The sequence below is a fragment of the Mesorhizobium sp. GW821-FHT04C10 genome, assembly GCF_059420305.1.
On the sequence record NZ_JBWKTL010000001.1, the window covers coordinates 737,333 to 792,960 of the forward strand.

Annotated in this window: 55 protein-coding genes, 1 tRNA gene and 1 pseudogene (2 of these 57 running past the window's edge); 31 read left to right on the forward strand and 26 right to left on the reverse strand. The window is 62.9% G+C overall.

Annotated features, from left to right (window positions below):
* The 4 genes from AC07UC_RS03475 to msrB form a co-directional block, all read left to right on the forward strand.
* A protein-coding gene (locus AC07UC_RS03475) for a sigma-70 family RNA polymerase sigma factor (protein WP_140770757.1) crosses the window boundary here: on the forward strand, positions 1 to 43 show its 3' end. The gene continues 497 nt to the left of window position 1, outside the view; only the last 43 of its 540 coding nucleotides appear in the window; its start codon lies off the left edge, out of view; its stop codon occupies positions 41 to 43.
* The gene (locus AC07UC_RS03480; protein WP_140771377.1) at positions 40 to 762 is read left to right on the forward strand and encodes an anti-sigma factor; all 723 of its coding nucleotides are present in this window, start codon (positions 40 to 42) and stop codon (positions 760 to 762) included. The genes AC07UC_RS03475 and AC07UC_RS03480 overlap by 4 nt, the downstream gene beginning before the upstream one ends.
* A gap of 225 nt (positions 763 to 987) precedes the next feature.
* Positions 988 to 1,545 carry a fasciclin domain-containing protein gene (locus AC07UC_RS03485; protein ID WP_056573615.1) on the forward strand — a complete coding sequence of 186 codons (558 nt, stop codon included), beginning with the start codon at positions 988 to 990 and terminating at the stop codon, positions 1,543 to 1,545.
* Between the two features lie 211 nt (positions 1,546 to 1,756).
* Entirely contained in the window at positions 1,757 to 2,251 is a 495-nt protein-coding gene (gene msrB, locus AC07UC_RS03490; RefSeq protein WP_494904047.1) for a peptide-methionine (R)-S-oxide reductase MsrB, read from the forward strand.
* Positions 2,252 to 2,422: 171 nt separating this feature from the next.
* On the opposite strand, the gene AC07UC_RS03495 is transcribed toward msrB, so the two are convergent.
* Positions 2,423 to 4,018, reverse strand: a complete 1,596-nt coding sequence (locus tag AC07UC_RS03495) for a DHA2 family efflux MFS transporter permease subunit (RefSeq protein ID WP_202325087.1) — start codon at positions 4,016 to 4,018, stop codon at positions 2,423 to 2,425.
* 72 nt (positions 4,019 to 4,090) lie between these two features.
* Entirely contained in the window at positions 4,091 to 5,278 is a 1,188-nt protein-coding gene (locus AC07UC_RS03500; RefSeq protein ID WP_494904048.1) for an HlyD family secretion protein, read from the reverse strand.
* Positions 5,279 to 5,404: 126 nt separating this feature from the next.
* Between AC07UC_RS03500 and AC07UC_RS03505 the strand changes: the two genes are divergently transcribed.
* Positions 5,405 to 6,148 carry a TetR/AcrR family transcriptional regulator gene (locus AC07UC_RS03505; RefSeq protein ID WP_140770765.1) on the forward strand — a complete coding sequence of 248 codons (744 nt, stop codon included), beginning with the start codon at positions 5,405 to 5,407 and terminating at the stop codon, positions 6,146 to 6,148.
* A 38-nt stretch (positions 6,149 to 6,186) separates the two neighbouring features.
* On the opposite strand, the gene yihA is transcribed toward AC07UC_RS03505, so the two are convergent.
* The 3 genes from yihA to AC07UC_RS03520 all read right to left on the reverse strand — a co-directional run bounded on the left by yihA (position 6,187) and on the right by AC07UC_RS03520 (position 7,917).
* On the reverse strand, positions 6,187 to 6,846 hold the full coding sequence (gene yihA / locus AC07UC_RS03510; protein WP_056573631.1) for a ribosome biogenesis GTP-binding protein YihA/YsxC: 660 nt from the start codon (positions 6,844 to 6,846) through the stop codon (positions 6,187 to 6,189).
* Entirely contained in the window at positions 6,843 to 7,481 is a 639-nt protein-coding gene (locus AC07UC_RS03515; RefSeq protein WP_494904049.1) for a CatB-related O-acetyltransferase, read from the reverse strand. The genes yihA and AC07UC_RS03515 overlap by 4 nt, the downstream gene beginning before the upstream one ends.
* A gap of 121 nt (positions 7,482 to 7,602) precedes the next feature.
* Positions 7,603 to 7,917 (reverse strand): hypothetical protein, encoded by a 315-nt coding sequence (locus AC07UC_RS03520; protein WP_494904051.1) that lies wholly within the window; start codon positions 7,915 to 7,917, stop codon positions 7,603 to 7,605.
* Between the two features lie 176 nt (positions 7,918 to 8,093).
* Between AC07UC_RS03520 and AC07UC_RS03525 the strand changes: the two genes are divergently transcribed.
* From AC07UC_RS03525 to AC07UC_RS03535, 3 genes are read left to right on the forward strand one after another with little or no spacing between them, the layout of a single operon-like run.
* Positions 8,094 to 8,558 carry a MarR family winged helix-turn-helix transcriptional regulator gene (locus AC07UC_RS03525; protein ID WP_140770769.1) on the forward strand — a complete coding sequence of 155 codons (465 nt, stop codon included), beginning with the start codon at positions 8,094 to 8,096 and terminating at the stop codon, positions 8,556 to 8,558.
* The gene (locus AC07UC_RS03530; RefSeq protein WP_494904052.1) at positions 8,551 to 9,852 is read left to right on the forward strand and encodes an HlyD family secretion protein; all 1,302 of its coding nucleotides are present in this window, start codon (positions 8,551 to 8,553) and stop codon (positions 9,850 to 9,852) included. Before AC07UC_RS03525 ends, AC07UC_RS03530 begins: the two co-directional genes overlap by 8 nt.
* Positions 9,849 to 11,396, forward strand: coding sequence for a DHA2 family efflux MFS transporter permease subunit (locus tag AC07UC_RS03535; protein WP_494904053.1), 1,548 nt, complete (start codon positions 9,849 to 9,851; stop codon positions 11,394 to 11,396). The genes AC07UC_RS03530 and AC07UC_RS03535 overlap by 4 nt, the downstream gene beginning before the upstream one ends.
* Before the next feature lie 194 nt (positions 11,397 to 11,590).
* Here AC07UC_RS03535 and AC07UC_RS03540 read toward each other — a convergent pair whose 3' ends face one another.
* The 6 genes from AC07UC_RS03540 to AC07UC_RS03565 form a co-directional block, all read right to left on the reverse strand.
* Entirely contained in the window at positions 11,591 to 12,151 is a 561-nt protein-coding gene (locus AC07UC_RS03540; protein WP_140770775.1) for a fasciclin domain-containing protein, read from the reverse strand.
* A gap of 203 nt (positions 12,152 to 12,354) precedes the next feature.
* The gene (locus AC07UC_RS03545; RefSeq protein ID WP_140771379.1) at positions 12,355 to 12,825 is read right to left on the reverse strand and encodes a nuclear transport factor 2 family protein; all 471 of its coding nucleotides are present in this window, start codon (positions 12,823 to 12,825) and stop codon (positions 12,355 to 12,357) included.
* 97 nt (positions 12,826 to 12,922) lie between these two features.
* Positions 12,923 to 13,249 (reverse strand): Cif family virulence factor, encoded by a 327-nt coding sequence (locus tag AC07UC_RS03550; RefSeq protein ID WP_140770777.1) that lies wholly within the window; start codon positions 13,247 to 13,249, stop codon positions 12,923 to 12,925.
* A 9-nt stretch (positions 13,250 to 13,258) separates the two neighbouring features.
* Positions 13,259 to 14,242, reverse strand: coding sequence for a saccharopine dehydrogenase family protein (locus AC07UC_RS03555; protein WP_494904056.1), 984 nt, complete (start codon positions 14,240 to 14,242; stop codon positions 13,259 to 13,261).
* Between the two features lies 1 nt (position 14,243).
* Complete coding sequence (locus AC07UC_RS03560) at positions 14,244 to 14,639, reverse strand: VOC family protein (protein ID WP_140770780.1); 396 nt, start codon at positions 14,637 to 14,639, stop codon at positions 14,244 to 14,246.
* Positions 14,640 to 14,655: 16 nt separating this feature from the next.
* Positions 14,656 to 15,399 carry an SDR family NAD(P)-dependent oxidoreductase gene (locus AC07UC_RS03565; protein ID WP_140770782.1) on the reverse strand — a complete coding sequence of 248 codons (744 nt, stop codon included), beginning with the start codon at positions 15,397 to 15,399 and terminating at the stop codon, positions 14,656 to 14,658.
* 134 nt (positions 15,400 to 15,533) lie between these two features.
* Here AC07UC_RS03565 and AC07UC_RS03570 point away from each other — a divergent pair, with 134 nt between their 5' ends.
* A complete protein-coding gene (locus AC07UC_RS03570) occupies positions 15,534 to 16,421 on the forward strand; it encodes an AraC family transcriptional regulator (RefSeq protein ID WP_494904058.1) in 888 nt (295 codons plus the stop codon).
* A 118-nt stretch (positions 16,422 to 16,539) separates the two neighbouring features.
* Here AC07UC_RS03570 and yidC read toward each other — a convergent pair whose 3' ends face one another.
* Genes yidC through rpmH form a run of 3 tightly spaced genes read right to left on the reverse strand, consistent with a single transcriptional unit; the run spans position 16,540 to position 18,868 of the window.
* Positions 16,540 to 18,351: a membrane protein insertase YidC gene (gene yidC / locus AC07UC_RS03575; protein ID WP_494904060.1), complete on the reverse strand. Its 1,812-nt coding sequence runs from the start codon at positions 18,349 to 18,351 to the stop codon at positions 16,540 to 16,542.
* A 14-nt stretch (positions 18,352 to 18,365) separates the two neighbouring features.
* Positions 18,366 to 18,719 carry a ribonuclease P protein component gene (rnpA, locus tag AC07UC_RS03580; RefSeq protein ID WP_140770787.1) on the reverse strand — a complete coding sequence of 118 codons (354 nt, stop codon included), beginning with the start codon at positions 18,717 to 18,719 and terminating at the stop codon, positions 18,366 to 18,368.
* 14 nt (positions 18,720 to 18,733) lie between these two features.
* Positions 18,734 to 18,868 (reverse strand): 50S ribosomal protein L34, encoded by a 135-nt coding sequence (gene rpmH / locus AC07UC_RS03585; protein ID WP_008833937.1) that lies wholly within the window; start codon positions 18,866 to 18,868, stop codon positions 18,734 to 18,736.
* A 280-nt stretch (positions 18,869 to 19,148) separates the two neighbouring features.
* On the opposite strand from rpmH, the gene AC07UC_RS03590 reads away from it, so the two are divergent.
* The 4 genes from AC07UC_RS03590 to AC07UC_RS03605 all read left to right on the forward strand — a co-directional run bounded on the left by AC07UC_RS03590 (position 19,149) and on the right by AC07UC_RS03605 (position 23,287).
* Positions 19,149 to 20,636: an ATP-binding protein gene (locus AC07UC_RS03590; protein WP_202325093.1), complete on the forward strand. Its 1,488-nt coding sequence runs from the start codon at positions 19,149 to 19,151 to the stop codon at positions 20,634 to 20,636.
* 276 nt (positions 20,637 to 20,912) lie between these two features.
* Positions 20,913 to 20,989 (forward strand) — tRNA-Arg (locus AC07UC_RS03595).
* A gap of 309 nt (positions 20,990 to 21,298) precedes the next feature.
* The gene (locus AC07UC_RS03600) at positions 21,299 to 21,916 is read left to right on the forward strand and encodes a TetR/AcrR family transcriptional regulator (protein ID WP_202325094.1); all 618 of its coding nucleotides are present in this window, start codon (positions 21,299 to 21,301) and stop codon (positions 21,914 to 21,916) included.
* Between the two features lie 348 nt (positions 21,917 to 22,264).
* Positions 22,265 to 23,287 carry an alpha/beta fold hydrolase gene (locus AC07UC_RS03605; RefSeq protein ID WP_494904064.1) on the forward strand — a complete coding sequence of 341 codons (1,023 nt, stop codon included), beginning with the start codon at positions 22,265 to 22,267 and terminating at the stop codon, positions 23,285 to 23,287.
* A gap of 192 nt (positions 23,288 to 23,479) precedes the next feature.
* On the opposite strand, the gene AC07UC_RS03610 is transcribed toward AC07UC_RS03605, so the two are convergent.
* A complete protein-coding gene (locus tag AC07UC_RS03610; RefSeq protein WP_494904066.1) occupies positions 23,480 to 24,385 on the reverse strand; it encodes a LysR family transcriptional regulator in 906 nt (301 codons plus the stop codon).
* Between the two features lie 89 nt (positions 24,386 to 24,474).
* On the opposite strand from AC07UC_RS03610, the gene AC07UC_RS03615 reads away from it, so the two are divergent.
* The 3 genes from AC07UC_RS03615 to AC07UC_RS03625 all read left to right on the forward strand — a co-directional run bounded on the left by AC07UC_RS03615 (position 24,475) and on the right by AC07UC_RS03625 (position 27,051).
* Positions 24,475 to 25,410, forward strand: coding sequence for an NAD-dependent epimerase/dehydratase family protein (locus AC07UC_RS03615; RefSeq protein WP_494904068.1), 936 nt, complete (start codon positions 24,475 to 24,477; stop codon positions 25,408 to 25,410).
* Positions 25,411 to 25,415: 5 nt separating this feature from the next.
* Positions 25,416 to 26,156 carry an SDR family NAD(P)-dependent oxidoreductase gene (locus AC07UC_RS03620; RefSeq protein WP_494904070.1) on the forward strand — a complete coding sequence of 247 codons (741 nt, stop codon included), beginning with the start codon at positions 25,416 to 25,418 and terminating at the stop codon, positions 26,154 to 26,156.
* Between the two features lie 364 nt (positions 26,157 to 26,520).
* Positions 26,521 to 27,051 carry a dihydrofolate reductase family protein gene (locus AC07UC_RS03625; RefSeq protein ID WP_494904072.1) on the forward strand — a complete coding sequence of 177 codons (531 nt, stop codon included), beginning with the start codon at positions 26,521 to 26,523 and terminating at the stop codon, positions 27,049 to 27,051.
* Positions 27,052 to 27,134: 83 nt separating this feature from the next.
* Here the strand turns inward: AC07UC_RS03625 and AC07UC_RS03630 are convergent, their stop codons facing one another.
* Positions 27,135 to 27,353 carry a hypothetical protein gene (locus AC07UC_RS03630; RefSeq protein WP_494904074.1) on the reverse strand — a complete coding sequence of 73 codons (219 nt, stop codon included), beginning with the start codon at positions 27,351 to 27,353 and terminating at the stop codon, positions 27,135 to 27,137.
* 32 nt (positions 27,354 to 27,385) lie between these two features.
* Between AC07UC_RS03630 and AC07UC_RS03635 the strand changes: the two genes are divergently transcribed.
* The 4 genes from AC07UC_RS03635 (at position 27,386) to AC07UC_RS03650 (ending at position 30,377) form a co-directional block, all read left to right on the forward strand.
* Positions 27,386 to 29,005, forward strand: coding sequence for a winged helix-turn-helix domain-containing tetratricopeptide repeat protein (locus tag AC07UC_RS03635; RefSeq protein WP_494904076.1), 1,620 nt, complete (start codon positions 27,386 to 27,388; stop codon positions 29,003 to 29,005).
* 121 nt (positions 29,006 to 29,126) lie between these two features.
* The gene (locus tag AC07UC_RS03640; RefSeq protein ID WP_494904078.1) at positions 29,127 to 29,885 is read left to right on the forward strand and encodes an SDR family oxidoreductase; all 759 of its coding nucleotides are present in this window, start codon (positions 29,127 to 29,129) and stop codon (positions 29,883 to 29,885) included.
* A 101-nt stretch (positions 29,886 to 29,986) separates the two neighbouring features.
* The gene (locus tag AC07UC_RS03645; RefSeq protein ID WP_140770801.1) at positions 29,987 to 30,193 is read left to right on the forward strand and encodes a hypothetical protein; all 207 of its coding nucleotides are present in this window, start codon (positions 29,987 to 29,989) and stop codon (positions 30,191 to 30,193) included.
* Between the two features lie 7 nt (positions 30,194 to 30,200).
* A complete protein-coding gene (locus tag AC07UC_RS03650) occupies positions 30,201 to 30,377 on the forward strand; it encodes a hypothetical protein (RefSeq protein ID WP_494904081.1) in 177 nt (58 codons plus the stop codon).
* A gap of 116 nt (positions 30,378 to 30,493) precedes the next feature.
* On the opposite strand, the gene AC07UC_RS03655 is transcribed toward AC07UC_RS03650, so the two are convergent.
* On the reverse strand, positions 30,494 to 31,276 hold the full coding sequence (locus AC07UC_RS03655; RefSeq protein ID WP_494904083.1) for a GntR family transcriptional regulator: 783 nt from the start codon (positions 31,274 to 31,276) through the stop codon (positions 30,494 to 30,496).
* A gap of 155 nt (positions 31,277 to 31,431) precedes the next feature.
* Here AC07UC_RS03655 and AC07UC_RS03660 point away from each other — a divergent pair, with 155 nt between their 5' ends.
* The 8 genes from AC07UC_RS03660 to AC07UC_RS03695 all read left to right on the forward strand — a co-directional run bounded on the left by AC07UC_RS03660 (position 31,432) and on the right by AC07UC_RS03695 (position 40,793).
* Positions 31,432 to 32,472, forward strand: a complete 1,041-nt coding sequence (locus AC07UC_RS03660; RefSeq protein WP_140770803.1) for an ABC transporter substrate-binding protein — start codon at positions 31,432 to 31,434, stop codon at positions 32,470 to 32,472.
* 91 nt (positions 32,473 to 32,563) lie between these two features.
* A complete protein-coding gene (locus AC07UC_RS03665) occupies positions 32,564 to 33,649 on the forward strand; it encodes an ABC transporter ATP-binding protein (protein ID WP_202327160.1) in 1,086 nt (361 codons plus the stop codon).
* On the forward strand, positions 33,646 to 34,569 hold the full coding sequence (locus tag AC07UC_RS03670; protein ID WP_494904085.1) for an ABC transporter permease: 924 nt from the start codon (positions 33,646 to 33,648) through the stop codon (positions 34,567 to 34,569). Before AC07UC_RS03665 ends, AC07UC_RS03670 begins: the two co-directional genes overlap by 4 nt.
* On the forward strand, positions 34,566 to 35,366 hold the full coding sequence (locus AC07UC_RS03675) for an ABC transporter permease (RefSeq protein ID WP_494904087.1): 801 nt from the start codon (positions 34,566 to 34,568) through the stop codon (positions 35,364 to 35,366). Before AC07UC_RS03670 ends, AC07UC_RS03675 begins: the two co-directional genes overlap by 4 nt.
* A gap of 48 nt (positions 35,367 to 35,414) precedes the next feature.
* On the forward strand, positions 35,415 to 37,001 hold the full coding sequence (gene ggt / locus AC07UC_RS03680; RefSeq protein WP_494904089.1) for a gamma-glutamyltransferase: 1,587 nt from the start codon (positions 35,415 to 35,417) through the stop codon (positions 36,999 to 37,001).
* A 146-nt stretch (positions 37,002 to 37,147) separates the two neighbouring features.
* Positions 37,148 to 38,668: an acyl--CoA ligase gene (locus AC07UC_RS03685; RefSeq protein WP_494904090.1), complete on the forward strand. Its 1,521-nt coding sequence runs from the start codon at positions 37,148 to 37,150 to the stop codon at positions 38,666 to 38,668.
* 67 nt (positions 38,669 to 38,735) lie between these two features.
* Positions 38,736 to 39,716, forward strand: coding sequence for a 2-dehydropantoate 2-reductase (locus tag AC07UC_RS03690; protein ID WP_494904091.1), 981 nt, complete (start codon positions 38,736 to 38,738; stop codon positions 39,714 to 39,716).
* Between the two features lie 243 nt (positions 39,717 to 39,959).
* Entirely contained in the window at positions 39,960 to 40,793 is an 834-nt protein-coding gene (locus AC07UC_RS03695) for a class I SAM-dependent methyltransferase (protein WP_494904092.1), read from the forward strand.
* 31 nt (positions 40,794 to 40,824) lie between these two features.
* On the opposite strand, the pseudogene AC07UC_RS03700 reads toward AC07UC_RS03695, so the two are convergent.
* Positions 40,825 to 41,025, reverse strand: a pseudogene (locus AC07UC_RS03700) (branched-chain amino acid ABC transporter permease); the annotation flags it as partial.
* Between the two features lie 350 nt (positions 41,026 to 41,375).
* Here AC07UC_RS03700 and AC07UC_RS03705 point away from each other — a divergent pair.
* The 3 genes from AC07UC_RS03705 to AC07UC_RS03715 are packed head-to-tail and all read left to right on the forward strand — an operon-like array spanning position 41,376 to position 47,131.
* A complete protein-coding gene (locus tag AC07UC_RS03705) occupies positions 41,376 to 42,263 on the forward strand; it encodes a glycosyltransferase family 2 protein (RefSeq protein ID WP_494904094.1) in 888 nt (295 codons plus the stop codon).
* The gene (locus tag AC07UC_RS03710; protein ID WP_494904095.1) at positions 42,220 to 43,581 is read left to right on the forward strand and encodes a rhamnan synthesis F family protein; all 1,362 of its coding nucleotides are present in this window, start codon (positions 42,220 to 42,222) and stop codon (positions 43,579 to 43,581) included. Before AC07UC_RS03705 ends, AC07UC_RS03710 begins: the two co-directional genes overlap by 44 nt.
* On the forward strand, positions 43,574 to 47,131 hold the full coding sequence (locus AC07UC_RS03715) for a glycoside hydrolase family 99-like domain-containing protein (RefSeq protein ID WP_494904096.1): 3,558 nt from the start codon (positions 43,574 to 43,576) through the stop codon (positions 47,129 to 47,131). The genes AC07UC_RS03710 and AC07UC_RS03715 overlap by 8 nt, the downstream gene beginning before the upstream one ends.
* Before the next feature lie 112 nt (positions 47,132 to 47,243).
* Here AC07UC_RS03715 and AC07UC_RS03720 read toward each other — a convergent pair whose 3' ends face one another.
* The 8 genes from AC07UC_RS03720 to hpaR form a co-directional block, all read right to left on the reverse strand.
* Positions 47,244 to 49,049 carry an ABC transporter ATP-binding protein gene (locus AC07UC_RS03720; protein WP_494904098.1) on the reverse strand — a complete coding sequence of 602 codons (1,806 nt, stop codon included), beginning with the start codon at positions 49,047 to 49,049 and terminating at the stop codon, positions 47,244 to 47,246.
* Positions 49,046 to 49,990 (reverse strand): acetamidase/formamidase family protein, encoded by a 945-nt coding sequence (locus AC07UC_RS03725; protein ID WP_494904100.1) that lies wholly within the window; start codon positions 49,988 to 49,990, stop codon positions 49,046 to 49,048. Before AC07UC_RS03725 ends, AC07UC_RS03720 begins: the two co-directional genes overlap by 4 nt.
* On the reverse strand, positions 49,980 to 51,623 hold the full coding sequence (locus AC07UC_RS03730) for an ABC transporter substrate-binding protein (RefSeq protein WP_202325113.1): 1,644 nt from the start codon (positions 51,621 to 51,623) through the stop codon (positions 49,980 to 49,982). The genes AC07UC_RS03725 and AC07UC_RS03730 overlap by 11 nt, the downstream gene beginning before the upstream one ends.
* Positions 51,624 to 51,668: 45 nt before the next feature.
* Entirely contained in the window at positions 51,669 to 52,589 is a 921-nt protein-coding gene (locus tag AC07UC_RS03735; protein WP_056573744.1) for an ABC transporter permease, read from the reverse strand.
* 13 nt (positions 52,590 to 52,602) lie between these two features.
* A complete protein-coding gene (locus AC07UC_RS03740) occupies positions 52,603 to 53,511 on the reverse strand; it encodes an ABC transporter permease (RefSeq protein ID WP_446720294.1) in 909 nt (302 codons plus the stop codon).
* The gene (locus AC07UC_RS03745; protein ID WP_494904103.1) at positions 53,489 to 54,103 is read right to left on the reverse strand and encodes an ANTAR domain-containing response regulator; all 615 of its coding nucleotides are present in this window, start codon (positions 54,101 to 54,103) and stop codon (positions 53,489 to 53,491) included. Before AC07UC_RS03745 ends, AC07UC_RS03740 begins: the two co-directional genes overlap by 23 nt.
* Complete coding sequence (locus tag AC07UC_RS03750; protein WP_494904105.1) at positions 54,100 to 55,194, reverse strand: transporter substrate-binding protein; 1,095 nt, start codon at positions 55,192 to 55,194, stop codon at positions 54,100 to 54,102. Before AC07UC_RS03750 ends, AC07UC_RS03745 begins: the two co-directional genes overlap by 4 nt.
* Positions 55,195 to 55,378: 184 nt before the next feature.
* Positions 55,379 to 55,628, reverse strand: the 3' portion of a protein-coding gene (gene hpaR / locus AC07UC_RS03755) for a homoprotocatechuate degradation operon regulator HpaR (RefSeq protein ID WP_494908887.1). The gene runs 146 nt beyond the window's last position; only the last 250 of its 396 coding nucleotides appear in the window; the start codon falls outside the window, past its right edge; the stop codon is at positions 55,379 to 55,381.

Consider the following 55,628-nt stretch of genomic DNA (forward strand, 5'->3'; position numbering starts at 1 on the left):
GCGCCGCAGCCTGTTGAAACTCAGAGAATGTCTGGAAAGATGACGCTGGCAGAGGACAATGGACCGGAACGTGGAGGCGACGACCTGTTCGCCGCCGAATACGTTCTTGGCGTTCTGCCGGCGGAAGAGCGGCAGATCGCGATCAGCCGCATCGATACCGAAGCCGAATTCGCACGGCTCGTCGACGGCTGGGAGGTTCATCTCTCGCCACTGGGCGCGGCGTATCCGGAGGTCGAGCCACCGGCTTCGGTGAAGCCGGCGATCGACCGCCGGCTTTTCGCTTCGACGGCTGCGATACAATCCGAGGCACGCGCCGGCCTGTGGTCCAGCCTTGCCTTCTGGCGCGGTCTTGCCGTCGCGGCTGTTGCCGCCCTGGCTCTCTATGTCGCCGTGCCCTACGTCAATCGGCCTGCTGAACAGCCGCAGGCGCGGCTTGTCGCCTCGCTGGCCGCCGACGGCAGCGACGTAAAATATCTCGCCGTCTATGATTCCGAGCGGCATGAGGTCAGCCTTTCGCATGTTTCCGGCACGCTCGCTTCCGGCAAGGACTTCGAGCTTTGGATGATCGAGGGCAAGAACGCCCCGGTCTCGATGGGCGTCATCCCCGCCGGTGCGACCGCGCATATCGGGGTCTCGCCCGCCACGCAGCAGAAACTGGCGCAAGGCGCGGTGCTGGCTGTCAGCCTCGAGCCGGCCGGCGGCTCGCCGACCGGGCAGCCCACCGGCCCGGTGGTTGCCGCGGGCGACTTGAAGAGCATCTGACCGGTATCTCCTCGTAGCGAAGCCGTCTCCAGAATATTTCAGATTTATCTCATGTCACACATGTTTAAACAGGCATGTGTGCCGGCAAACTGTTGCGCGGAACAAATCTCTTTGCCCGGACGAATAAATTAGAAATTCAAAAATATTCTGAAACTCCCGCGATTGTGTTCCGTATCTCCTCGCGTCCCCAAAAATGGGAAGAGAAACCCGAGGAGTTTGAACATCATGCGTAGATTCGCCACCCTTTTGCTCGCCGGTACGATCGCTGTCTCCGCGCTTGCCACCGCTGCCTATGCCGAAAACCCGATGGTCGGCGGCGCCGCCATGTATGCCAACAAGACCATCGTCGAGAATGCCGTCAATTCGAAGGATCACACGACGCTGGTCGCCGCCGTCAAGGCTGCCGGCCTGGTCGAGACCCTGCAGGGCGCCGGTCCGTTCACCGTGTTCGCGCCGACCAATGAGGCCTTCGCCGCGCTGCCGGCAGGCACGGTCGACACGCTGCTCAAGCCCGAGAACAAGGACAAGCTCGTCAAGATCCTGACCTGCCATGTCATCGGCGCCAAGGCGATGGCTGCGGACGTGGCCTCGATGGCCAAGGCTGACGGCGGCACGCACAAGGTCAAGACGGTCGGCGGTTGCGAGCTGTCGCTCAAGGCCGATGGCGGCAAGGTCACCGTCACCGACGAGAATGGCAATGTCGCCAATGTGACGATCGCCGATGTCGAGCAGTCCAACGGCGTCATTCACGTCATCGACAAGGTTCTTCTGCCGAAGATGTAACAAAGGGCTTGCCGCGCACGAAGTTGCAGCAAGAGCTCTCCGTCGATCGCGTCGTCTCGCTCCCGTGATGCGCAATCGACACGCATGCTCCGCGCCGCCCACGGTAACCCGTGGAACGGCGCGGAGTGTCGTTCGAGGGCAAACCGTCACCGGCTTTTGATTTCTGCGTGGCGGTATAGTTTGGCAAAAGACAAGACAGGAGGAACTGGCCATGAACCGTCGCGACTTTCTTTTGAGCGCCATCGGCGTCGTCGGGGCCGCGTCAACCCTGCTGCGCATGAGCAGCCCGCAAGCCGCGCAGGCGGCCGAGAAATTCGAGATCACCAAGACTGATGACGAGTGGAAAGCGATCCTGTCGCCGGCCGCCTTCGACGTGCTGCGCAAGGAGGGCACGGAGTATCCCGGCACCAGCCCGCTGCTCAACGAGCACCGCAAGGGCATTTTCGCTTGCGCCGGCTGCGACCTGCCGGTCTATCCCTCGGAGACGAAGTTCGATTCCGGCACCGGCTGGCCGAGTTTCTGGCAGGAGATCGCCAACGGCATCGGCAAGACCGAGGACCGGTCGCTTGGCATGACCCGCACCGAGGTGCATTGCCGCCGCTGCGGCGGCCATCTGGGCCATGTCTTCGACGATGGCCCGGCGCCGACCGGCCTGCGCCATTGCATCAACGGCGTGGCGCTGACCTTCAAGCCCGCCACGGCCTGAACAGACTATACATGCAAAAAACTCCGGGTCTTGCGGCCCGGAGTTTTTTTGCGCTGTCAGGGTTTCGGGCGTGGACTGGAGGAGCTTCCCGAAACCGCTGCCGGCGGATGGTATTTTTGCTTTGACGCAATTCCGGACGGAAAACCGCTTCACACTTTTCCTGGAATTGCTTTAATGCCCGCCGCCACCACCGCCTCCGGGCGCAGCCGGCTTCTTGATCAGCATGGTGAACAGGCCGAGCGTCGCGAACAGCACGGTCAGCATGTAGAACACGTCGATGAAGGACAGCAGCGCCGCCTGCTGCTGGACCATGCCCGACAGCTTGGAGATCGCCGCACTGGTCGCATCGAGGCCCGTGGTCTGCTCGAAATTGAGCGTCATGTTCTGCAGCTTGGTCTGCGCGGCCGCACTGCCCCACTGCACATGCTCGGAGAGCCTTGCATAGTGGAAGGCGTTGCGATCGATCAGCACGGTGTTGATGAGGGCGAGGCCGACGGCACCGCCCAGATTGCGGGTGAGGTTGAACAGGCCGGACGCATTCTTCAGCCGGTCTGGCGGCAAGGTGCCGAGCGCGATGTTGTTGATCGGCACCATGCACAGCATCATCGAACAACCGCGCAGGATCTGCGGGATGAGCAGCTCGTAGAAATCCCAGTCGGCGGTCAGATGCATCATCCACCAGGTTCCGGTGGCGAAGCCGAAGAAGCCGATCATCATCATCAGCCGCAAATCCATCTTGCTCGACAAGATGCCGGAGATCGGCGCGGTGACGAACATCGCCAGGCCGCTGACGAACAGCGCCTCGCCGATCATCATCGAATCGTACCCCCGGATACGGCCGAGGAAGACCGGATAGAGATAGGTCAGGCCGTAGAGGCCGATGCCGATGACGAAGGAGAACAGCGAGCCGAAGGCGAAGTTGATGTTGCTGAACGCCCTGAGGTCGACGATGGGTTCCTCGGCGGTGAAAACCCGCCAGAAGAAGATCACCGCGCCGACCGTCATGACGATGGCGCAGATGAACACCCCCTGGTCCTGCAGCCAATCATTGTTCGGGCCTTCCTCAAGCACATATTCCATGCAGCCCAGGAAGGCCGCCATGCCGGCGAGGCCCCACCAGTCGAACTTGTTGAACAGCTTGAGATTGGGCTTGTCGAAATCGATCAGCGACCAGGCGGCGGTCGCCACCAGGATGCCGGGCACGACATTGACCAGGAACAGCCAGTGCCATGAAAAAGCGTGACTGATATAGCCGCCGACGGTCGGACCGATGGTCGGCGCCAGCGTCGCCACCAGGCCGATCATCGGCGAGACGATGGCGCGGCGCGAAGGCGGGAAGATGGTGAAGGCAGCGGCAAAGACGCTCGGGATCATGCCGCCGCCGATGAAGCCTTGCACGGCGCGGTAGACGATCATCTGGTCGATGTTGGTGGCGGTCGCGGCAAGGGCGCTGGCCGCGGTGAAGCCGGCGGCGGCGATGGTGAACAGGACGCGCGTCGACAGCATGCGGCTGAGGAAGCCCGACAGCGGGATCATGACCACCTCGGCGATCAGATAGGCCGTCTGCACCCACGGGATTTCGTCGGAGCTGGCGCTGAGGCCCGCCTGGATCTCGGACAGCGAGGCCGAGACGATCTGGATGTCCAGGATCGCCATGAACATGCCGAACACCATCGCCAGGAAGGCGATGATACGGCGTGTGGAAATGGTGTCGGGGACCGCCGGCCGTGCCGGCGGCGCTCCTGCGGTGATTGTTGCGGTTGCCATTGCGTGAGCCTCCTTGAGGCAGGCCGGGCGGCTCAGTGCTCAATCAGCCACCGAGCCGCCCTCCGAAAGCGCTTAGTTGGTCGTGGCGACAGGTGCGGTGCGGCTGTCAACGTTGACGACAACGCTCAAGCCAGCGCGCAGCTTGCCGGTCTTCAGGGCCTCGGCCGGGACGTCGATGCGCACCGGGACGCGCTGCACGACCTTGGTGAAGTTGCCGGTGGCGTTTTCCGGCGGCAGCAGCGAGAAGACCGCTCCCGAAGCCGGAGCCAGTGACGAAACGGTTCCCTGGATGGGCTGGCCGTCGATGGCATCGACCGCGATGTTGACCTTTTCGCCGGGAACCAGCCGGGCAAGCTGCGTCTCCTTGAAGTTGGCGACGATGTAGAGCTTGTCCATCGGCACGACGACGGCGAGCTTCTGGCCGGGGCTGACGAGATCGCCCTGCTCGACCGAGCGGTTGCCGACGACGCCGTCATAAGGCGCCTTGAGCACGGTGAACGACAGGTCGCGCGCGGCCTTGTCGCGGTTGAGCTGCAAGGAGGCAAGCGTGCTCGCCGACTCGGCGCGCTGCGCCTCGAGCACACCGATATTGGCCTGTGCGGCGGCGATCTGGGCGTCGGCACCGACGAGAGCGGCATTGGCCTGATCGAGCGCGGTCTGGGCGTCGTCCAGCTGTGCCTGCGTGCCGACATGGGTCTTGACCAGCTGCGCGGCGCGCTGCTGGGCACGGGCGGCATTGTCGGCCGCGGCCTGATCGGCGACCTTCTGCGCCTGCGCCTGCTGCAGGGAAGCCTGCGCGGCCTTGGTCTGGGCGTCGATCCGGTCGAGCGTCTTCGACAGCGTGGCTATCTGCGCCTCGGCCTGGGCGACAGCGATCTTGTAGTCGCCATCGTCGATGGTCAGCAGCGGATCTCCAGCCTTGACCAGCTGGTTCTCGCTCACCTTGACCTGGTCGACATAGCCGGAAATCTTGGGCGAGACGAACGCCATGTCGGCCTGGACATAAGCGTCGTCGGTCGAGATCATGAAACGGCCCGTGGTCCAGTAGTCGTAGCCGTACCAGGCGCCGCCGCTCAGCAGGGCAAGGCCGATGATCGGCAGCAGGAAGGATCGCACCGAGCGCTTCTTCTTGGCCGGAGCTTCAGCCGCCGGCGGCGGTGCGACCGGCTGGATCGGAATCTCCGGTGCTTCCGTCGCCGGAGCGACCTTGGCGTTGGGGAAAGGGCGGACTTCGGCTGACGTGGGCGCGTTCGAGGACATGACATCTCTCTAAAGTGATAATACTGAACCGTTCGGTTCGATCTGGCCGTTGACATAGCGTGAAAAGAGGACCATATCAAGAGGCAATCGAACCGGTTGGTTCGAATTATTTCGAGGTGTCACCCCATGGCCGAAACCAAAGCCGAAACCTCAGCCAGTATTGAAAAGGAACAGTGCGACCTGCTGGACAGCCTGCGCCGCGGACGCCCGGCGGCCGGACAGGATCCGGTCAAGCGCAGCCAGATCATCGATGGCGCCCGCCGTGTCTTCATAGACAAGGGCTTCGAGGCCGCCTCGATGAACGACATCACGCGCGAAGCCGGCGTGTCGAAAGGCACCATCTATGTCTATTTCGCCAACAAGGAAGAGCTGTTCGAGGCGCTGATCGAGGAAGAGCGCGGCACCATCTTCAAGAACATGTACGACATGCTCGACCGTGCAGACGACCTGCGCCAGACGCTGGTCAAGTTCGGCAAGGTGCTGTCCATGAAGATCACCTCGGCCAAGGTCATCCAGGCGCAACGCACGGTCATCGGCGCCTCCGACAGGATCCCCGACATGGGCGCGCGTTTTTACGAACGCGGGCCCAAACGCGGCCATGACAAGGTGGTGGAATTCCTCAATGCCGCCATCGAACGCGGCCTGCTCGAGATCGACGATGTCGATCTTGCCGCCTACCAATTCACCGAACTTTGCCTGGCCGGCCTTTTCCGGCAGTGCATCTTCGCCTACCGGACCAAGGCGCCGAACCAGGATGAGATCGACCACATCGTCCGGTCGGGCGTCGGCATGTTCCTGAAGGCCTACGGCACCGAAAGGCTCGCCGAGGAGGAAAGCCACCAGATGATTGCCCTAGAGGCCAAGGCATAGGGCCAGCAGGGTTCATCGGGACCGGCCCGCTCCCTGCCCTAACCGCCATTGGCGGCAAGCACGATCGCGGCCTGCAATTCCTCCAGGCCCTCGCCCTTTTCCGATGACGTGGCTAGGACGAACGGAAACGCCGCCGGGCGCTTCTTGATCTTCTGCAGCGTCTCCTCGATCAGCCGCGGCACGCCGGCGACCTTGATCTTGTCGGTCTTGGTCAGCACGATCTGGTAGGACACCGCCGCCTTGTCGAGCAGCGACAGCACTTCGTCGTCCTTGGCCTTGATGCCGTGGCGGGCATCGATCAGCACATAGACCCGCTTGAGCGTGACGCGGCCCTTGAGATAGTCGAAGACCAGCTTGGTCCATTCGTCGACCTTCTCCTTGGGCGCGGTGGCGTAGCCGTAGCCCGGCATGTCGACCAGCGCCATCGGCGGCAGGTCGGCGCCCTCGCCCGAAAATCCGTCCGGCACGAAATAGTTGAGTTCCTGCGTGCGCCCCGGTGTGTTGGAGGTGCGCGCCAACCCCTTCTGGTTGACCAGAGCGTTGATCAGCGAGGACTTGCCGACATTCGAGCGGCCGGCGAAGGCGATTTCCGGCGGCCCTTCCGGCGGCAGGAATTTCATGGCCGGCACGCCGCGGATGAAAATCCACCCGCGCGTGAACAGGTCGGTGCCGATCACGGTGCTGTTTTGAGCGTTCAAGCTGCTGCCTCCAGAAGAGAGATATCGGCGCCCCTGATGGCATCGAGGTTGCGGCCGATCTTGTCCACCGGCCAATCCCACCATGCCAATGCCAGAAGCCGCCTGATCGTCCTGTCGTCGAAACGCATCTTCACCATCTTGGCCGCGTTGCCAGCAACAATCGCATAGGGCGCCACATCGTGCGTCACCACGGATTTGGCGGCGATGATGGCGCCATGGCCGATTTCCACGCCGGGCAGGATCACCGCCTCCATGCCGATCCAGACATCGCTGCCGACCACCGTGTCGCCGCGCACCTCACTCGACCATGTCGCCGGGTCAAAGCCCTTTTCCCAGCCATGGCCGAAAATGTTGAACGGATAGGTCGAAAAGCCGGACATTGCGTGGTTGGCGCCGTTCATGATGAAGCGCGTGCCTTCGGCGATGGCGCAGAACTTGCCGATGATGAGCTTGTCGCCGATGAAGTGATAGTGGTGCAGCACGCATTTGCGCGCGAATTGGTCCGGCCCGTCCGGGTCGTCATAATAGGTGAAGTCGCCGATCTCGATGTTCGGCTCCGTCACCAGCGGCTTCAAGAAGCCGACACGCGTGTGCATCGGGATCGGATGCTTGATGTCGGGGTTGGGTCCGTCCATATCGGTTCGTCCGGGAATTGGCAGACAGGCGCATCCGCAGCCGGAGGCGCCTGGTCAAAATAACGTGATCCGCCCTATAGCACCAATCGGCCTGAGAGCCAGTCTCCCGTGGCGAGCAAGCTCATTTGTTGCCGCGGCAGATCACGATCGGATTGGACAGCGCGCTGTCGAAACCACTGCCCTGGTAGACTGTGACATTCGAGGCTCCGGGCGGCAGCAGGAAGGTGCCTTCGACGACTTTCTGGTCGCCTGATGCCATGTGGAGAGCCCAGCTAAACGTGCAGAATTGCGGCGGTGCCTTGGGTTCCACATGGCTGCAGTTCAGTTGCGCGCCGCCCAGCATCGCGGCGCCACCGCAACTGACCGCATCCTTCGCAACCGCCACGCCCGGGCATCCGACAAGCGCCGTCACGGCTGCGATCCTGATCCAATTCATCGTCGAAATCCTTGCCGGAAAATTCGCGCCGCGAGGCGCCTTCTTCGCACCGTGGCCCATGAAATTTTTCTTCCGCGCGGCTTAGTGCGTCTTGCGCGCGCCGTCCAGCAGGATTATGTGCATGATGATAATAAGCATGCTCACGAAAAGTTGTCCATAGATCCTGACCTCCTCCCATGTCTCCCTCGCCAAATATCAGCTTCGTGCTGCACGACGTTGCGCGCTTGCTTCGGAAGCGGTTCGAGCAGCGTTCACGGACATCGGGGCTGACCCGCGCCCAATGGCAGGTGCTGGCCTATCTTTCGCTGCATGAAGGCATTCACCAGAACAAGCTCGCCGACCTCATCGAGATCATGCCGATCACGCTTGCGCGGCTGCTCGACAAGATGGAGGCGCGCGGCTTCATCGAGCGCCGGCCCGACCCCACCGATCGCAGGGCCTGGCTGCTTTACCTGACCCCGCGGGCCCATCCGCTGCTCGAGACCATGCGCGGCAACGGCCAGAAAACACGAGACGAGGCCTTCGCCGGCCTTTCGTCTGAAACACAGCAGCATCTGCTGCAAACCCTAAGCTTGATCAAATCCAATCTGCTCGCGGCTTGCACCCAGCCAGCCGTCGACCGGGAGAACGTACATGGCTGAATCAACATCCCCAAAGAAGCCTGCCGAGGATGACTCTTCAAAGGGTCGCGCCGGCGACCAGATCATCCTGCTGGACAGTGAGCGCGAACAGAGGCGCGCCAATGTCGTCATCGACAATGACGAGCTGGAAGCTCCCGTTGCACTGGAGCCCGCGGCACTCGAGGCTCCGGCCAAGGAGCCGCAGCCACAGCAGGCCCCTGCCGCCCTTGCCCCTCCTGATCCTGCCCCGGCCAAGCCGAAGCGCGGCCTGACGCGGCCGGTGCTTTTTGCCCTGCTTCCCGTCGCGCTGGCCGTCGGCGGCTATTATTACGTTACCGGGGGCCAGGTGATGACGACCGACAATGCCTATATCCAGGCGCAGTCGCTCGGCGTGTCCACCGACGTCTCCGGCACCGTGCAGGAGATCGACGTGCACGAGAACCAGGCTGTAAAGAAGGGCGACGTGCTCTTCCGCCTGCGGCCGGCCTCGTTCGAAACCGCTCTTGCAGCCGCCCAGGCCCAGCTCGGGACCGTGCGCAACCAGGTGCTGACCCTGCAGGCAAGCTACCAGCAATCGCTGTCGCAGATCGAGCAGGCCGAGGCCGACATTCCCTATTACGAGGCCGCCTTCCAGCGGCAGCAGGATCTGCTCAAGACCTCGACCGCCTCCAAGGCGACTTTCGACAGCGCCCAGCACGACCTCGTCGCCGCGCGCCAGAAAGTGTCCGTCGCCAAGGCGCAGGCGCAGGCCATGCTTGCCCAGCTGGGCGGCGATGCCAGCCAGCCGGTGGAAAAGAACCCCTTCTACCTGCAGGCCCAGTCGGGCGTCGATGACGCGCAGCGCAACCTCGGCGATTCGGTGGTCAAGGCGCCGTTCGACGGCATCGTCACCAATGTCGACGCGCTTCAGGTCGGCAAGTATCTGCCCGCTTCACAGCCGGCCTTCAGCCTGGTTTCGTCGACCGATCTGTGGATCGAGGCGGAGCCGAAGGAAACCGAGTTGACCTATGTGCGGCCGGGACAGACGGCGACGATCAGCGTCGACACCTATCCGGGCGCCGTCTGGCACGGCACCGTCGCCTCGATCAGCCCCGCCTCGTCGTCGAGCTTCTCGCTGCTGCCGGCCCAGAACACCACCGGCAACTGGGTCAAGGTCGTGCAGCGCATCCCGATGCGCGTGACGGTTGACGATCCCCAGGGCAAGCCCCCGCTGCGCGGCGGCATGAGCGCCGTGGTCGACGTCGAGACCGGCCATGCGCGCGGCCTGCCGGACTTCGTCACCAACCTCCTGAACCGGTTCGGACAGAAATCATGAGCAACGCGTCCGCGGCAGGTGCCACAGCGGTGGTCGCCAATCGCGGCGCCATCACAGCTTGCGTGATCCTGGCCGTCATCATGCAGGCGCTGGACACGACCATCGCCAATGTGGCGCTGCCCTACATCCAGGGCAGCGTGTCGGCCAGTGCCGACCAGATCAACTGGGTGCTGACCTCCTACATCGTCGCGGCGGCGGTGATGACACCGCCTTCGGGCTACCTCGCCAACCGTTTCGGGCGCAAGCGCATCCTTTTGACCTCGATCACCGGCTTCGTGGTCGCCTCGGTCCTGTGCGGCTTCGCGCAGTCGCTGCCGCAGATCGTCGGCTTCCGCCTGCTGCAGGGGCTGTTCGGCGCGGCCCTGGTGCCGCTGTCGCAGAGCATCCTGCTGGACATCTACAGCGTCGAGGAGCGCGGCTCGGCGATGGCGCTGTTCGGCGTTTCGGTGATGGTCGGGCCGGTGCTGGGGCCTGTCATCGGCGGCTGGCTGACCGAGAATGTCTCCTGGCGCTGGGTGTTCTACATCAACGTGCCGATCGGCGCGCTGGCCTTCGCGGGCGTGTCCCTGTTCGTGCTGGAAACCAAGCTGGACATCAAGGCAAGGCTGGACTGGCTGGGTTTCGGCATGCTCAGCATCACCATCGCGGCTTTGCAGATGTTTCTCGATCGCGGCGAGCAGCTCAACTGGTTCTCCTCATCCGAGATCATCGTCGAGGCGCTGATCTGCGCGTCGGCCTTGTACATCTTCCTCGTCCACACCTTCACAGCCAAGAACACCTTCGTGAATCCGCGGCTCTTCCTGGACAGGAATTTCGCCGTCGGCATGGTCTTCATCTTCATCATCGGCATCACCTATCTCGCCTCGCTGGCGCTGATGACGCCCTACCTGCAGACGCTGATGGGCTATCCGGTGGTGACGGCCGGCATCGTCATGGGGCCGCGCGGCCTTGGCACGATGGCGTGCATGTTCCTGGTCGGCAAGCTGATCGGCAAGGTGGATACGCGATGGCTGCTGCTGATCGGCCTGCTGATCACCGCCTGGGCGATGTACGACATGACCGGCTGGACCCCCGATGTCTCGCAATGGACGATCATCAGCACCGGCTTCGTCCAGGGCGCAGGCCTGGGCTTCCTGTTCGTGCCGCTGACCACCATCACCTTCGCCACGCTGGCACCGGAACGGCGCGCGGAAGGCACCGGGCTCTACAACCTGTCGCGAAACATCGGCTCGAGCGTCGGCATATCGGTGGTCACCGCGCTGTTGACGCAGAACGTGCAGATCAACCATGCCAACATCGCCACCTATGTGACGCCCTTCAACCAGGCGTTCAGCAACCCGGCGATCGCGCAGGCGATGAACCCCTACACCGCCGCCGGCCGGGCCGCGCTGGACGGCGTGGTGACACTGCAGGCGACGATCATCAGCTATATGAACGACTTCAAGCTGATGATGATCCTGTCGCTGGCGGCCATTCCCCTGGTGCTCCTGCTGCGCAAGCCCGGCACGCCGGCCAAGGTCGACCACAGCGCCGTCATGGAGTGAGGCCGGGGTCCGGCTGACCGCGCCGGGACCAGCCGGCACATATCCCGCAAAAAGAAACCGGGGCCCTGTGAGGGACGACAGGACCCCGGCCTCGCCGATACGGCTTCCCAAGAAACCTGGCACCTCGACATGAGGCGGGGACGGCAGGCCGATAAAGCCCCAAGACCTGCCGCTGCCCCTTTCGCCGGAAGCCGCTACTTCGGCAAGAGCACCTTGTTGACGACATGGATGACGCCGTTCGACTGGTTGACGTCGGCGATGGTCACCTTCGCCTCGCCGCCGGATTCATCCATGATGTAGAGCTTGCCCTTCTTGACCTCGGCGGTGAGCGTGTCGCCGGAGACGGTCTTCATCTCGTATTTGCCGCCCATCGCCTTGGCCTTCTTCATCATTTCGGCGCCCGAAATCTTGCCGGCCACTACATGCGCGGTCAGCACCTTGGTGAGCTGGTCCTTGTTTTCAGGCTTCAGCAGCGTGTCGACGGTGCCCTTCGGCAATGCCGCGAAGGCTTCGTTGGTGGGTGCAAAGACCGTGAACGGTCCGGCGCCCTGCAAGGTATCGACCAGGCCGGCGGCCTTTACGGCGGCGACCAGCGTCGTGTGGTCCTTGGAATTGACAGCGTTCTCGACGATGTTCTTGGTGGTGTACATCGGCGCGCCGCCGACATTCGGGTTCTTGGCGTAGGCAGGAGCGGCAATCGCCACGCTGGCGACAAGGGCCGAAATGGCGATGGTCCTGAATGATGGCAAGCGCATGTGGTCTTCCTCCGGGTGAGGGCTGATCGGAATTGATAGCCTTTGGAAACGCACACGCAGTCACGTCCCGCGACCGCTTGCAGTTTCGCCGATCACGGGAACGTGAACTAACCCAAATAAGAATCGGGCTTGCCCACGACCAGTTATTGGCGGCGCTTCCGAAGGCAATTCCGTGGCGCGGCCTATCGGCAATCCGGCGAATGCTAGATTGCCGACAGCACGGCGAGGTCGCCCGAGCGCCAGACGTTGTCGACGATCGTCCGCTGGATGAGCCAGCCCTCCCCGCTCCTCACCAGCTCTACATCGTACCTGTTCTTCATCAGATAGTGTTTTGTGGCATCGTGCCGAGGCACATGCTGCGCTTCAACGAGCGCATCGAGGCGAGCTGTGTCACCGTCGATCGTGACACGGGCGTTGGTCACCGAATGCGTTGTGTCCAGCGATGCAAGGGAGGTTGTGAGCGCCGCGACGATACCATCTCTACCCTCAATAACCGGATATTCGAATCCGGCCTTGGCGGCTGCCGGACGAAAATCCGACACCGCGTCCCGTGCGAGCGAGGACGCGAGAAGCTCCTTGTCGCGAAGATCGATGCCGGCGGCAAAACGATAGAGGGCTTCGACAACCGCGAGCTTGTCCGCGGCCTGGTGGGCGAATGATGGGGAGGTTGTCATAATCGTTTTCCTTGTCATGCCGGAGGTTCACGAAATGAGAACCTTCCCTCGCGTCAGCACTTCTGGAAGTGCCAACCGTTGCGTCTGATGGTGCTGTCTATTCGAGATCCGCATCGATGCGCGCGATCAAGCCTTCCGAGTTGATCGCGATCTTCAGGACTCCGATCTCGTGGCCAAAATCGCCGGTGAAATCGAGGCGGGCCACAGCATTGAAGCCGTCCAGTTCCTCGATCGACAGAAACTTGCCGCAGGTGTGGTACCCGACGAAGAAACGCTCGAGGTAGACACGGACGCCATCACTGCCCACGAACGCATCGCCAACCGAAACGTCATCGATGACCGCGTCGAACGCAAACAGCTCCAACGCGCCCTCGATATCGAAGGCGTTGGTGATTTGGATAAAGTTCTCGACGAGCTTCCGCATGATCGCTCCTCAGATGTCGACAATGTTGGTGTCGGCGATCGTTTCGGCGAAACCATTGCCGAACAATCCAGCGGGGGTCTGGAAACCGGCGCGAACCTCGCCTGCCAGAACCCGGCGTCCGGCCTCGGCTGCCGCAACCGCGGTGAAGGTATAGCCGTTGACCGTGTCGAGGCGCGCACGGGTCACCTCTCCGTCCGCATCTGTGACCTCGACGACCGCCTGATAGCGGTTTGCCAATCGTTCCGCTTCGCTCGGTCCGTCGGGAAGCAGTGAGAGATCGCCTTGCGGAAAACCGTCTCCGGTCACATGCACGAAAGTCTCGATGTCGGGAACAGCGGTTGCCTGCCAGATCGTGATGAGATCGGGAAGCGTCACCTGGAAGCAGTCGACGGGGCCCTTGCCGAAATCGAAGCTCTTGATGTTGCCGGCAGCACGGCCGACAAGCTTGCCTTCCACACGCCCGAGGGTCTGAGCCGTCAGGTTTTCCGTGGCGCTGATCGCGGAACCACGCGAGAGGCCGCCCGCGACATGCAGCGCGATCCTGATCTTGCGGGGCTGTTTCACCCTGGCTACCGCGCGTCCGGCCAGACTGCCGAGCATAGCGACGCTGCCACCACCGCCCGGCATCAGCATGACGCCCGCCGCCTTCGCCTCATCGTCGAGCCTTTCGGCCAGACGATAACTGTCGAGTTCCGCCGCGGTGTCGAGATAGTGGATGCCGTTGCGGATGGAAGCCCGCATCAGGGGATCGGCCGTCCGCATGAAGGGACCGGCACAATTCAGGATAACGGAGATGTCACTCAGAGCCCGGTTGATCGCCGCGGCACCGTCGAGGGCGAAGACCCGGTACTCGACGCCAAGTTCCGCGGCGAGCTTGACCAGCGGCACTTCACTGCGTCCTGCGAGGACGACGGGGGTTCCAGCGATCCTCGCGCGTTCGGCCGCCATGCGACCGGTGTATCCGGTCGCACCGTAGATCATCAGTTTTTTCATTTCAGTGCTGCCATTCCTTGTAGACGAATTCGAGGCTGTAGCCGTCGGGGTCGCGGACCTGAGCGGCGTAATAGCGAGGGTCGTAGTGAAGCTGCGGTCCGGGCGGATGGATCTCCAAGGCGCCCGCGGATATCGCTGCGGCAAAGGCGGCGTCGACCTGGCCCGCGCCATTGGCAACGAAGCCGACATGGGCGGCACGGCCTTCGACGACGCCCTTGCGGAGCCAGAAAAACACCCGGCCGTTTGCGCCAAAACCCTTGAGATCGGGATGGCCCGGAGGGCCATCCTTTCCGTCGTAGTCGCCGGCGTGGACAATCCCGAGGGGCGCGAGTGCCTTCTCGTAAAAGGCAATCGAGCGATCGATGTCGCTCACCGATATGAAGACATGGTCGAGCATGGCGCTCTCCTTTGCACTAGATGACATAGCCGCCAGCGACCTCGATGTTCTGGGCGTTGATCCAGCGGTTTTCCTCGGACAGCAGGCTGGCGATGACGCCGCCGATCTCTTCGGGTTCGCCGACGCGGCCGAGCGCGGTCTGGCCTGCAAGCAGGGCCTCGAATTCATCATTCAGGCCGCCGCCCAGTTCGGTGCGGATGGCCCCTGGAGCAATGGAGTTCGCCCTGATCCGGCGATCGCCGAACTCCTTGGCCATGTAGCGCGTCAGAACTTCCAGGCCTCCCTTGAACGAGGCGTAGGGAGAGACGCCCGATGTCGCGACACGGCTGGTGGCGCTGGTCAGGTTGACGATATGGCCACCGTCTTCCATCAACGGCAGCAGGGCCTGGGTCAGGAAAAATGGACCCTTGAGATGCACGTTGAACAGACCGTCGAACTGTTCCTCGGTCACGGTCGGGATCGGAGCATAGAGACCGTATCCGGCGTTGTTCACGAGGTAGTCGAACGTTTGACGCCCCCAGACCGATTGAAGCTGCACGCTCACCGCATCCCGGAATTCAACAAATGAGCGGCTGTTGCCGACGTCGAGTTTCAAGACGACGGCTTTGCCACCTTTACCGGTGATCTTGCCAGCAACGTGCTCAGCCTGCCCTGGACTATTGTTGTAGGTGACGATGACGCCCATGCCGCGCTCGGCGCATCTGATGGCGGTGCTCGCGCCGAGGCCGCGGCTGCTCCCGGTAACGATGACGATCTTCATATGCCTCTCCTTCGTGTCTGGTGTGACCCGAAGCTATGCCCGCGCCACATCAGGCGCTCACCCATTCCTCTCTGAAACTTGCCTATTTCTGCTTCACCCTTGCGTAGCCGCGTGCGCGCTGTCAGGGTCGGATGATGGAAAGGCAACTGCAAGAACTACGGGCGCTGGCCTCGAAGGCCGAGAACAAGCGTACAGAGACGGGCATTCCCGGCGTGGCGATGGTCCAGGGCGAAATCCCCGAACACAAGCTAGCCGCCGTCTATGATCCGATGGTCAACCTGATCCTGACGGGGTCGAAGACGATGACGGTCGGCGATCGGACGTTCCACTACGACCCGGCGACCTATTTCGTCATGTCCGTGGATCTGCCGGCTGTTGGCTCAGTCCATCCGGCCGCGACGGGCGAACCCTATCTGGCGGTCAGCCTGACGCTCGATCCGACGACCCTCGCGGGGTTGATCCGCGATCTCCCGGTAAAAGTGTGCAGCGAATTGTTCGGGTCGGGGTTCTCGATCGCCCCGGTCAATGCCGATTTTCTTGATGCCTGGATCCGCATGCTACGGCTGATGGACCGCCCGAACGAGATCGCGGTGCTTGCTCCTGTCTATGAACGGGAAATCCTGTTCCGGGTGCTTCAGGGCCCGCTTGGATGGATGCTGCGCGACATCGCCTCGCCCGATACGGCGCTCTCCCGAATCAGCTTGGCAATCAATTGGATCCGGCAAAACTTTGCCCAGCAAATCAGGGTCGAGGCGCTGGCCGAGATGGCGGCCCTGAGCGTGTCCGCCTTCCATCGTCACTTCAAGGCGGTGACGGCACTCAGCCCTCTGCAGTATCAAAAGCGCGTCCGCCTTCTCCATGCCCGATCGCTTCTGATCGCCGGACAGGGAAACGCAACATCGATCTCTTTCGGTGTCGGATACGAGAGCCCGAACCAGTTCAGCCGGGAATACGCGCGCCTTTTCGGTCAGCCTCCGTCAAGAGACCTGGCGAAGGCCACGCGCGATCTGCGTGTCGCGTAGCCGACCAGGAGGCCTCCAGAGAGAACCTCATTGGTTCGACCTCTCGCCTAGCCGCCAATCTGTCTTCCACCTGGCACGATCCGGGGGGCAGCCCGAAGGCTGCTGGCTGCAAGGAGCCTTATTCCGCCGGCGACGGTTTCTTTCGAAAGAGTGCGACCAGATTGTCCCACAGCTCGATCTTGGCGCCCTGGCGCTTCATGATCACGCCCTGCTGGAGGATCGAGAGCGTGTTGTTCCAGGCCCAGTAGATGACGAGGCCGGCCGGGAAACCCGCCATCATGAAGGTGAAGATGATCGGCATCCAGGTGAAGATCGCGGCCTGCGTCGGGTCCGGCGGCGTCGGGTTCATGCGCATCTGCAGGAACATGGTGACGCCCATGATCAGCGGCCAGACACCAATCATCAGCATATGCGGCAGCGTGACCGGGATAAGGCCGAACAGGTTGAACAGCGACGTCGGATCGGGCGCCGCCAGATCCTGGATCCAGCCGAAGAACGGCGCGTGGCGCATCTCGATGGTGATGTAGAGCACCTTGTAGAGCGAGAAGAAGACCGGAATCTGCAGCGCCACCGGCCAGCAGCCGGCAAGCGGATTGATTTTCTCGGTCTTGTACAGCTCCATCATCGCCTGCTGCTGCTTCATCTTGTCGTCCGCGTATTTCTCGCGGATCTCCAGCATCTTGGGCTGCACCTTCTTCATGTTCGCCATCGACGCGTAGGACTTGTTGGCGAGCGGGAAGAAGATGGCCTTGACGATGACGGTGGTGGCGAGGATCGCCAGGCCGAAATTGCCGAGGAACTTGTAGAGCGTGTCGATCAGCCAGAACATCGGCTTGGTGATGAAGTGGAACCAGCCCCAGTCGATCAGAAGGTCGAACCGCTTGATGTGGCGGTCTTCGGCATAGGCGTTGATCTTGGCGACTTCCTTGGCGCCGGCGAAGACCTCGGTCTCAACGGTCGCCGACTGGCCGGCCTCGACATTGATCGGATCGGTCAGGAAGTCGGACTGATAGCGGTGGCGGCCGTCCACGAAATAGCCGAAGCGCGGCTGGAACGGCTGCTTCTCGCTCGGAACCACCGTCACCGCCCAGTATTTGTCGGTGATGCCAAGCCAGCCATCGGTCGACTTGCCCGGCTTGACTTCCTTGTCCTTCTCGATGGACGCGTATTTGTGTTCCTGCAGGCCTTCCGCTCCGGTGAAGCCGATCAGGCCCTCATGCAGCACGTAGGTGCTGGCGACAGCCGGCTTGTCATAGCGGGTGACACGGCCGTAATTCGACAGTGAAACCGCGCTGGAACCGGAATTCTGCACCGTGTCCGAGACCGTGAACATGTAGTCGCCGTCGACGGAGTAGGTGCGCTTGAAGGTCAGCCCCTTGTCGTTGGTGTAGGTCAGCGTCACCGGCGTCGACGGGGTCAGCGTCGGGTTGCCTTCGATGCTCCACACCGTGTCCGCACCCGGTACCGTGCCGGTCTTGTCATTGCCGACGAAGCCGATCTCGGCGAAATAGCCGGTGGGAAGTGTCGACGGGTTGAGCAGTTCGATCTCGGGCGAATTCTTGTCGACGGTCTCGGTGTAGTGCTTGAGCTTGAGGTCGTCGAGGCGCGCGCCGGTCAGGTTGATCGAGCCCTCGAGGCTCGGCGTGTCGATCTTGACGCGCGTCGAAGCGGCAAGTGCCTGATCACGGCCGGCCGCGGTGACGGTGTCGCCGCCAGGCGCGTTGGGAATGGCGCCAGGCGCAGGCGCAGGCGTTCCAGCACCCGGGTTGGCGGCCTCGGCCGCCTTCTTCTGCTCCTCGACACGCTGCTGCTCGATCTTGGCGGCCTCGCGCTGCGCCTCGACGCGCGGGTTCATGTAGAAAACCTGCCACAAAGTCAGGATCAGCACCGACAGCGCGATGGTGATGAAGAAGTTCCGGTTATTTTCCATCGAGAGCCCTTGGCCTATCGTGTTCCGCGAAGTCGGCGGGAGAGTTCGGCCTTCAACTGGCCGAAGGGGGCGCGCAGCGCATCATCGCGCCCGACGATGACATAATCATTGCCGGGCGTCATGTCATCTGCGGCATGGGTGCGGACGGCTTCTCTCAGCCGCCGCCTGACGCGGTTGCGCACAACAGCGTTGCCGACCTTCTTGGTAACGGTGTAGCCGACACGCGGCACGCCGCCATCGCCGCGGTCAAGGACCTCGACGAGGAAAAACCGTCCGCGTCGCTTCTCACCACGACGGACGGCCAGGAATTCCGCGCGTTTCAGAAGCCGCTTGGGATTTTGCCCCACTGGCTTGCCGGTTGCGGGCAACGATCTTGTCTCGCTTAGGCGCTGAGCCGCTTGCGGCCGCGGTTGCGGCGAGCTGCGACGACGCCACGACCACCCTTGGTGGCCATGCGGGCACGGAAACCATGCCGGCGTTTGCGGACGAGTTTGGACGGTTGGTAGGTACGCTTCATTTGTTTTAATACCGCGGGGTGCGGCCCTTCTTGATTCTGTCACTTTGTAACAGGAGCTTTGCCGGGCCTGTTTTGGCGCGATCGAAACCGCGCCGGGACGAATGGCCCGAGCGTGAGCGGGCTTATAGAAAGAAGGGTTTTGGAAGTCAATCCGGCGTCGTCGCGACGTGGACGCAGGCTTCATGACGGTAATTTAATGTTCGGACCGAAGGATGAAATTGGCAAAAAACGCATAATCGCCTAATCTTGGCCGATCAAGTGATTGTGAAGACAGAGTCGCATGAGCGAAGCCAGCCAAGCAGGGGAAGGGATCGGCACGGCGCCAGCCGCCGTCCGCACGGTGCCCTTGTCACGCGGCCTGTCGACAAAACTGCTGCTGTTGACCATCGTTTTCGTGCTTTTGGCTGAAGTGCTCATCTTCCTGCCCTGGATCGCCAGTTACCGGCTGAGCTGGCTCAAGGAGCGGCTGAGCACGGCCGCCGCCGTTTCGATCGTGCTGGTGCAGGGCGAGTCCACCTCATTATCGCGCACGGCCCAGAACGACGTGCTGATGGCGATCGGCGCCAAGGCGATCGCGGTGCGCGACGGCGGCGTCTCGCGGCTTCTGGTGGTGGCGGACATGCCGCCGCAGGTAGACGAGCACATCGACCTCGCCAGCGTCGGCATGATCAAGGGCATGACTGGCGCGCTCGACACGCTGTTCTTCGGCGGCGACCGGATGCTGCGGGTTTTCGGACCGGTCGGCGACAGCGACAAGGAGTTCGAGCTGATCATGCCGGACTACTCCCTGCGCAAGGCGATGCTCATCTATTCGCGCAACGTCGCCTTCGTCTCGCTGCTGATCTCGCTGTTCACCGCCATGCTGGTCTATGCCGCGATCGACCTGATCATGATCGGGCCGATCCGAACCATGACGCGCTCGATGCTGTCCTTCTCCGAGGCCCCCGACGATCCCGGGCGCATCATCCATCCCGCCGCCCGCGCCGACGAGATCGGCGTTGCCGAACGCGAGCTGTCGCAGATGCAGGAGCGGCTGCAAAAGATGCTCTCCGAGCAGAAACACCTTGCCGACCTCGGCCTGGCGGTCTCGAAGATCAACCACGACATGCGCAACATCCTGGCCTCGGCGCAACTGATGTCGGACCGCCTGCGCCAGGTCAGGGATCCGACCGTGCAAGCCTTCGCGCCGAAGCTTTTGCGCGCGCTCGACCGGGCCGTCTCCTATTCGGAAGGCGTGCTTCACTACGGCCGTACGCAGGAGCCGCCGCCTTCGCGCCGCAGGGTGCGGCTGCGCCAGCTGGTCGAGGATGTACACGGCCTGCTCGACATCGAGGAGGGCATCGAGTTCATCAACGCGGTCGAGGTGGCTTTCGAGGTGGATGCCGATTCCGACCAGTTGTTCCGGGTGCTCACCAATCTGTGCCGCAACTCGGTGCAGGCGATGGCGGCGGACACAGAGAGCGCGGTGGTGCGGCGGCTGGCGGTCTCGGCCGAGCGCATGGGCAGTGTCAGCCGCATCGCCGTCACCGACACCGGGCCCGGCCTGCCGCCGAAGGCGCGCGAAAACCTGTTCGCGGCGTTCCGCGGCTCGGCGCGCAGCGGCGGAACCGGTCTTGGCCTGGCGATCGCGCACGAACTGATCCGCGCCCATGGCGGCACGGTGGAACTGGTCGAATCGATTGGCGGGCGCACCACTTTCGCGGTCACCATCCCCGACCAACCGGTGCGGCTCGACCAGGCGCGCGGTAGCCTGCGCCGTCCGGCTTGACAGTCTCGGTGGTGCTTTCCCGAGGCTCTCGCCTTTCGGGACTGACGCTCTTGATGGCCTTCCCCGCGACTTTTCCCCGCCCAGCTTGAAATCAGACCGGCTCGTCGGCCGCTTCAAAGCCTCCGGGCGGGGCTGTCACCGCCAGATGACACACTCACGACAAAACTTTTGCCGGATCGGCTTGCTTTTCCCAAATTCAGTCGCTAGGGAACTGCACACATTCGCGGCCGGTCCTTGGGATCGGATCGCGGGGCCGTTGAAAACATGGCCTGATGCGCGCCCGTAGCTCAGCTGGATAGAGCACCAGACTACGAATCTGGGGGTCAGGAGTTCGAATCTCTTCGGGCGCGCCATTCCATTCAATTGAAATCGCTGGTGTTTTAAGGCTGGCCAACGCGACCGCACCGACCTGGGTACCAGAATTCATCCGGTTTGGAAGAACGGACATTTCTTAGAAGGCGCTCGAGTGCCTAGACCTCAGCATCTTCGGGGTGCGAACCCTGTCGTTCGATGCTGCGCAGGGTCGACGTCTAAGATCTGCCGGCCGCAAGCGGAGCCGTCTGGTTCTGACGCGTCCGAAGTGGCCCAGCATGTCGGCGACCTTGCACTTGATCTGTCAAGTGGTTTAATAATGTCCGTTATGAAAATGGAAGGTCGACCAGATGGGACGCCATCGCGAATTTGATGTGCAGAAGGTACTGGACGCCGCATTGAACGTCTTTTGGCGCAAGGGTTACGAGGGCGCATCGTATGCTGACCTTGTTGAGGCGGCAGGCGTGGAGAGGCCCGCCCTGTACTCAGCCTTCGGCAACAAGGAAGCTCTCTTCCGGCAAGCCTTGGCTCGCTATGACGAGTTGTACCTGGATTATATTCCAGAAGCGCTTCTGCTGCCCACCGCGCGGGAGGTTGCCGCGCACATCCTTTATAATGCGGCCGACCTTAATACGCGCTATCCCGACCATACGGGTTGTCTTGGCGTCAATGGAGCCCTGGCGGTGTCCGACGACGCGGAACCCGTACGACAAGCGTTGATAGATTTTCGTGCGGCGGGTCAGGCGCAGCTTCGTGCCCGCTTCGAGCGGGCAAAGGCAGAGGGCGACTTGCCGGAGCAGGCGAAGCCCGACGCCCTTGCTGCATTCGTGATGGCTATTACACACGGCATGGCTGTGCAGGCCAAGGCAGGCTTTAGCCACGACATGCTGAAGGCTGTCGCCGACCAGGCACTTTCCACATGGCCGGGCAACGAAAAGCGATCGGTCTCAAGGAAGGTCGCCCGGTGACGGGCCAGCACAGGCCCGCGCTCGAAATCACCAAGTCCTAGACGTCCTTTCGCGACGGTCGCTGAACGAAATTCCATCGTATCAGACGCCTTCCCAGCGCAGCGACCGCAGACCTCAAAAACTGTTTTTCGAAACGGTCATTATAAATTCCTTGACATTCATTCACCAGATAACATACTGATCGTTATCGTAATACTCATTACGAATTTTGAATGTTTGGCATTTTTGACGCCACGCATGGATGGCATTGGGTTGCCTGTGGCGCAAAACGCAACGCTCTGTCCGGTCGCTGTCTTGCAGAGCCCGGCCGAGCACTTCCCCCTCAATGAAAATGAAGGAGAACTGGCTATGAAAAGTATACGCAAGGACGTTGTCGCGCTTGGCCTAATACTCGCCACGTTGTTCAGCGTTGCGGCCGGCGCGCAAAACGCGACCGCAGCGCAGACGTCGGCCGCGGTATCCGAGCTGGCCCACCCGCTGACCCCTGGTCTCGGTCCGGACACGGGCTTCACCCATCACCGCGTGGCGGTCGGAGACGTGCGCCTCCACTACGTTCGCGGCGGCAAGGGGGAGCCATTGATCCTGCTCCACGGTTGGCCGACAACGTGGTGGGAGTGGCATAAAGTCATGCCGGGCTTGGCCAAGGACTTCGACGTGATCGCGGTGGACACACGCGGACTCGGCGATTCAAGCCGACCCCAGAATGGCTACGACAAGGACCAGCTCGGTGAGGACATCGTAAAACTGGCGCGTCAGCTTGGCCTGACCCGCTTCTCGCTCGCCGGGCACGACCTAGGCGGCCAGATTGCTTTTGCTATCGCCCGCAATCATCCCGACATGGTGAAACGCCTGGCAATTCTCGACGTGCCGCTGATGGGGATGCCGTATTCCGACGCAATTCAGCCGTGGCACTTCGCCTTCAATAAGGTGCCGGATCTGCCGGAAGCGTTGACACAGGGCCATGAGCGCCTTTTCCTTGACCAGTTTTGGAGCGGATACACCTACAATCCGCGCGGCTTCGAGGAAGCCGACATCCAGGAGTTCCTGCGCACCTATGCCGCGGTCGGAACGATGCGCGCGGGTTTCAACTACTACCGTGCCTTCGATCGGGACGGCGCTGCGAACAAGGCATGGCTCGCCAAGGGCGGCAAGCTTCAAATGCCGGTGTTGTGGCTGGGCGGAGAAACCACGCCAGAGGCCGAAATGGCAACAGCAGGCATCATCAGCACCGGCGACCTGCTGGGCCGGCAGCTGGAGACGGCTGCGACCGACCTTCGTGGCGAAAGCCTTAAGGGCTGCGGCCACTGGCTCGCCTCCGAGTGCCCCGAACGCACCGAAGAGCACCTACGCCTCTTCTTCAAAGGGAACTGACGGGTTAGCCCTCATGAAGCATCAAGGCGCGCTTCGAGCGCGCCTTGAACGAAGCCGGATCGTTGGACCGCTTGGGGCTTCGCCGACCGGCACCACATCATCGAATGGCTCAAGCACGTCCAGCCAACCCGCCGCACAAGAAAAGGCACTGATCAACCGGTGCCACCACTCTCCCGCGGCGAGCGAGGTGGCTCACCACACAATGCTTGCCGTGCTCGGGTCCGTCAGGCTCGATATCAACCATCGACCAGCAGGCCCCGGCAAAGCGTCGCTCAAGTAGACCGCCTGGAAGGGCATGATCCCGGCCGCCGGTCCCTCCAGATCGATTTGCGTGAGCCGGCCACTCTCAAGGTCATCTTGCACAATCCAGCGGGGCATGTGTCCCCAGCCAAGTCCAGCGAGCAGAAGTGCGTGCTTGGCCCCGAGATCACCGAGCCGCCAGATATTCTTGTTCTGCACGCCATATTCGACACCCGCCGTTAGCTGCGACCTGTCGGTGAGGATCAGCTGCGTCTCGCTGGCGAGTTCTCGCAAAGTTACGGGGCCGCGAACTCGCGCGAGGGAGGTTTCCGGCGCAACGACCGTCACCAGTTCCTCGCTGACAAGACGTTCGGACATCAGCCCGGGCGGCGGGAAAGGCAGCGTACCGGTGATGCCGAGGCTACATACCCTGTCCAGAACCAGTTGGGCCACCGCTCCCAATGCCTCGACATGCAACCTCAGCGGCGTCGAAGGGAACTGATGCTTGAAGCTCGCCAGACACGCGGTGAGATGCGGGCTGGGGAAGAAGACGTCCACGACAATGGACAGCTCCGCCTCGAGCCCTTCAGACATGCTTCGCGCCCTCGCCTTCAGCATGTTCGCTTCTGTTAGCACCCGGCGGGCATCGACGATCAAGCTGGTGCCCTGGACCGTGAGCACGGGGTATCGGCCCACGCGCTCGAACAGTTTGACGCCGAGCAATGCCTCAAGATTGGCGATGGTCTGGCTTACAACGGATTGAGCTCGGCCGAGCGACCGCCCCGCAGCGGAAAAGCTGCCTGTATCAGCCGCCGCAACAAAGGTACGCAGTTGGTCGAGGGACACGGGATCGAGCATCTATCGTTCCTGTAGATGGGTGCGATCTACTAATATAGGCTACTGATGGGATCTGGAAAGAACCACCTTCAAAGCGAAGGAGTTCTCCTGTGTCCCAGAAAGTTAAAGTTCTTGTCATCGGCGCGACCGGGTTTGTGGGTGGCGCGACTGCGCGAAGACTCGCCGCGAAGGGCAATGCCATCAGCGGACTGGCGCGATCGGATGAAGCCGCCGCGCGGCTAATCGAGGTCGGGATTACCCCGGTCCACGCTGACCTTGAGCAAGACATCGAAGGTGTCGTCGCCGCCGCAAAGTCAGTCGATGCGGTTGTTTATGCGGCGCAGATCGCACCACCGGCCGAACTGGAGGCCGTATCGGCCATGCTCGACGCGCTCTCGGGTAGCGACAAGACGTTCGTATTCCTTTCCGGCTCAGGGGTTCTTTGCCAGCGCACCGAGGGCGCGTGGAGCACTGACAGCTTCGCCGAAGACGAGGCGTTTTCTCCCGAGCCGCTTGCGGTGGCACGTGTCGAAACCGAGGCGCTGGTGCGTTCGGCCGCTGGGCGCGGGTTGCGTGCAATGGTGGTTCGGCCGCCTATGATCTGGGGGCCGGGAGACCATGGCCATGTGCCCATGGTCTACCAGTCCGTCGCGGCGACCGGAGCCGCCTGCTACATCGGCGATGGGCTTGCCACTTACGGCAACGTCCATGTCGACGACATCGCGGAGCTGTTTGCTCGCGCGCTCGAAGCTGGCGAGCGCGGCGCCCTCTACCATGCTGTCGCGGGCGAAATCCCCAACCGCTGGATCGCCGAGGCGGTCGCACGCGACCTGGGCTGCGAGACGCGCAGCGTCACCATGGCCGAGGCCGCGGAAATATGGGGCGAGTTCGGCGCGCTCATCATGAGTGTATCGAGCCGTGTGCGCGACGCGGCGACGCGCAAGTCTCTCGGCTGGGCGCCCCGCAACAACGACATGCTGTCCGAGATCGGCGAGCCGCGCCTGCGCGCCTTGGCCACTACAAACACAAACCCAAAGAAGGAGTGAAAACCATGAAAACCCATGAAGGCAAGGTCGCGATCGTCACGGGCGGTCGGCAAGGCATTGGTCGAGGCATCGCAGATCTCTTGGCGAAGCGCGGGGCGAAGGTTGTGATCGTCAATCGCACTGACGCGCCTGACATCGCCAAGGCCATCGGCAATGACGCTATATCGCTCGCGGCCGACATTACCAAAGAGGCCGATTGGGCCAAGGTCGCAGCCGACGTCGAAAAGCGCTTCGGCCGTGCCGACATCCTGGTTCATGCGGCCGGCATCTACCCGTTGGCGACACTGGACCAAATGACGCCGGAGGAGTGGCACCGGGTCTTCTCGGTGAACCTCGACGCGCATCTGGTCGGCGCGCGTGCCATCGTGCCTCCGATGCGCAAGGGCGGTGGCGGCTCGATCGTCGCTATCGGGTCCGATGCCGTCAACCTGGTGACGCCGCCGGGCATGGGCTTCTCGCACTATGTGGCGTCGAAAATGGGCGTCGTCGGCCTGGTCCGCGCGCTCGCCAACGAGCTCGCCGCCGACAACATCATCGTCAACGCCGTCCATCCCGGAATCACCGACACCGAGGGCGCCAGCGGCATGCCCAACGAGCAGAAGGCACAGGTCTTCATGATGCAGGCGATCAAGCGCCTGGGCACGCCTGCCGACATCGCCGGACCCGTCGCCTTCCTCACCAGCGACGACGCACGTTTCGTCACCGGCCAGACCATCGCGGTTGACGGTGGCCTTCTGAAACTTTGAAAGGAAGACTATCGATGCGGCTCTTTCATCACGCAGGCACGTGCGCGCTCGCGCCGCATGCGGGCTGACCCTGCACCCACATCTAAAGAGCGGGCTCGCTTCGACCGCGTTGGAGAAGTTCACACGGTGATCGTGTTCGGCTTGCCGCGGACACGAAAATTTCGATCCCTAGAGGCATCTCCGTCGGGCAACGCGACCCAGCGATCCGCCATCGCCGGGAGAGTGGGATCGGTCAAAAAGCTCGATCGTGAGACGTTTCATGCGCGCTCTAAAAACCAATTGCGGGATAGAGCCCTTCGATCTAGACTGATTGCATAGTGCAATCAGAAGCGCACGGATGTGCCGTGCGGGGAAAGGGGAAGCTATGGCCAAGCTCGTGTTCGGAATGAACCAGTCCCTGGACGGCTACGTCGACCATATGGGATTTGCGCCACCCCCTACACTCTTCCGCCACTTCATCGAGGAGGCCCGGCAGCAGGCGGGCAGCGTGTACGGTCGCCAAATGTATGAGATCATGCGTTACTGGGACGACGATCATCCTGAATGGGATGCGGATCGACAGGCCTTCGCGGCGGCGTGGCGGAACCAGCCAAAATGGGTCGTTTCGCGCTCGCTGAAGTCGGTCGGCCCCAAGGCCAGGCTGATCGGGGATGATCTCGAAAGTGCGATCCGCGATATGAAGGCCGGGAGCGAGGGGGAGATCGAGGTTGCTGGTCCGACCTTGGCGCAAAGCCTTACAGAGCTTGGCCTGATCGATGAGTATCGAATCTACCTGCACCCCGTCGTGCTTGGTCACGGCAAGCCATATTTCGCCGGACCCCGGTCGCGGCTCCGCCTCCTGGCTCACGACCGGATTGGCGAGGACGTGATCCGGCTGACCTACGTTCCTGCCTGATCGCGCGATGTGCGCCCGTGCCACTCCGCCCCAGTCATCGGCGCGGTATCTTCCAGAACCACTCGACAGGCGTCTTGAGCAGCTCACCAAGTCGGATCCCGACCTTCGAGATCATCGACCGGAAGAACCTGCGGCCGGCGGCCGTGACTGGTGTATGGCTCGGCATAGGCCATTTTGAAGGCACCGCCGAGCACGGCGGACATGGCGGCAAGCGATGCCGCGATTCTGAGCGTGGGAAGGCTTGTTCCCTGCAAGCCGGAACGGCAGCTGGTGATCGGGGCGCTCGTGGACATGTCGGTCATGGCGTCCTCCTGCAAGTGAGGATGACGCCGCCTTGCGCCCAGGTCCTTGGCCTCAGCCTGAAAAGCCCTCAATAACCCTGAACAGTCCTGAAGTTCGCCATCAGGACCGTCTTGGATTATACCGTCCTGGGTTATCCTGCCCGCGAGCGACGGGCTTTTGGCAAATGGACGTGGATTTCGGGAACTTCAGCCTGAAACGAACCGAACGGGTGCTGCTGGGGCCCCAGGGGCCGGTGGAGCTTTCGGCGCGGTCCTTCGACATCCTGGCCGTGTTGCTGGAGAGGCCGGACGAAGTGGTCGGCAAGACCGAACTCTTCGATGCGGTCTGGCCCGGCGTGGTGGTGGAGGAGAACACGCTCCAAGTCCACGTTTCAGCGCTCCGAAAACTGCTGCCTGCCGAGATGATCGTTACCGTGCATGGCCGCGGCTATAAATATGCCGGCCCCAAGCCCTTGGCGGTTGCAACGGAAGCTCCGGCGACGTCCAGGCCGTCCATCGCTGTCCTTCCCCTCTACAATATGAGCGGCGACCCGGAGCAGGCCTATTTCAGCGACGGGATAACCGAAGACATCATCGCCGGGCTTGGCAAGTTCAGGGAGTTCCTGGTCATTGCGCGGAACTCCTCCTTCCAGTTCCGCGGCAAGGCCAATGACGTGGCCGAGGTGGCGGAAAAACTTGGCGTCAAATACATCGTCGAAGGCAGCGTGCGAAAGACCGGCAACCGAATCCGGGTGACCGTGCAGTTGATCGACGCGTCCTCGGCGGCCCATATCTGGGGCGAGCACTACGACCGCGAACTCGACGATATTTTCGCCATTCAGGACGACATCACCCAGATGATCGCGGCCCGCCTGGCCCGGCAGGCCAGAACCGCGATCGCGTCGCGCGCCAGGGCCCGGCCGACCAACAATATGTCGGCCTATGAGTTTTACCTGCGGGCGCTGCAACTGGCATCGGTCTATGACACGGTGCTCGAAGCGGAACCGTTTCTGCGCCAGGCGGTAAAGCTTGATCCGCGGTTTGCCGCCGCCCACGCCATGCTGAGCTTTGTGGAGTCCATCAAGTACTACTGGGACTACAACAATCCCGGTCATCTGCATTCCGGACTGGAGATCGCGAGAACCGCATTGGGCCTTGACCCCGACGAGGCCTATGGGCATCTCGCCACCGGCTTCGCTCACCTGTACTTGCGCCAGTTCAGGCAAGCTGAAATCAGCCTTGACCGGGCGATTGCGCTCAATCCGAACGATCCGTTCATTCTCAGTATCCGCGCTATTTTCCTCAATCACACGGACAGGCCGGAGGAAGGGCTTGGTGAAATAAACGAAGCCCAGCGCCGCGACCCATACGCCGTGGGATGGTATGATGACTTTCGCGGCGTCCTGCTGACCACGGCTGGACGATACAGCGAGGCAACGTCCTGCTACGCGAAAATGGCAGCCGTACCGCCATGGTCGCTCGTTCGCCTTGCCATCTGCCATTCCGAGCTCGGCGAAACCAGGCAAGCGCAAGACGTCCTGGCAAAGGTCAAGGCACATTACCCCGGACTAAACCTTGACGAGATCGTTGATACGGAAGTGGATTTCTACAGGGATCCCGCCGTGTGCAACCGTTACCGCGCGATACTGCAGCGCGTTGACAGGGAAGAATAAGCCTCGCAGCCGGGCGAGGCCCACACAAGCCGCCAAGCCTACTGATGGATTGTATGGTTCCGCTGATACAGCCGACACTGCCCGTCTGCGTGCGGCAGGCATGGCCCTTGGAGACCTGATCATGACCCTTCCCGGCATCAAACGCGCCTTGATCACCGGCGCCGGAGCCGCCGACGGCATCGGCTTCGCCATTGCCCGCCAGCTTGGTCACACCGGCCACGCCGTGTTCCTCACCGGCGCCAGCGCGCGTGTGCTTGACCGCGCCACCGAACTTCGCGCCACGGGCATCGATGCCGGGGCCATGGTCGCCGATCTCACCAAGGCCGCCGATGTCGCGCGGCTGCGGGCAGATGTCGGCGCCGTCGACATACTGGTCAACAATGCCGGCATGGGCTCGCTGGCATCACCCTCGGCCGACAAGGCGTTTCTCGCCATGACCGAGGCCGATTGGGACCGAGGCATCGACGTCAGCCTGAAGACGGCGTTCCTGGTTACCCATGCGTTCCTGCCGGCGATGATCGAAGCGGGCCATGGGCGCATTGTCAATGTGGCGTCGGTCACCGGGCCGCTGGTGTCTTTCGAAGGTACATCGGCCTATTCGGCCGCCAAGGCCGGCATGGTCGGGCTGACGCGCACGCTGGCGCTCGAAGTGGCCAGGAGCGGCGTGACGGTCAATGCAGTGGCTCCCGGCTGGATCGAAACGGGCGCGTCGAGCGAGATGGAACGGATGGCGGCCTTGCATACGCCGCCGGCGCGGGCGGGCCGGCCGGATGAAGTGGCGGCGGCGGTCGTGTTCCTGGCTTCCGAAGGCGCCAGCTATGTCAACGGCGCTCTTTTGGTGGTCGATGGCGGCAACAGCCTCCAGGAACACAAGGGCTGAAGGGTGTGCCTTCGGTGCCCTTGAGCCAAGCAGGGGGGAACCAAACCGCCCGGCGGCGGTTTTCCCCTCGAAGGGACCGCAGACCTCAAGGGTGCGGAACAATGTACGACCATCTGGAACTGGAACTGGCGAGAGCCAGGCAGCGCGTCAAGCGTGCGGAATTCTTTCTCACGCGAGCAAATGCAATGCTGGACGGGGAGCGTGGCGTCGGCATCAGCCTTGCCCTGTGCTGCCGGATCAGATCCGAGCAAAAACGTGTGGCTGAAGCGCGCTCACGCCTCCGCCAGATCGATCCCACCACACACTGATTGTGCCATGACCATGATGCCCTCTCCCGAAAAGAGTGCCGCATATCGCGCCGCGAAGCTCGCCGTGCTGCGAAAGCTGATGGTGAAGCATATCGAGCGCACCGATGCCCAGGCACGGAGTGTCGAACAGGCGCTGGCGGTGTTGGCTGAAGCGACTGCCCAGGCCAGCGGCGCGCATCGGTAGCATCACCGCCGCCGGTTCTTGGCCGTCCCCGGAAGGGATGCGGAAAGCTCGCTCTTCGAAGGAAGGGTGGGGCGACCGTGATCGCGCAGAACGTGTCGTTGCAATCCAAGCCGCCCTCAGGACGCCTTGGCCAGAAAACTCTGGTAATCCGACTTGGCCTGCAGCAGGCGCAGCACATTCTCGCGTGATCCCCGCACATGGGCACGGGCCAGGGTACCGGCCCGAGCGGCGTCGCCGGCGCAGATCGCCTCGATGATCTCGGCATGCTCTTCGCGGGCGATCTTCCACTCGTCGAGCCACAGCAATTCGGTCCAGACATAGTGCTGGCACTTGTCGAGGATGCCGCACAGCATGCCGTGCAGCATGGCGTTGCCGCTGATCTGCGCAATGACGCGATGCAGGTCGATGCCCACTTCGAGTTCCTGGAATTTTTCCTTGGTGGTGCGGTCGGGAATGGCGGCGAGCCGCTCGCATTCGGCCAGCATGGCGCGCAGCCGTGCCTTGTCCTTCTCGGTCGCGGCGGCGGCCGCCAGTTCGGTCGCATGGCCGTCGAGGAGTTCGCGGATGTCGAAGGCCTCGCGGAACATGTTGATGTCGAACTCGGTGACGACATAGCCCTGGCGCGGCCGGCCTGTGACGAGGCCGTCGCGTTCTAGGCGGTTGAAGGCTTCGCGTACCGGCGTGCGGCTGACATTGAGCCTGGCCGCGATATCGTTCTCGGTGACGCGCGAGCCCGGCGGAATCTGACCGGTCACGATCATCGCCTTGAGCGAGGAATAGACCGAGTCGCGCAGCGTGTTTTTGGTTTCCTTGGCCAAGTCCGTTTCCAGTTCTCCGGTCTTTCCGCCGGAAGTCGACATGATCTCATAGCTGTATTCAAAGTCGGCGCGATTTGCCACGCCCCGGCACCGCGTCCTGCCAGCCCTCCCGATCAAAGGCTCCTGGCAATGCCGAGCGCTGTTGACATCGCCGATCGCCAAGCTACACTCAAAATTGTATACAAAATAGCATGCGAAATCAAAAATAATGGGAACACCGGTTGGAGAGCCGAAAAATGAACAGGATCAGAAGCGTTAGCGTTGTTGCGGTTGCCGCCCTCATGGCGGCCGGCGCGGCCCCCGCCATGGCGGGCGATACCATCACCGTCGCCTCATGGGGCGGCACCTATCAGGAGGCTCAGACCAAGGCCTTCTTCAATCCGACCGCCGACGCGCTCGGCATCACCATCAAGCAGGACACCACCAACGGCCTCGACGATGTGCGCCTCCAGGTGACCGGCAATGCGGTGAAATGGGATATAACCGAACTCGGCGCCGACGAATGCGCGCGCGGATCGAAGGAAGGCCTGTTCGAGAAGCTCGACTACGGCATCATCGACAAGAGCGGCATCAACCCGAAGCTGGTGCATGACGACTGGGTCGGCATTTCCTACACCTCCGTCGTCCTCATCTACCGGACCGACGTCTTCGGCGACAAAGGCCCCAAGACCTGGGCCGACTTCTGGAACGTGGAGAAGTTTCCGGGGCGGCGCGCGCTGAGCGGCAGCCAGTCGACCGAGACGCTGAGCGTCGCCGCACTCGCCTCGGGCCTGCCGATCGACAAGGTTTATCCGGTCGACATCGACAGCGCGCTGAAATCCGTCGACAAGATCCGTGGCCATGTCGATGCCTGGTGGACATCAGGCGCGCAGGCGATGCAGCTGGTCAAGGACGGCGAAGTCGACATGGCGAGCATCTGGAACGGCCGCGCCGGGACGCTGAAGAAGGAAGGCGCGCCGGTCAGCTTCTCCTTCGACCAGGGCGTGCTCACCGCCGACTGCATGGTCATTCCCAAGGGCGCCAAGAACAAGGAAGCCGCCATGAAGGCGCTGGCGATGTTCGTCAGCCCGCAATTGCAGGCCAATCTGCCGCTCTATGTCGACAATGGGCCGGTGAACGAGAAGGCTTTCGAGACCGGCAAGATCCCGCCGGAGCGGATCAAGGACATCAACTCGTCGCCCGAAAACGTCAAGAAGCAGGTGCTGCAGGACGCCGAGTTCTGGCGTGACAATCTGGTGGAGGCGACGGAGAAGTTCAACAATCTGATCCAGCAATAGGCCGCGGCCGGGACCCGAACCACGGCAGGGCGGCGCACGCTGAAACGGAACCCGCCCTGCTTCCGCCGCCCCTCACCAGGAGACGATGATCTTGTCCATTGCGCCATCCGCGCTGCCGATCAGCATGCGCCGGATCGAGAAACGATTTGGCAGCGTGTCGGTGCTGCGCGACCTGAACCTCGATGTCGAGGCCGGCGAATTCCTGACGCTGCTCGGGCCCTCCGGCTCCGGAAAGACGACGCTGCTGATGATTCTGGCCGGTTTCGTCAGGGCCAATGGCGGCTCGATCCGGGTCGGCGACGACGAGATCATCACCACGCCGCCGCACAAGCGCAACATCGGCATGGTGTTCCAGAACTACGCGCTGTTTCCGCATATGAACGTCTTTCACAACATCGCCTTCCCGCTGAAGCAACGCGGCGTACCGGCCACGGAAACGGCGGAGCGGGTGGAGAAGGCATTGGAGCTGGTGAAGCTCAAGGGCCTGGGCGAGCGCCGGGTCGACCAGCTTTCCGGCGGCCAGCGCCAGCGCGTGGCCCTGGCGCGCGCCATCGTCTTCGAGCCGCGCATCGTGCTGATGGACGAACCGCTGTCGGCGCTCGACAAGGGCCTGCGCGAACACATGCAGATCGAGCTGCGTGCCCTGCACCGGCGGCTTGGCATGACGACGGTTTATGTCACGCACGACCAGCGCGAAGCCATCACCATGTCGGACCGCATCGCGGTGATGAACGCCGGGCGCATCGAGCAGCTCGACAAGCCGGAAACACTCTACGCCGCGCCGAAGACGCAATTCGTAGCCGGCTTCATCGGCGAATCGAATTTCATTCCCGTCGAATGCCGCAACGGGTCAGTCTGGTATGAGGACAGGCGGATCCAGACGGCAGGGGCGCCGCCGGCCGCCGGCCGGCACCTGATGGTGGTGCGGCCTGAGAAGCTGCGGCTGGTCACGGCTGCCGAACCGCCGAACGGTATCAACGTGCTCGACGCCACGCTCAGCGACATCATCTACCAGGGCGACAGCTTCGTCTGTTACGCCTCGCTGCGTGACGGCCGCCAGCTGACGCTGCGCGACTATTGCCGCAGCGACGTGCTGTCCAGGCTGCCGGCCCCCGGCCAGCCGGTCAGGCTTGGCCTCGATGCACAGGACACGATCCTGGTGGAGGCCGAGGGATGAGTGCGCCATCCGCCCTCCTCGAAGAGGCCACCAGCGCGGGCCGGGACCTCAACGCGCGGGCTCTGCGCGCCGATGCGCGGCGCGAGCAGCTCAGGCTGCTGGCGCTTTTGTCGCCCAGCCTGGTCCTCGTCTTCGCCATCATCATCGTGCCGATCGGCTGGCTGTTCTGGCTGTCTCTGTTCGACGAGGCCGGTGCCCTCAGCGCGTCCAACTATGCGCGCTTCTTCGAGCAGGCCTCCTACATCAAGACCTTCATCACCACCTTCAAGGTGGCCTTCATCGTCACCGGTGCCTGCGTGCTGCTCGGCTATCCCCTGGCCTACATGCTGTCGCAGCTGCCGCGCCGGGCGGCGTCGATCTGCCTGATCTTCGTCATCCTGCCGTTCTGGACATCGGTGCTGGTGCGCACCTATGCCTGGCTGGTGATCCTGCAGCGCAAGGGCCTGATCAACAGCTGGCTGATCGACCTCGGCGTGATCAGCCAGCCGCTGTCGCTCGCCAACAATCTGTCCGGCGTCGTCATCGGCATGACGCATATATTGCTGCCCTTCCTGGTGCTGCCGCTCTACGCCTCGATGAAGACCATCGACACGGATTGCCTGCGCGCCGGCATGAACCTTGGCGCCGGCCCGGCCGCCACTTTCCGGCAGATCTTCTTTCCACTGTCGCTGCCCGGCCTCGCCTCGGGCGTGGTCATCGTCTTCGTGCTCTGCCTCGGCTTCTTCGTCACGCCCGCGCTGATGGGCGGCGGCAAGGTGATCATGTGGGCGATGCGCATGGAGCAGACCACCAGCCTCTATTCCAACTGGGGTGCGGGCGCGGCGCTTGGCGTGGTGCTGCTGCTGGTCACGCTGGCGCTTCTCGGTCTCTTCCAATGGCTGCTCGGCGCGCGTGCCACCGGTGTGTGGAGTTCGCGATGAGCGGGGATGTCGGCCTGCCGATCTCGCACCGGCAACGTCTGTGGCTCTACGCGCTGGGCGGCCTGGTGCTGTTGTTCCTGATCGCGCCGTCGGTCATCATCGTCATCATGTCGTTTTCGAATTCGACGCTGCTGCAGTTCCCGCCGCAGCAATGGTCGCTGCGCTGGTACGAGAGCTACTTCCAGTCGCTGGAATGGCGCGACGCCACCATCGTCTCGGTCAAGGTGGCGGTCATGACCGTGCTGGTGGCGACGCCGCTCGGCACCGCGGCCGCCTATGCGATCAACCGGGGCACGCTACGCTTCAACGGCACCATCAACGGCCTGCTCACCGCATCGCTGATCATTCCGGTCATCCTGATCGGCATCGGCACCTTCTTCCTCTATGCGCGCATCGGCCTCAACAACACGCTGACCGGCTTGGTCATCGCGCACACGGTGCAGGCGCTGCCCCTGGTGGTGCTGACGGTGCTGTCGGGCTTGCGCTCCTATGACATGAACCAGGAGCGGGTGGCGCGTAGCCTGGGTGCCGGGCGCATCGGCGCCTTCTGGCAGGTGACGATGCCGCAGATCCGCTTCTCGATCGTCTCGGGCGCACTGTTCGCCTTCATCACTTCCTTCGACGAAGTGGTAGTTTCGCTGTTCATCTCGGGCGGCGAGACGACGACACTGACACGCCGCATGTTCAACGCGCTGCGCGACCAGATCGATCCGACCATCGCCGCCATCTCGACCTGCCTGATCGTGCTTTCCGTTCTGCTCCTGTCGATGGCGCAGATCTTCGGGCGGCGGCATTGATTTCCATCAGACCAATTCGCTTTAGTGACCATGGGATATCCAGACAGAATGCGTGATTTCCAGTTTCCCGGCCGCTCGCCGGTTCGTGCCACGGAGGCGGTTGTCGCGACATCGCATCCGCTCGCCACCCTCGCCGCGATCGACATGCTGCGCGCCGGCGGCAACGCCATGGACGCCGCCGTCTGCGCCGCCGCCGTGCAAGGCGTCGTCGAGCCGCAATCGACCGGCATTGGCGGCGATTGCTTTGTCCTTTACTGCCCGAAGGGACAAGGCGACGTGCTGGCCTTCAACGGTTCCGGCCGAGCCCCCGCGGGCGCCACCGTCGACTGGTATCTGGACAAGGGTTTCAGCGAGCTTCCCAAACAGGGACCGCACGCGGTGACCGTGCCAGGCGCCATCGATGCCTGGTGCCGGCTGCTGGAAGATCATGGCCGCAAGAGCCTGGCCGAGGTGCTGGTGCCGGCCATCCACTATGCCGAGAACGGCTATGTCGTGCATGACCGCGTTGCCTTCGACTGGGCCGAGCCGGAAACCGACCTGTCGGCCGACGAACACGCCGCGCGCATCTTCCTGCCGGACGGCAAGGCGCCGAAGGCCGGCGATATCCATCGCCAGCCGGAACTCGCCGCCACCTTGCGGATAATCGCCAAGCAGGGCCGCGCCGGGTTCTATCAAGGTGCTGTCGCCGACGACATGGTGCGCCGGCTCAATGAACTCGGCGGGCTGCATTCGCACGAGGATTTCGCGGCGACCAAGGGCGACTATGTAGCGCCGGTCAGCACCTCTTATGGCGGCCACGACATCCACCAGATGCCGCCGAACAACCAGGGGCTGACGGCGCTTTTGATGCTGAACGTGCTGTCGGGCTTCAAGCTCGGCGGGCTCGATCCCAACGGCGCCGAGCGCCTGCATCTGGAGATCGAGGCCGGACGCCTGGCCTACCAGGACCGCGACCGCTACCTCGGCGACCAGGACCATGTTCCGGTGCCGGTGAGAGAGCTTCTGTCCAGCGCCTATGCCGACCGGCTGCGCGCCGAGATTCATCGCGACCGCGCCATGACGCATCTGCCGCGCCTGGACCTGCCCGGCAGCGACACGGTCTACATCTCGATCGTCGACCGTGACCGCAACGCGGTCTCCTTCATCAACTCGACCTATTATTCGTTCGGCAGCGGCGTCGTCAGTCCGAAGACCGGCGTCGTCCTGCAGAATCGTGGCTCAAGCTTTCGGCTCGACCCGGCGCACCCGAACGCGATCGCGCCCGGCAAGCGGCCTATGCACACCATCATGCCCGGCATGGCGACGAAGAACGGCCGCGTGGTGATGCCGTTCGGCGTCATGGGCGGCGGCTACCAGCCTTTCGGCCATGTCCACCTTTTGACCAACATGATCGACTTCGGCATGGACCCGCAGCAGGCGCTGGACGCGCCGCGCGTGTTCTACAATGACGGCGTTGTGGAGGCCGAGCGTAACGTTCCCCCTGATGCGCTCGAAGGCCTGCGCAAGCGCGGCCATCGTGTCGTCGAACCGCAGCATCCGCTTGGCGGCGGGCAGGCGGTGCTGATCGACTGGGAGAAGGGCACGCTGACCGGCGCCTCCGATCCGCGCAAGGACGGGATGGCGCTGGGGTATTGAGGGATGGGGCAGGGAATTGGAGGACCGCCTTCAAGGTGTTGGCGCTGGCCCTCATCCGCCTGCCGGCGCCAACGTCGACAATTGTCCGGAGCCGGATCGTCCGCTGGACTTTCTAGAAGCAGTTGTTTGAACCATAGTCGGTGACCATGAGCACGAATTCAAAAGACCTCTCCCATCGTCTCGCCGCCGGCGCCGACAACGCTCCCGCAATCCTGGCGCCCGAGAGGGCCACACTCACCCACGGCGGGCTGCGGAGCCTGATCGAGGCCACGGCCGAGCGGCTGCATGCGCTCGGCATCGGTAGGGGCGACAGGGTGGCGATCGTGCTGCCGAATGGGCCGGAGATGGCCACCGCCTTCGTCGCCGTGGCGGCCGCCGCCTCGACGGCACCGCTCAATCCGGCCTACCGGGCCGACGAGCTCGATTTCTATCTCACCGACATCGGCGCCAAGGCGATCCTTGTCGCGGAAAACGAGACCGGGCCGGCGGTGGCGGTGGCCGAACGCCTCGGCATCGGCGTGTTGAGGCTCATCGTGCAGCCCAATGCGCCGGCCGGCAGCTTCACCATCGAGGGCGCGGCGGTCGGCCCGCAAGCAGCGCCCGCCATGGCAGGGGACGGCGATATCGCGCTTTTGCTGCACACGTCGGGCACGACATCGCGGCCAAAACTGGTGCCGCTCAGCCATGCCAACATCGCAGCGTCAGCCCGCCATATCGGCGCGACGCTCGGCCTGAACGCCGAGGACCGCTGCCTCAACATCATGCCGCTGTTCCACATCCATGGCCTGATCGCGGCGGTGCTGTCGTCGCTGGCAGCGGGTGGCAGCATCTACTGCACGCCGGGCTTCAACGCGCTGCGCTTCTTCCAGTGGCTGGGCGACGCCAAGCCGAGCTGGTACACGGCGGTGCCGACCATGCACCAGGCGATCCTGCCGCGCGCGGCGCGCAATACCGAGGTCCTGGCGGCGGCGCGCCTGCGCTTCATCCGCTCCTCCTCGGCGTCGCTGCCGGCGCAAGTGATGGGCGAGCTCGAGGCAACCTTCGGCTGTCCGGTGATCGAATCCTACGGAATGACCGAGGCCGCGCACCAGATGGCGTCGAACCGGCTGCCGCCGGGCCTGCGCAAGCCGGGCAGTGTCGGCGCGGCCGGCGGACCCGAGGTCGCGGTGATGGCGCCGGACGGACGGCTGGTCACAGCCGGCGAGACCGGCGAGATCGTCATTCGCGGACCCAATGTCACGGCGGGTTATGAGAAGAACCCGGACGCCAATGCCACGGCCTTCGCGCATGGCTGGTTCCACACCGGCGACCAGGGCGTGCTCGACGAGGACGGTTATCTCCGCGTCACCGGCCGGCTCAAGGAGATCATCAACCGCGGCGGCGAGAAGATCTCGCCGCTCGAGGTCGACGACGTACTGATGGACCATCCGGCGGTGGCGCAGGTCGTCACCTTCGCCATGCCGCATGACAAGCTCGGCGAGGATGTGGCGGCGGCCGTGGTGCTGCGCGAAGGCATGAGCGCCACCGAAAGCGACATACGCAGCCATGCCGCGACGCGGCTCGCCGACTTCAAGGTGCCGCGCAAGGTGCTGATCCTCGACGAAATCCCCAAGGGCGCGACGGGCAAGCTGCAGCGCATCGGCCTTGCCGCCAAACTCGGGCTTTAATGCATGTCGCTTGGAAGTGTCCTCGGTTCCAAGATAACGACATGCATGAAATAAAAGGCCCACTAAGATGAAGATCACCATTTTCGGCGCCGGCGCGATCGGCGGCTATCTCGCCGCCAAGCTGGCGATCACCGGCCGCACCGACCTGTCGATCGTCGCGCGCGGCGCCCACCTCGAAGCGATCAAGGCGAATGGCCTGCGCCTGATCGAGGACGGCAAGGAATCCGTCGCTCCCGTCCGGGCCACCGCGAAGGCCGAGGAACTCGGCGTTCAGGACACAGTCGTGCTGGCGCTGAAGGCCCATTCGCTCACCCCGGCACTGGACCAGATCGCGCCGCTCCTCGGACGGGACACATCAGTCGTCACCATGCAGAACGGCGTGCCGTGGTGGTATTTCCATGGCGTGGGCGGGCCGCTCGAAGGCACCAGGCTGAACGCGGTCGATCCCGGCGGCGCGATCTGGCAGCGGATAGGCCCGGAGCGTGTCATCGGCTCGGTCGTCTATCCCGCCGCCGAGGTCGACGCACCCGGCCTCATCCGCCATGTCGAGGGCAAGCGCTTCTCGCTTGGCGAACCTTCGGGTGAGCGCAGCGAACGGGTGACGCGCCTGGCCGAGGAAATGGTCAAGGCCGGCCTGCAGGCACCGGTGCGCGAGGATATCCGCAGCGAAATCTGGGTGAAGCTGTGGGGCAACCTCTCCTTCAACCCGATCTCGGCGCTAACCGGCAGCACGCTGGCGGGAATCGTCGCCGATGAAGGTACCCGCCAGCTTGCCCGCAGCATGATGCTGGAGGCGCAAGCGATCGGCGAAAGCCTGGGCGTGCGTTTTCCCATAGGGGTCGACCGCCGCATCAAGGGCGCCGGCGATGTCGGCGAACACAAGACCTCGATGCTGCAGGACCTCGAGCGCTGCCGCCCGATGGAGATCGATGCGCTGGTCACAGCAGTACAGGAACTTGGCCGGCTGACGGACAAGCCGACGCCGACGATTGATGCCGTGCTGGCGCTGGTGCGGCGGCTGGCGGTGGAGCGCGGGTGTTATGGGTAAGAGGCGCGCGACAGTCCAAGCCTTAAAGCGCCTGCTCAGCCAGGAGTGATGCGGTTCGGTAGCTTTGGAGAGTATCCACGGCAAGGGCCAGACCTTTGAACCCTCCGGAGGCAAGGCGTTCCACGCAAGGCGTAGATATTGGAAACGTCGTCCTTCTCTTGAGGTCTTTGAGCCATTTCTGACATCGCCAGCCCACCGGCGGGGTATCATGATGCGACTGCCAAAGCACAAGAGAATGATTTCATGCTTCCGAGTCGTCGCATTGCCTTGAAATTTGTCGCTCTTCTCAGCGTTTCGATCGGCGCTTTTTGCGCTTCGACCGCATTTGCGGAAAGTGTCGATCCGGCGCTCGAGAAGCTGATCAGCGGGAGCCAGCGCTCACAGCCCAACAGCGTGCGGGACAAATATCGCCATCCCGGCGAGGTGCTGACATTCTTTGGCGTGAAGCCTGACAGCGTCGTCGTCGAAATCCTTCCTGGCGCAGGCGGATATTGGACCGAGATCCTGGCCCCCTACCTGAAGCAAAACGGTCGCTATATCGCGGCAAATGGCGAGAAGGCTTCGCCTTCGGCTGAGGTCCAGAAGGACAATGCCGCCTTGGCAGCCAAGCTTGCCGCCGATCCGGCCGATTATGACAAGGTCACCGTCACTGAATTTGCCGCAGACAAATATGCGATCGCGCCGCCAGGAAGCGCGGATTTCGTACTGACCTTTCGAAACATCCACAATTGGATGAGTGCCGGCATCACCGCGGACGCTTTCGCCGCCTTCTACAAGGCGCTGAAGCCTGGCGGTATCCTCGGGGTCGAGGAGCATCGGGGCAAGCCGGACGAGCCGCAAGATCCGCTCGCCAAGTCTGGTTATGTGCGCCAGGACGTTGCGGTAGGCCTTGCGGAGGCCGCGGGTTTTAGATTCATCGGCAGCTCCGAGGTCAACGCCAATCCCAAAGACACGAAGGATTATCCGAGCGGTGTGTGGACCCTGCCGCCAACCTTCAAGCTCGGCGCGCAAGATCACGCAAAGTATGCGGCCATAGGCGAAAGTGACCGCTTCATCCTGAAATTCCAAAAACCATAGGAATCCGGTGACGGGGATTGCCCGGAGCGGATCAGCCCCTGCCCGCCCGACCGAGCACGCGCGCATAAAGCTCGCCGACGATGCCGCGGCGGAAGACCAGCACGCAGACCATGAAGATGAGTCGGGTGGCGATGGTCGCGGGGAAACCGGAGGTGGCGAGCGTGTTTTCCAGCCCGACGACCAGGCTGGCGCCGACGATCGGCCCGACCATCGTGCCGATGCCGCCGAGCAGCAGCGTCCCCCCAACGATTACCAGCAAGCGGTATTGAACATGTGCAAGATGAGGATGAGCGGCAAGGGGCGGCTTGCGGATTTCCTGTTCGACGCCTGGCAAGGCTTTTGCCCGCCGGACCGCTTTCCTGAGCCTGCCGCCGCCAGGGTGGCAGCAAGGCCGATTGGCCAGATCACGCCAGCCGGAAGCTCGGGAAGCGGCACGGCCATGTGAGCCGTGACCGGCGGCATGGCGGAATCAGCGCATCATCCCATTCTTAGTCAGGGGAATGGACTCGACCGCCAGAGCCGTAACGCTTAGATTGCGTATGGATCGCCAGCCTCCAGGGGGAAGCCAACTGAGATATCAGGATGGCTTTGGTAATGAATAGGTCGATAACCGCCATTACCGTGACGCACAACAGCGCGCATACCGTGCGCGGCGCGCTCGCTTGCCTGCCCCCGGGCATCGAGATCGTGTGTGTCGACAATGCAAGCACCGACGATCTTTCCGCCGCGCTATCCGGTTTTGCCGTTCATCGCATCGATAATCCTGCAAACCTCGGCTTTGGGCGTGCCTGCAACATCGGGGCGGCGACGGCATCGGGGGAGTATTTGCTGTTCGTCAACCCCGATGTGCGCCTTGGCGCGGACGCCGTCGACGCGCTGATGCAGGCGGCTGAACGCTACCCGAATTGCGGCGTCTTCGTGCCGCGCACGAACACGGTGGATGGGCGCCTGTGGTTTCGCGAGCAAAGCGAAATAGATCGCCTTTCCGGTGTGTCGCTGCCCACACGTATCCGGCAGGTCTGGGGGGATTGTTGCGTGCGCTTCGTCAATGGCGGCGTGTTCATGATCAGAAGAACGCTCTTCCTCGATACAGGAGGCTTCGACGAGGATATCTTCCTGTATTTCGAAGATGACGATCTCTCTTATCGGTTGCTGCAGCGTGACGAGCCCATGATCCTTGTCAGTAGCGCGCATGCTGTCCACGACGTTGGCACTTCGGTTGCACAATCAACCCGGTCACGGATCTTCCGGTATCGGTCCAAGATGCGGTCGGAGATCCACTTGCGCAGAAAGTACGGCATAGCCTATAGCCCATTTGTGGACATACTCCGCTATCTGACGAAGATAGGCTTCTACTGCCTTACGCTTAATCGAAATAGACTGATTAATTCCCTGGGCCGGCTGATCGGTATATTTGACAGCATCCTTGACCGATCGCACGCGAATCGAAACAGCGGCTATGTCGCCTGACGCTACCGACACAAGACTTGTTCCGCCTGATGTCCTGCCCTGCGAACCGCGAAAAGGCGACGCATGTGGTGTCGACCAAAGCAGTGCGCTGAGCGAAATCCACATCCACACGCCGGGACGCTACATCGTCGAGCTTTCGCCAACGGACAGGCGGATGCCGTTTCTCCGGCTCAATGTTAGCCGCGCTGGACATCTGGACAGGGTCGTCTATGTACCTGTCACCAAGCGGACGTCCTATCTGCTCAAAAGCCGTGAAGGCGGACTGGTGCTGCGGTTCGACAGAAGCGACGTCGTTGCGGCGAGTGCTCGCCTCCTAAGCATCAGGGATATTGGCGCGCTGTTGAGTCGGCGCCGTCGCCACAAGCGATTTCAACTGCCTCTTGGCCAAGGCATCGTATTGCAGCCTCTTTTGCACATTTCAGGGGCGGAAGGGCGCGAGTTGGCCCGTGCCCTCGGCAGCCTTGCCGGTTGGGGTTTTGGCACGGCGAGCGACAATCTGCAGAAAACCCTGTTACGGCACTTTGATGGTCCGCCAGCCGAGGCCCCCGAACGCCGGCCCGCCGTCAAGCCCAGAATCGCCGTAGCGCTTCATCTGCATTACCCCGATCTCTGGCCCGAATTCGAGGCGCTGCTGGCGACGATCGGTCGCCCGTTCCATCTCATCCTCTCACTGACCCAGCCCGACACGGCACTCGCGCAACGCGTCCAGGCGAGATTTCCGGATGCCGAGGTCGTCGTTTATGACAATCGCGGTCGCGACGTCGGTCCTTTCATCCAATTGCTTCGTGAAGGAAGGCTCGATCCCTTCGACCTGATCTGCAAGCTGCATGGCAAGAAGTCTGGGCCGCGCGGGCCGCGCATGGTCCTCGGTGATATCTGGCGCCAGGCCAGTGCGTTCGACCTGATCGGATCCCGCGACATGGTTGACCGCATCATCGCCGAGTTCGAGCGTTCGCCCGAGACCCAGATGATTGGATCCAGGCGCTTTCGGTTGCCCAATGAATGGAAGGGGGAGAAGGCTGCGTGGGGCGAGAACAGGGCGATGGTCCTCAACTTGCTGGAGACGATGGGGATGCCCTCCAGTTCCCGTCTCGACTTCTTTGCCGGGACGATGTTCTGGGTTCGCCGCGGCGCGCTGGAACCCCTCATGCGACTTGATCTGCCTTTGGCAGTCTTCCCCGAAGAGGCAAGCCAACAAGACGGCACGTTGCAGCATGCCCTGGAGCGTGTGCTTGGAATGATCTGCACAAAGATCTCCGGCATTGCCTGGGATGACGAGATGGCGCCGGATTCCCGCGAGGCAGACCCGATTGGATAGATCCGAATTCCTGATCTTCATAGGATCGCTCATCAGCAGAAGACGCTGGAAGATCTTCCGAACCTGGCAACGAATTCGCGCCAGCGGGCTGTTCGATTTGTCGTGGTATCTGGTCCAGAATCCGGATGTAGCCAGAAGCGGAAAAGATCCGATCCTGCATTACATCAGGCACGGTGCCGCCGAGTCACGAAACCCAAGTCCGGACTTCGACAACGAATACTACCTGACGAAGTATCCCGACGTGACTGCGGCGTCGATGAATCCGTTGGATCACTACATTCGTTTCGGCAAGATGGAGGGGCGCAGCGCCCGGCGTGCTCCGGGCACAAATGCCGGCGCCCTTCAGAGACCCACTAGCTATGTGCCGCGATCCGGCGAGGGGCGACCAGCCGCCTTGCGGGCACGCCTCGTTGCATTCTACCTGCCGCAGTTTCATCCGATTCCTGAAAATGATGCCTTCTGGGGAAAGGGCTTCACGGAATGGACGAATGTGACGCGGGCGACGCCGCAGTTCGACGGTCATTACCAGCCCAGGCTGCCGGCGGATCTTGGCTTCTATGACCTGCGCGTGAAGGACATCCAGAAGGAACAAATCGAGATTGCCCTTCAGTATGGCCTCTCGGGGTTCTGTTTCCACTTCTACTGGTTCAACGGCAAGCGCGTTCTTGAGATGCCGATCGCCCAATTCGTCGAGAACGACGCACACGAGATGGGTTTCTGCATCAACTGGGCAAACGAGCCGTGGAGCCGCCGTTGGGATGGGCGCCAACAGGAAGTCTTGATCCCGCAATCGCACTCGCCCGACGACGACCTGGCCTTCATCCAATACGTAGCCGGCTATTTCCGTGACAGAAGATACATCCGTATCGGCGGCAAGCCACTGCTTATGGTTTATCGGCCCGGATTGTTTCCGTCGGCAGCTGAAACGGCACGACGCTGGAGGGCCTATTGCCGGGAAGCCGGCATCGGCGAGATTTTTCTTGCCTATCCACAGTCGTTCGACTTGGACGATCCCGCCGAATTCGGATTCGACGCCGCCGTCGAGTTTCCACCGAATCTTGGACGATTTCCCGATATCAGCGCCAGCATCCCAGCGCTCAAGAGCGGCTTCAGGGGGAAGATCTACGACTGGACAGAGCTCCTCAATCGCAGCCGCGCCTACCCGCAGGTTGCCTACACGCTGTTTCGCGGGGTTTGCCCTTCCTGGGACAACACGGCGCGGAGGATGGAGGCCGCCTACATTCTGGTGAACCCGTCGCCGTCCCGCTACAGAGAATGGCTCGCCAACGCGGTCGTCGATACATGTGATCGGTTTGCCGATTTCGACAGCCGGCTGATCTTCGTCAATGCCTGGAACGAATGGGCGGAGGGAGCCTATCTCGAGCCTGATGCCCGCCATGGCTACGCCTATCTGCAGGAGACGCGGGACGTCCTGTCGGCACGGCCAGCGGCCGGCAGATCACCCGGGGGGCCGTCGTGGCGCGTTTTGTTCGTGTCGCATGATGCGGCTCTCGGTGGAGCGCAGGCATCGTTGATCAACATCATCCAATGGCTGCAATCGCATACCAATCTGGAGATCAAGGTGCTGTGCCTGGCAGGCGGTCAGTGGCTCGAAGCGTTTCGACGTCTCGTCGATACCGTCGTTCTGGATGATCTGGCTTCAGAGACCGGGACGACCGCCACGAAGCTGGCCCACATTACGGAATGGTACGGTGGCATACCGGACCTCATCTATTGCAACAGCCTGGCGACCGGCCGGGTGCACGCGCTGCTTGGAGAACTGGACCGGCCAATCCTGACGCATGCCAGGGAGTTGGGAACGAGCGTTGCCCGATACGCCAAGGACAATATGGGCAATGTCGTTTCCCGCACACAGAGATTTGTAGCGTGTTCGCGAAGTGTCCGGGACTATCTGGTATCCGAGCACAACGTTGCAACGGACGCCATCGACGTCATCCCAAGTGCGGTTCCGCAACCCAACGCCGATCACAGCCCTACGGAAATCCGGCGCCTTGAAAGCCGCAGCCTTGCCGGCTGGCCGACGGACAAGGTCATCGTCTTGGGTTCCGGCGTCGGCATGCCCTTCCGCAAGGGTGCCGACCTCTTCATCGAGGTCGCCAGAATCCTTCGGGCACGCGGGGTCGAAGACTATCATTTCTACTGGCTCGGCTCGTTTCGGGGGCGCGAACGGGATGAGGTTCTCGGTACATGGTCGCAGCAACTCGACAGATTGCGGGCGGACGGGTTGGACGAAAAAGTCACATTTCTGGGTGATGTCGACGATGTGGGGACTTACCTGCGGCGCGCCGATCTGTTTCTCCTGACCTCCCGCGAAGAGCCGTTCGGCCGCGTCATGCTGGAGGCGGCCTTCGCCGAATTGCCGGTGATCTGCTTCGCGGGCAGCGGCGGGGCACCGGAGTTCGTCGAGGAGGATGCCGGCATCATCGTCGAGCGGGCTGACCCCGCCGCGATGGCCGATGCCACGTTGAGACTAATCCGGGACAAGTCCCTGCGGATGCAGCTTGGCAGGCAGGCGAGCGCCAAGGCAAGGCTACATTTTTCCACCGATCGGGTCTTTCCGCGCCTGCTGTCGACCATGCGGAAGGTCGCAAACAAGCCGCCGGCGGTCTCGATCATCGTGCCGAACTACAACTACGCGCGCCATCTGCATGAGCGTATGGACAGTATTCTAGGGCAGTCGTTCCAGGATTTTGAACTCATCATCCTGGACGATGCCTCGACAGACGGCAGCCAATCGATCCTGAATTACTATGCCGGTGTCCATGGCACCCGTGTCATCGTCAATGACAGGAATTCCGGGGCGCCATACCCGCAGTGGTTCAAGGGCATGGCGCTTGCAAAGGCCGACTTGATCTGGATCGCCGAAGCCGACGACGTATCAGAGCCGAGTTTCCTCGAAACACTGGTGCCCTTGTTCCGCGATCCAGGCGTGAAGTTTGCCTTTTGCGCATCGAAGATGATCAATGATCGAAGCGAGACCGTCGGCGACTATCTGTCCAGCCCGTACCTCACCGATCTCTCCGATTTCAAATGGAGGCGCAGCTACCAGGTTTCGGCGGCGCAGGAAGTCAACGAAGGGCTGGGTGTCAAGAACACGGTCATCAATATCAGCGCGGCGGTTTTCCGGAAGTTCGACATCACGCCGGATTTCGTCGCGCATGTCCTGTCCCTGCCGGCGGGCGGCGACTGGTACTTTATCCTCGAGGCAATCCGCAACGGCTCCGTCGCCTATGAATCTGCATTGCTCAACCATCACCGCCGGCACGGGGACAGCGTTACCAGCGCCGTCACCGCCTCCCATTCAGAGGCACTGCTGCGCACGCGGCAAATGATCCATCAGCATGTTTTGCACACATACGAAACGGACTTGGCCATCAAACTGAAAATGGCCGAACATGCCTTGCAACTCTGGAACCAGCTCTTTCCCGGTCGCCCGGCCGAAGAGATGGAAAGCCTGTATTCGCTAACCAAATTGGGCGAATTCCCTGCGAGAAGCCCGCGGATCCCAGAGATTGCTCTCGAGCCGTAACCGTTTCACGGAAACGGTGAACTGCTTCACCTCTTTGTTTTGGCGCGATTCCAAGGGCAAGCGCTACGCGCTTGTCCAGGGAAAACCGCTTCACACTTTTCCTGGAATTGCTCTAGTTACCGGCAGCGACGAGATGGCCGTTGCCGACATCTTGCAAGGCCAGCTTTAGCGGCGCCTCCCCGATCTTGCGGGTGGCGCTAGGGATCTCCTGATCGAGCCGGGCGAAGCGGCTTCTGCGCCTGGCCGGATCAGGCACCGGCACGGCCTCGATCAGCCGTTTCGTGTAGGGGTGACGCGGGTTGGAAAAGACCTGATCGCGCGTGCCCATCTCGACGATCTGGCCGAGATACATGACGGCGACGCGGTCGGAAATGTTCTCGACGACCGCCATGTCGTGCGAGATGAAGAGATAGGCGACGCCAAACTCGCGCTGTAATTCCTTCAACAGGTCGAGCACGCGCGCCTGCACCGAGACGTCAAGCGCCGACACGCTCTCATCCGCGATGATCAGTTTCGGCCGCAGCGCCAGCGCGCGGGCAATGCAGACGCGCTGGCGCTGTCCGCCTGAGAATTCGTGCGGATAGAGTTCCATCTGGTCGGCCGACAGGCCGACGCGCTCGAACAATGCCGCCACACGCTCCCGGCGCTCGTCCTTCGAGGCAATGCCATGGATGACGAGCGGCTCGGCGACGAGATCGCCGACGCGCATGCGCGGGTCGAGCGAGGCGAAGGGGTCCTGGAAAATCATCTGCACGTCGCGGCGCACCGCCTTGCGTTCGTCGCGGCCCAGGCCCGATAGATTGCGCGCCCCGACAACGATGTCGCCGCTATACGGCACCAGTCCGGCCAGCGCCTTGGCGGTGGTCGACTTGCCGCAGCCCGACTCGCCGACCAGCGCCAGCGTCTCGTTGGGCGCGATCGAGAAGCTGACGCCCTCAACCGCATGAACACGGCGGGTGACCCGGCCAAAAACGCCGCCGCGTAGATCAAAGCGAACATGAAGGTCGCTGACCTCGGCGACGTTTGCCGGCTTGGAAAATTCCTGTGCATCCCTGGATTTCTGCCGCCCGACACCGCTGCCGATGCGCGGCACGGCGGCCAGCAGCTCGCGGGTGTAATCCGCCTGAGGTCGGACAAAAATGTCCGATGCCTTGCCCTCCTCGACCATGCGGCCATGCCGCATGATGATGACGCGATCGGCCATCTCGGCAACCACGCCCATGTCGTGGGTGATGAGGATGACGCTCGTGCCATGCTGGCGCTGCAAGTCGCGCAGCAGTTCCAGCACCTCGCCCTGCACGGTGACGTCGAGCGCCGTCGTCGGCTCGTCGGCGATCAGCACGTCGGGCTTGAGCGCCAGCGCCATGGCGATCATCACCCGCTGGCGCATGCCGCCAGAGAGTTCGTGCGGAAACTGCTTTAGCCGGCTTTCAGCTTCCGAAATGCGCACCGCCTTCAGCGCCTCGAGGGCACGCTGGCGGGCCTCGGCTTGCGACAGGCTGGTATGCGCCTCGATGGATTCGATGAGCTGGCGGCCGATCGACAGCACAGGGTTCAGCGAGGTCATCGGCTCCTGGAAGATCATGGCGACGCGGTCGCCGCGAATGCGCCGCATCTGGCGCTCGTCGAGATCGGTCAGCTCGGTATCACCGAGACGGATGGTGCCGGAGGATATGCGGGCAGCAGGCTGCGGCAGCAATTGCATGATCGCCAGCGCCGTCATCGATTTTCCGGAGCCGGACTCGCCGGCGATGCAGAGCGTTTCGCCGCGTGCAAGCGTGAGCGACAGGTCGGAAACAACCTCGCGCTCGCCATCCTCGCCGCGCACGCTGACCGACAGGCCGGCGATATCGAGCACCGGTCCCGCCGTCACCGGAGCGGCAGCTCCGGTCCGCCCCTTGCCCACGCCAGCGTTCATTCGAAGACGCAGCGCGGGAAGTAGAAAGAGACCACCCAGTTCGGCATGTCGACGATCTCGCTGATGCGCAGATCGCCGCAGACCGAGGCCAGCATGTAAGCCTCGACCGGATCGAGCTTGTAGCGCCCGGCGAGCAGATCGACCATCTGCGCAACGGCCTCCTTCGCACCCGTCATCAGGTCCGGCCCGATGCCGGTCGTCACCTCATAGCCCTTGGCGTCGAGATGGCGCGTCACCGGCCCCGGCGTGGTGAAGCGCGGCGTCTTCAGCCGGGCGTCCTTGACCAGGTCGAGCTTGAGCACGACGTCCATCGGGCTTTCGATCGCCGTGCCGCAAACTTCGCCGTCGCCTTGAGCGGCATGGGTGTCGCCGACCGAGAACAGCGCACCGGCCACTTCCACCGGCAGATAGAGCGTCGTGCCGGCGGCGAGATCGCGGATGTCGAGATTGCCGCCGACGCGTCTGGGCGGGACCACCGAGTGATGGCCCATCTCGGCCAATGCGTTGCCGATGGTGCCGGCAAAAGGCTTTAGCGGCACACGCGCATTTTTGCCGAACAGCGCCGGCTCGAGCGAGGCTGCGTCATATTTCCAGATGTTCAGCGCCGGCTCCATGAAATCGTCGGCGAGCAGCCCAAAGCCCGGAATGTTCGCCGTCCAGCCGAAGCCGGACGGTTTGAACATCTCGATCGTCACCTTCAGCGCGTCACCCGGTTCGGCGCCCTCTACGAAGATCGGCCCGGTCACCGGGTTGATCGTGGCGAAGTCGAGCTTGGCGATATCGCCGACCGTGCTGTCGGGTTTCAGCTGACCGCCGGAGGAATCGAGGCACTGGAACTCGATGGTCGAGCGGGGCGCCACACGTTCGGCCGGGGCAAAGGCGTTGTCCCAGCCGAAATGGTGATGGCGTCCGTGGATGGTGTAGTCGCAGTTATTGCACATCTTTTACGTACACATTGTCATAGTTGATCGGAATATGAACCGGGTCGACATAGAGGTTGTCGGCGCCGCCCATGCGGGCCGATTTCATGGTGAAGCGCTGTTCGTTGAAGACCGGCGCCCAGGGCGCGTCCTCCATCACCTTGTCGTAGATGGCGCTCCACATCTTGTCGCGTTCGACGGCCTTTGAGGGATCGACCACCGAGTCGGCCTCGGCCGCCTTGGCGTCGAGATCCTTGTTGCAGTACCACGACCAGTTCCAGCCGCCCGGAACAGCACCGGCGCAGCCGAGGATCGGGCCGTAGAAGTTCGACGGATCCGGGAAGTCGGCGATCCAGGCCATGCCACCGGACCAGATCATCGGCGCGCCGGCCTTGTCGCCACCGGCGGCAATGACATTGGCCTGGGCGAGCGACTGGATGCTGGCCTTGATGCCGATCGCCGCCAGATCCTGCTGGATCGCCTGGGCGATGCGCGGGTTGGGGTCGGTGTTCATGGCGAACAGTTGCGTGTCGAAACCATCGGGATGACCGGCCTCGGCAAGCAGCGCCTTGGCCTTGGCGACGTCATAGGGATAGCCCTTGTATTCCTTGTCGTAGCCCGGCATCGACGGTGGCAGCGGCTGGTTGGCCGGCACGGCGCGGCCGTTGATGATCTGGATGATGCGCGCCTTGTTGATCGCCATGTTGACGGCCTGGCGCACCTTCACATTGTCGAACGGCGCCATGGTGGTGTTCATGGTGACATAGCCGGTGTGCAGCTGGCCGCCTTCGACGACACGAGCTTTCTGCTCGGGATCGGCCATCACTTCCTGGAACTTGGCCGGCGGAATGCCGTCGCCGGGCACGTCGATCTCGCCCTTCTGCAGGCGCAGCAGCGCCACGATCGGCTCCTGGCCGATCTCGAAGGTGATCTTGTCCAAATGCGGCAGGCCCTTGTGCCAATAGTCCGGGTTGCGCTCGAAGACGATGCGCTGTCCCAATGTCCATTCGGCGAGCTTGAAGGCTCCGGTGCCGACCGGATGCTTGCCGAAATCGGCGCCGTACTTTTCGACCTCTTCCTTCGGCACGACATGCGAGAAGTTGATGGCCATGACATGCAGGAAGGTGGCGTCGGGACGGGTCAGCTCGAACTTGACGGTGTAGGGATCGACGACCGTGACGCCCGACAGGGTCTCCGCCTTGCCTGCGGCGACCTCGTCATAGCCCACGATCGAGCCGAAGAAGCCGGCACCGGGGCTCTGCGTTTTCGGGTTGGTGACGCGGTCGAGCGAATACTTCACGTCGTCGGCGGTCATTTCGCGGCCGTTGTGGAATTTCACCCCGTGGCGCAGCTTGAAGGTGAAGGTCTTGCCGTCGGGCGAGATCTCGTAGCTCTCGGCAAGGTCGGGCTTGAGGTTGGTGGTGCCCGGTTCGTAGTCCATCAACCCGTCGAACAGGCTCTTGATCATCGACCAGTTCTGCCAGTCATAGCCGATCGCCGGGTCGAGGGTCGCGACATCGTCCTTGTAGGTGATGGTGATGGCGCCGCCCTGCTTGGCGTTGGGATCGATCGTGTCCTCGGCGCGCGCGCTCGTCATGCCGAGCATCAGCGCCAGTGCCGATGCCGCTACCGTGGATATGAGATACTTTTTCATTGTTATGTTCCCTTTCTCTGTTTGTTTTCGGTCATGTCCTGATTGTCATCTGAGCTTGATACGGGGATCGATGAAGGGCGCGATGATGTCGGCCAGCAGATTGCCGAGCACGATGGCAAAGGCCGAGACCAGCGTGACGCCCATGATGATCGGGATGTCGACGCGCTGGATGGCCTGCCACGCCAGCTGGCCGATGCCGGGCCAGCCGAACACGCTTTCGACGACAACGATGCCGCCCATGAAGATGCCGATGTCGATGCCGATCATGGCGATGATCGGCAGGATGGCGTTGGGCAGTGCGTGGCGGAAGAGGATGGCACCACGCGCCAGGCCTTTCGCACGCGCGGTGCGGACGTAATCCTGGCGCAACACGTCGATCATCGACGAGCGCATCATGCGCGCGTACCAGCCGGCACCGAGGATGCCCATGGTGAGCGACGGCAGCACCAGATGGCGCCAGGTGCCGTAGCCGCCGATCGGAAACCAGCTCAGCCGCACGGCAAAGACGTAGAGCAGCAAGAGACCGACGACGAATTGCGGCGCCGAGACGCCGACGAAGGACGCGACCATCAAGGTCTGGTCGGTGGCGGTGCCGCGCTTGACGGCGGCGATCAGGCCCATGGAGAGGCCGATCAGCAATTCGCACAGGATGGCGCCGACCATCAAAAGCAGGCTCGCCGGCAACCGCGAGACGATCAGCTCGGTAACCTCGGAGCGCTGGATATAGGAGCGGCCGAGATCGCCGCTGACGAGCCTGGTCAGATAGTGCCAGTACTGGACGACGAAAGGCTGGTCGAGGCCGAGCTGCTGGCGGATGTTCTCGACCGTCTGTGGCGTGGCGCTGCGCCCGGCGATCTGGCGCACCGGATCAGCCGGCAACAGGTAGAGCAGCGCGAAGGTGATCAGCGAGACGCCGAGCAGGATGAGCAGCGACTGGATCAGCCGGCGGCCGAGATAGGCGATCATGACCGGCCCCCCATTATTCCCGGCCCCTTTGCGTCGGATCGAGGATGTCGCGCAGCGCGTCGCCGATCAGGTTGAAGGCCAGCGCCAGCGCCAGGATCGCCGCGCCGGGGAAGAACACCAGCCAGGGCGCTGCCTGGAAATAGGTCTGGTTCTCGAAGATGATGTTGCCCCACGAGGCAGTCGGCGGCTGCACGCCGATGCCGAGGAAGGAGAGCGTCGCCTCCAGCAGCACCGTCGTCGAAATGCCGAGCGTGCCCCAGACTATGATGGTCGGCAGGAGGTGCGGCAGGATGTGGCGGAACAGGATACGCGGCGCGCCGGCGCCGATGGTGCGTTCGGCGTCGATGAACTCGCGCTCGGCGAGCGAGGAAGTTTCGGTGTAGATGACGCGCGCGGTCTGCACCCAGTTGACCAGCGCGATGACCATGGCGACGATCCACAGGCTGGGCTCGAACACCGCCGCCAGGCAGATGGCCAGCAGCAGCGCCGGAAACGCCATCATCAGATCGGTGAAGCGCATCAGCGCGCTGCCGATCCAGCCGCGGAAATAGCCGGCGGTGACGCCGACAAGCGTGCCGATCAGAAGCGCAACGCCATTGGCGACGATGCCGATGATCAGCGAGGTGCGGGCGCCGTATAGGATGCGGGTCAGCAGGTCGCGGCCGAGCAGGTCGGTGCCGAGCCAGAATTTGGCATCCGGCGGCAAGGGCGAGCCCTCGATGGTCAGGCCGTCGAACATCTGTTCGTTGGGATCATAGCCGGTCAGCCAGGGGGCCAGCACGGCGCCGGCGACCACGATGGCGACGATGACCAGGCCAAGCAGCGCCAGACGGCGCTTGACCAGCCGGCGCCAGACGCCCGCGCGCGGCCTGGCCGGCATGCGCGCCGGCGCGATGAGATCAGGCGCGATGGGACTGGTCATCGCCGCCTTCCTCGCCTGTTTCCTCGCTCATCATCGCCACGATCCGGCGTGCGGCATCCTCGACGCTGATCTGCCAGCTCATCGCCAGCGAGCGCAGTTGCGCATAGGCGCGCTCGTCGTCCGTGCCTTTCGACAGTGCCGCCACCGCACGCACGATCGTCTGGCGCTCGGCGACGCGCTGGCGCAGCGAGGAAATTTCGCTGGCTAAATTCTTGCGCGCCTCGAAACTCTGCCGCGCGATCAGCAGCGCGCTGTAGACGCCGGCAGTGCCGACCGGCTTCAAAAGCTGGGCATCGGCGTTGTGCGACAATGCCCATTCGATACGGCCCGGCGCCTCCGAACCGATCAGCGCCACCAGCGGCATCGGCGCCTCGCCCGGCTTCCAGGGGAATTGCTCGTCGAAACCGAGATCGGCGTCGAAGAAGACGAAATCGGCGGCGAGCGCCTCGGGCGGCAGTTCCGGCCAGCAGTCGAGCGTGACGAGGCCGATGGCCGACAATTGTCTTGTGATGGCCTGCACCGTCGGATGCGGGCGATGCAGGATGAAGGCCTTGGCGCCGCCGAGATTGGGGATGCGCGGGGTTCTGGTCACGACACCACCCTCAGGCGCGGACGGCCGAATGTCTTGGCGGGGTCGTAGCGCGACAGATAGGGATCCGGCGCGACTTCGTGCTGCTGGCTGACGACCTCGAAATATCCGTCGGCGATCCGGCCGATGATGACAGGCAGCGTCGCGTGCTGGGTGTGGGCGTCGATGGCGATCGGCCCCAGCCGGGTGGAGAAGCGCGTTGCGGCGAAGGCTTTCGAGAACTCCGCCGGGCCGGCGTCGGGATCGCGCGACAGCACCTCGGCCATCACCTGCACGGAGGCATAGGCGGAGGCCTCGAAGGACGAGGCGAAAGCCGCCGGCCGTGGTGCGAAATAAGGCCCGACCGATAGATGTCCCTTGCCCGTTTCGCCGATCGCCGGCAGTTCGCCCTCGGTGAGGTTGCAGGAGATGACCGGGCAGGATTCCGGGCTGAAGGCAGGATCCTCATCGCCCAAATCGCGATAGGCGGCCAGGAAGGCATAGGACGAGGTGCCGATCAGATTGTTGAGGATGAAGTTCGGCCGCGTGGCGCGGATTTCCCCGATCAGGCGCGACACGTCGGTCTCGCCGATGCGCAGATAGCGTTCGCCCAGCACCTTGCCGCCGGCGTCCGCGATCAGGTCGCGCGCGACACGGTTCATCTCCCAGCCCCAGATATAGTTCGAGCCGAGCAGGAAGCCGTTGGCGCCGAAGCGCGGCACGACATGGGCCATCAGCGGCACCAGGTGCTGGTTGGGACAGGCGTGCATGTAGACGACATGCTCGTTGGCCTCGAAGCCTTCATAGGGGCAGGCGTACCAGAGCATGCCGCCGGCCTTCTCCAGCACCGGGATCGTCTCCTTGCGGCTCCAGGATGTGACGCAGCCGACGACATGGCGTGCGCTGCTGGTCTTGAAAATGTCCTCGCAAAGCGTCGCGTAGCGATCGGCATTGCTTTGCGGATCGCGCTCGACGGGCACCAGTTCGATGCCTGAGCCGCGATCGGCATTGATGTCGGCGATGGCGCGCATGGCGCCCATGCGGCACGCATCGGAGACGAGCTGATAGCTCCCCGAGCGGGAATAGAGGATGCCGATCTCGATGCGCCGTTTCAAACAGGACCCCAGAAATGACAATGCCCCGCAGCCAGCGCCGCAAGGGCGAGGCATACGAGGCATTCTTGCCGCCCGGCGATCAGAGCCGGTATTTCGTTCTAGGGTATTCGGTCCGGCGGGTCAGTCAAGCGGGAAAGTGGTCCTCCTGCAATTGCTTGCGGCGCCAACCCGAGTGGGAGAGTCGTCAGATCTCGCCCTCGACGAGGCTATCCAGCAGATCGAGCAGTTGTTCCAGCCTGTCGTGGCCGAAACGGCGCTCGATGTCGTCGTAGATGACGCGGCGCTCGGGCGACAGAGCGCGGATCAGGGCGGAACCGGCAGGCGCGATGGTCAGCACCACGCGGCGGCCATCGCCTTCAGCCTTGTTGCGGGTAATGAATTTTCGGCCCTCGAGCGTCTTGATGATGCGGGTCAGGCTGGGCGGCAGCACCGAG

Excerpts from the sequence above, each read along its gene's own strand:
- AC07UC_RS03480 (WP_140771377.1), top strand. The coding sequence starts at position 40 with ATGACGCTGGCAGAGGACAATGGACCGGAACGTGGAGGCGACGACCTG.
- AC07UC_RS03485 (WP_056573615.1), top strand. The coding sequence starts at position 988 with ATGCGTAGATTCGCCACCCTTTTGCTCGCCGGTACGATCGCTGTCTCC.
- msrB (WP_494904047.1), top strand. The coding sequence starts at position 1,757 with ATGAACCGTCGCGACTTTCTTTTGAGCGCCATCGGCGTCGTCGGGGCC.
- AC07UC_RS03495 (WP_202325087.1), bottom strand. The coding sequence starts at position 4,018 with ATGGCAACCGCAACAATCACCGCAGGAGCGCCGCCGGCACGGCCGGCG.
- AC07UC_RS03500 (WP_494904048.1), bottom strand. The coding sequence starts at position 5,278 with ATGTCCTCGAACGCGCCCACGTCAGCCGAAGTCCGCCCTTTCCCCAAC.
- AC07UC_RS03505 (WP_140770765.1), top strand. The coding sequence starts at position 5,405 with ATGGCCGAAACCAAAGCCGAAACCTCAGCCAGTATTGAAAAGGAACAG.
- AC07UC_RS03515 (WP_494904049.1), bottom strand. The coding sequence starts at position 7,481 with ATGGACGGACCCAACCCCGACATCAAGCATCCGATCCCGATGCACACG.
- AC07UC_RS03520 (WP_494904051.1), bottom strand. The coding sequence starts at position 7,917 with ATGAATTGGATCAGGATCGCAGCCGTGACGGCGCTTGTCGGATGCCCG.
- AC07UC_RS03525 (WP_140770769.1), top strand. The coding sequence starts at position 8,094 with ATGTCTCCCTCGCCAAATATCAGCTTCGTGCTGCACGACGTTGCGCGC.
- AC07UC_RS03530 (WP_494904052.1), top strand. The coding sequence starts at position 8,551 with ATGGCTGAATCAACATCCCCAAAGAAGCCTGCCGAGGATGACTCTTCA.
- AC07UC_RS03535 (WP_494904053.1), top strand. The coding sequence starts at position 9,849 with ATGAGCAACGCGTCCGCGGCAGGTGCCACAGCGGTGGTCGCCAATCGC.
- AC07UC_RS03540 (WP_140770775.1), bottom strand. The coding sequence starts at position 12,151 with ATGCGCTTGCCATCATTCAGGACCATCGCCATTTCGGCCCTTGTCGCC.
- AC07UC_RS03545 (WP_140771379.1), bottom strand. The coding sequence starts at position 12,825 with ATGACAACCTCCCCATCATTCGCCCACCAGGCCGCGGACAAGCTCGCG.
- AC07UC_RS03550 (WP_140770777.1), bottom strand. The coding sequence starts at position 13,249 with ATGCGGAAGCTCGTCGAGAACTTTATCCAAATCACCAACGCCTTCGAT.
- AC07UC_RS03555 (WP_494904056.1), bottom strand. The coding sequence starts at position 14,242 with ATGAAAAAACTGATGATCTACGGTGCGACCGGATACACCGGTCGCATG.
- AC07UC_RS03560 (WP_140770780.1), bottom strand. The coding sequence starts at position 14,639 with ATGCTCGACCATGTCTTCATATCGGTGAGCGACATCGATCGCTCGATT.
- AC07UC_RS03565 (WP_140770782.1), bottom strand. The coding sequence starts at position 15,399 with ATGAAGATCGTCATCGTTACCGGGAGCAGCCGCGGCCTCGGCGCGAGC.
- AC07UC_RS03570 (WP_494904058.1), top strand. The coding sequence starts at position 15,534 with ATGGAAAGGCAACTGCAAGAACTACGGGCGCTGGCCTCGAAGGCCGAG.
- yidC (WP_494904060.1), bottom strand. The coding sequence starts at position 18,351 with ATGGAAAATAACCGGAACTTCTTCATCACCATCGCGCTGTCGGTGCTG.
- rpmH (WP_008833937.1), bottom strand. The coding sequence starts at position 18,868 with ATGAAGCGTACCTACCAACCGTCCAAACTCGTCCGCAAACGCCGGCAT.
- AC07UC_RS03590 (WP_202325093.1), top strand. The coding sequence starts at position 19,149 with ATGAGCGAAGCCAGCCAAGCAGGGGAAGGGATCGGCACGGCGCCAGCC.
- AC07UC_RS03600 (WP_202325094.1), top strand. The coding sequence starts at position 21,299 with ATGGGACGCCATCGCGAATTTGATGTGCAGAAGGTACTGGACGCCGCA.
- AC07UC_RS03605 (WP_494904064.1), top strand. The coding sequence starts at position 22,265 with ATGAAAAGTATACGCAAGGACGTTGTCGCGCTTGGCCTAATACTCGCC.
- AC07UC_RS03610 (WP_494904066.1), bottom strand. The coding sequence starts at position 24,385 with ATGCTCGATCCCGTGTCCCTCGACCAACTGCGTACCTTTGTTGCGGCG.
- AC07UC_RS03620 (WP_494904070.1), top strand. The coding sequence starts at position 25,416 with ATGAAAACCCATGAAGGCAAGGTCGCGATCGTCACGGGCGGTCGGCAA.
- AC07UC_RS03625 (WP_494904072.1), top strand. The coding sequence starts at position 26,521 with ATGGCCAAGCTCGTGTTCGGAATGAACCAGTCCCTGGACGGCTACGTC.
- AC07UC_RS03630 (WP_494904074.1), bottom strand. The coding sequence starts at position 27,353 with ATGACCGACATGTCCACGAGCGCCCCGATCACCAGCTGCCGTTCCGGC.
- AC07UC_RS03640 (WP_494904078.1), top strand. The coding sequence starts at position 29,127 with ATGACCCTTCCCGGCATCAAACGCGCCTTGATCACCGGCGCCGGAGCC.
- AC07UC_RS03645 (WP_140770801.1), top strand. The coding sequence starts at position 29,987 with ATGTACGACCATCTGGAACTGGAACTGGCGAGAGCCAGGCAGCGCGTC.
- AC07UC_RS03650 (WP_494904081.1), top strand. The coding sequence starts at position 30,201 with ATGACCATGATGCCCTCTCCCGAAAAGAGTGCCGCATATCGCGCCGCG.
- AC07UC_RS03660 (WP_140770803.1), top strand. The coding sequence starts at position 31,432 with ATGAACAGGATCAGAAGCGTTAGCGTTGTTGCGGTTGCCGCCCTCATG.
- AC07UC_RS03670 (WP_494904085.1), top strand. The coding sequence starts at position 33,646 with ATGAGTGCGCCATCCGCCCTCCTCGAAGAGGCCACCAGCGCGGGCCGG.
- AC07UC_RS03675 (WP_494904087.1), top strand. The coding sequence starts at position 34,566 with ATGAGCGGGGATGTCGGCCTGCCGATCTCGCACCGGCAACGTCTGTGG.
- ggt (WP_494904089.1), top strand. The coding sequence starts at position 35,415 with ATGCGTGATTTCCAGTTTCCCGGCCGCTCGCCGGTTCGTGCCACGGAG.
- AC07UC_RS03685 (WP_494904090.1), top strand. The coding sequence starts at position 37,148 with ATGAGCACGAATTCAAAAGACCTCTCCCATCGTCTCGCCGCCGGCGCC.
- AC07UC_RS03690 (WP_494904091.1), top strand. The coding sequence starts at position 38,736 with ATGAAGATCACCATTTTCGGCGCCGGCGCGATCGGCGGCTATCTCGCC.
- AC07UC_RS03695 (WP_494904092.1), top strand. The coding sequence starts at position 39,960 with ATGCTTCCGAGTCGTCGCATTGCCTTGAAATTTGTCGCTCTTCTCAGC.
- AC07UC_RS03705 (WP_494904094.1), top strand. The coding sequence starts at position 41,376 with ATGGCTTTGGTAATGAATAGGTCGATAACCGCCATTACCGTGACGCAC.
- AC07UC_RS03720 (WP_494904098.1), bottom strand. The coding sequence starts at position 49,049 with ATGAACGCTGGCGTGGGCAAGGGGCGGACCGGAGCTGCCGCTCCGGTG.
- AC07UC_RS03725 (WP_494904100.1), bottom strand. The coding sequence starts at position 49,990 with ATGTGCAATAACTGCGACTACACCATCCACGGACGCCATCACCATTTC.
- AC07UC_RS03730 (WP_202325113.1), bottom strand. The coding sequence starts at position 51,623 with ATGAAAAAGTATCTCATATCCACGGTAGCGGCATCGGCACTGGCGCTG.
- AC07UC_RS03735 (WP_056573744.1), bottom strand. The coding sequence starts at position 52,589 with ATGATCGCCTATCTCGGCCGCCGGCTGATCCAGTCGCTGCTCATCCTG.
- AC07UC_RS03740 (WP_446720294.1), bottom strand. The coding sequence starts at position 53,511 with ATGACCAGTCCCATCGCGCCTGATCTCATCGCGCCGGCGCGCATGCCG.